Here is a 56,638-nt window from a genome sequence, read left to right as displayed (position 1 = left end):
CTGGCCACCCCGCCCGCCGATCAGCAGGCGATTGCTGCAGCCGTGCCGGGGGCGCGGGCTGAGATCCTTGCAGATGTCGCCCATCTCGCCCCGGCGGAAAGGCCGCAGGCGGTTGCGGAGCTGATAGCGGCCTTTCGGGGTTGAACCGGCAGCGCCAGGCTGTCAGGGCGGCAGCGGCAACAGCTGAGAGAGGCCGGCCATGAATTTTCGCTACCTCGCGTATTTTATGGCCGTAGCCGAGGAATTGCATATGGGGCGGGCCGCCGAGCGTCTGGGCATCGCCCAGCCACCGCTGTCGCGCCAGATCAAGCAGTTTGAGACCGAGCTCGGGGTCTTGCTGTTTCACCGCGGCCGCAATGGCATCAGCCTGACCCAGGCCGGGCAGCGCCTGCATGAACGCGGCCTGCAGATTGAAAGCCTGGTGCGCGATACCGAACGCGAGGTCAGCCGGATCGGCCAGGGCATGGAGGGGCGGATCCGGGTCGGCTATGTCGGCTCGGCGGTCTATGGCATTTTGCCCAATGTGGTAAAATCCTTCCGCGCGCACTTCCCCGAGGTCGAGCTGGCGCTTTTGCCCATGAACAATGACCGGCTGAAGGCCGGGCTGATCCGGCGCGAGATTGACCTCGCCATTGCCCGGCCGGAACTGCATGACAGCGAGATCCTGTCGCGCCCGCTGATGAGCGAAGAGCTGATCCTCTGCGCCCCGGATACTTTGTTCCCCGGGCGTCAGATCATCGCCCCGAAAGAGATTTCCGGCCAGCTGCTGGTGTTATACCCTGAATTCCCGCGCCCGAGTTTTGCCGATCAGGTGCTGCAGAGCTGCGCCGCGCATGGGATTAACACCGACCGGGTTCTGTTCACCATGGATGTGAACACCGCGATCGGTCTGGTGGCGGTTGGCGAGGGGCTGGCGATTGTCCCGCAGTCGGTCGGATCGATGCAGCGCAATGGCATCCGCTTCCACAGCTTTGGCCCCTCGATTGGCAAAACCGGGGTCTCGATCAATCATCGCATTGATGATCAGGGCATCCATGTGAAGAATTTCGTCACCATAGCCCGCAACGTCGCCCGGGCGCTGTGAGGGCCGCACCACAGCTCGGGTCATGAGCCCGGAGTGAAGCGCCGTAAGAAAGCCCTGCGGCAGCCCCATACGGGGCAGGCGCAGGGCGCGCCGACAGCGCAGAGGCCGAAGCTTCCCTCTCTCCGCCAGTGCTCTCGCCGCAGCCCTATTCTGCCGGAGCAGGGGGAAGCATGAGCTGACAGCCCTTTACCATCTTGGAGCAGAGCCGCGCATCTGCCAGGATCCCCTCCAGGCATTACGGAGGGCTCAATGACGGCAGTCGCGCTGCCCCGCACGGTTCGGGCCAAGCTGCTGATCGCAATTGCCACGATGCTGACGCTGATGCTGGGTTCAGGCATTCTGGCCATCAGCGGGCTCAATCGCACCGGCAATGCGCTTTACTCGCTCAGTGATGAACGCCTTCCCGATATTCTCGCCGCCACCAGGCTCGCGCATCAGAGCACGGCGCTGGCGGCGCTGGCCCCCTTTGTCAGCTCGGTTGAGGTGATGAACCAGCTGGAGGCCGAAACGCTGCGGATTGATGGCATGATCCGTGACCTGGGTCTGCTGGTGACCGATCTGCCCGACAGCGCCTCTTTCGCCGGTGAGGCCGGGCAAAGGGTGCGCGACCTGGCCAGCGGCCTGTCGCAGGCAACCCGGCAAATGCTGGAGGCCAGCCGGAATTCCCTGGAATTGCGGGCCGAGATGGTCGAGCTGCAATATGGGTTTGAGCGCCAGAGCGAGGCCCAGGAGGCCCTTGCCGCCGCGATCTGGGCCGGGCCGCGCCAGCTGTTCTCGGAGGCTGTCGAGATCATTCTGGTGGCCCGGATCGCCGAAGGCATCTGGCAGCTCGATCAGCTGGAGGCCCGGTTCGGCCAGGTGCGGGCCAGTTTGGCGGCAGTTGAATTCCCACCCAGGGCGGAGTGGATTCCGCGTTTTCTGGATCAGCAGAGCAGCCTTTTCGATCTGCGCCGCGCGCAGCTGAAATCGCAGCAGCGGGTCCGTTTCCTGCTGGCCTCGATCCATACCCTGTCAGCCGATATGGGCGCGGCAGTGGCCGGGATCGTCGCCACAACCTCGGCCGCCGCCGAGGCGCAAAGCCAGGCGCTGAGCGCGACGCTCGAGCGAACCAAACGCAATATCACCATTCTGGGGGTGATTGCGCTGAGCGCGGCGGCGCTGACCGCGCTTTATGTGCTGAGCGATCTGGCCCGCAACCTCGATGCCGTGACCCGGGCGATGTCGCGGCTCGCCGCAGGCGACCGCAATGCCGCCATCCCCGGCCTGCAGCGCAGTGACGAGCTGGGCAGCCTTGCCCGCGCCGCCAGCATTTTCAAAGATGCCAGTTTCGAGCGCCAGCGGCTGGCCGAACAGGTGATCGAGGGCAACCGTCTGGTCGAGGCGACCTTTGCCAATATGAGCGACGGCATATCGGTTTTTGACCGCGAGCAGCGCCTGGTTTCCTGGAATCCCCGCTTTCTGACCATGACCGGCCTTGCCGCCGACCGCATCCGCCATGGTCAGAGCTTTGGCGCCATCGCGGGGGCGATGCAGGCAGCGGGGGTAACGCTGCACGGGCTGGATGGCGGCCAGATCTCTCATCCTGAAACGGTGGATCTGCGCAGCAGCAGCGCCGCCTCATATGAGATGCACCACCCCGACGGGCGGGTGATCGAGATCCGCAGCCAGCCGATGCCCGAGGGCGGATTTGTCACCGTCTATATGGATCAGACGGATCGCCGCCGCATTGAGCGCCAGCTGCACCAGGCGCAGCGGATGGAGGCGGTGGGGCAGCTGACGGGGGGCATCGCCCATGATTTCAACAATTTTCTCGCCGCGATCAGCGGTAATCTGCAGATGCTGCAGGACCGCCTTTACGAAGACCCCGAACTATCCCCCCGGATTCTGCGCGCGCTCGATGCAACGGAACGCGCGGCTTCGGTGACCGAGCGCCTGCTGGCCTTCTCGCGCCAGCAGGCGCTGCAGCCGGAACTGACCCGGGTGGATGAGCTGATGTTCAACCTTCTGGAACTGCTGGGCTATCGCCTCGCGCCCACGGTCGAGATCCGGGCCGATATCGGGCCTGACCTGCCGGCCATTCTGGTTGATCCGGGTCAGCTGGAAAACGCAGTGCTGAACCTGTTGTTCAACGCCCGCGACGCCTTGCCCGAGGGCGGCACCGTCACCATCAGCGCCGCGCTGAGCGAGGGAGCGCTCACGCTGACGGTCGCTGATCAGGGCATCGGCATGTCGCAGGACGTGCTGGCGCGGATCTATGAGCCGTTTTTCACCACCAAGAACAACGGGCGCGGCTCGGGCCTGGGGCTGAGCATGGTCTATGGCTTTATTGCCCAGTCGGGGGGCGAGATCGCGGTCGAAAGCCGCGCTGGCGCAGGCACCAGGGTGCAGATCCGCCTGCCGCTGGCAGGGGCTGTGCCGGGCAACGCCATAGGCGGCGGGCCCGTTGAGGCCCCGGAGCGCGGCAATAAACCGGGGCGGGGCCAGCATATACTGCTGGTGGAGGATGATCCTCTGGTGCGCGAGACCGCGGCCGATATGCTGCTCTCCCTCGGCTACCAGGTGCGGATGGTGCCGGATGCGGCTGCGGCCCGTGAGGCGCTGGCGCAAGGCCCGTTTGATCTGCTGTTCACCGATATTCTGTTGCCCGAAGGGCAGACCGGGCTTGATGTGGCGCGCGAGGCCGCGACATTGCAACCCGGGCTGCCGGTCCTCTTTGCCTCGGGCTATATGCAGATCAAAGGCGCGGGCGCGCTGCATCTGCCGGAAGGGGCCACATTGCTGCGCAAACCCTATCGCAAAAGCGATCTGGCCAGGGCGGTCAGCGCCTCGCTGCACCGCCCCGCCGAGGATAGCGCGACCTGACCCTGCCCCGGTGATTCTGCTTTCTTTCAGCGAAACACATCATTCAAGTCAGGCCTCACGGGATAAAATCCGTTCACCCGCCTGCACGGGCATTCTCCGCGAGAAGGATAATATATTCATTATTATACATTAAATTCAGGATAATTTTCGCTGACCGCTCAGGCGTCTCGCTTTCTGCCCATCCACAGGACGGCACTTCTTCCCAGGCCAGCTTTTGGCTTGATTATTTATTATAGCAGATTGAAAATAGATCCTGGAGGAGGTGCCCTTGCTGTTCTTTGCTGACATTGCAAAAATCGGGAAAATCGCGACGTTTTCACAGATGGCTCTGCCTGACGGGGTCACCAGCACCCCTGCGCTGATCCTGAAATCGGGGCAGAGCATTGTCTGATCACAGCCTTGATGCCCTCGCCCGTCTTATTGAAAGCCGTTCGGCCGGGAAGAGCCGCTTTCTCATCGCGCTGGCCGGTCCGCCCGGGGCGGGGAAATCCACCATGGCCCGCCGCCTCGCCGAGCGGCTGAGCCATGCCGATATCCTCCAGGCTGACGGCTATCATTATGACAATATCCTGCTCGATCATCTCGGCCTGCGCCATCGCAAAGGCGTTGCCGAGACCTTTGACATCCCGGGCCTCGCGGCGATGCTGCACCGGATCCGGGCAGGCGAAGAGGTGATTACCCCGGTGTTTGACCGCCGTCTTGATCTGGTGCGCGGGGCGGCCGGGCGTCTGCTGCCGGAGATCAGACATGTCGTGGTCGAAGGCAATTATCTCGCGCTTGCCAGCGGTCCCTGGGCCCAGCTGCGCCCGCTGTTCGATCTGACCGCCTATATTGAGGTACCGGAAGAGGAGTTGCGGCGGCGGCTGACTCAACGCTGGACCGATCTCGGCTGTTCCGGGGCAGAAGTGGCGGAACATGTTGATGGCAATGATATGATCAATGCCGAGCTGATCCGCGAGCAGAGTCTGAAGGTCGATTTCACCCTGCGCAACTGATCGCTGGCAGCCGCCCGCGATGAAAGGCCCGCCCCTGGCGGGCCTTTTGCCGTTCCGGGCCCGCATAAATGTTAATGGATGATGAACAAACCTGCCCCAAATCGCAGATCATTCATTCACATAGAAACGGTTTCATCGCGCAGAGGTCCCGCCTGGCGGGAGGGGAGGAGACAGCGATGCAGCCCGTTCTGGAGATGAGGAACGTCTCGAAAACCTTTGGCAGCGTGACGGCGCTGTCCAATGTGCAGCTCTCGCTTTATCCGGGCGAAATCCATGCGCTGATGGGAGAGAACGGCGCCGGAAAATCCACGCTGATGAAAATCCTCTCAGGGGCCTACCGGCCCGATGCCGGGGCCGAGATCCTGATTGATGGCCAACCGGTGCAGATCACCGGCCCGATCAGTGCTCGGGCGGCGGGGGTGTCGATCATCTACCAGGAACTGGCGCTTTCGCCAAACCTGTCGGTGGCTGAGAATATTTTCCTCGGGCGTGAGCTCGCCCGGGGCGGCGTGCTGCGCCGGGCGGAAATGCAGGCCTCGGCCGCGCCGGTGCTCAGACGTCTTGGCGCAAATTTCGCACCCTCGACCATCGTTGGCACGCTGAACGTGGCCAATCAGCAGCTGGTCGAGATTGCCCGCGCGCTGCATGCCGATTCACGCATTCTGATCATGGATGAGCCAACAACCGCGCTTTCGGAACGCGAAACCGAAGGGCTGTTCTCGATGATCCGCCAGCTGCGCTCTGAGGGGCTGGCCATCGTCTATATCTCGCATCGGATGAACGAGGTCTATGAGCTGGCCGACCGGGTCTCGATCCTGCGCGACGGCAGCTATGCCGGAACGCTGAACCGGGCCGAGGCCTCGCCGGATGCGATTGTGAAACGCATGGTCGGGCGTGAGCTGAGCTCGCTTTATACCAAGACCAGCAGCGGTGCGGCAAAGACCGCCGCGATCATGCTTAAGGTGCGTGATCTCTCTGATGGCCGGCGCGTGCATGGCTGTTCCTTTGATCTGCGGGCGGGCGAGGTGGTTGGTCTGGCCGGGCTGGTTGGCTCTGGCCGGTCTGAACTGGCCCAGGCGGTGTTCGGGGCACGCCCGCGCAAAGCGGGGGAGATGTGGCTGGAGGGCAAAGCCTTTGCACCGCAGTCGCCACAGGATGCCATTGCCGCGCGTGTCGCCTATCTGACCGAAGACCGGCGCGGCGACGGGCTGTTTCTGGACATGTCCTGCGAAGAGAATATCAATACCGGCGTTTTGCGCGATGATGCGCGCTGGGGCATGTTGCTGAACCGCAGCCGTGCCCGCGAAAGGGCGAATGAATCCATCCGCTCGCTCGCGGTGCGGGTGCCGAATGCCAGTTTCCCGGTCGGGGGGCTGTCGGGCGGCAATCAGCAAAAGGTGCTGCTGTCGCGCTGGCTGCAGATCCGGCCCCGGGTGCTGATCCTTGATGAGCCGACACGCGGCGTAGATATCGGCGCGAAATCCGAGATTTACCGCATCATTGACGCGCTGGCCCGGGAGGGGGTGGCGATCCTGGTCATCTCATCCGAGCTGCCAGAGGTGATCGGTGTCTCGGACCGCATTCTGGTCATGCATGAGGGCCGGATCAGCGGCGAGGTTGGCGGCGAGAGCGGGATCGCGCCCAGCCAGGAAAATATCATGGCATTCGCCTCAGGGGTCGGGCTGGCAAACGCCGCCTGAGACCAGAGCCGGACCCTGTTCTGGTCCGGCGTTACACAATGAATGGCCGGTATCGCCTGCACATTGCCGGGCCATCACGTCCGGCAGCGCCAGGACTTCAGCGGTGAGAGGAGGAGCAGGATATGAGCTCAACGGAGACAGAAATCGGGGTCAGCATGGCCGAACGGCAGCGGCGGCTGAAGGCAATGATCGCGACACTTGGCATGTTGCCGGTCCTGATCGTGGTGGCGATCGGCTTCCATTTTCTGTCGGAGGGGCGTTTCTTCACCGGTCAGAATATCTCGGTGGTGCTTCAGCAGGCTGCGGTGAATATCGTTCTGGCGGCGGGGATGACCTTTGTCATCCTGACGGCGGGGATCGACCTCTCGGTCGGCTCGGTGCTCGCGGCGGCGGCGATGGCCGGGCTGATTGTCTCGAATATGCCCGGGCTCAGCTCTTTCTGGATTTTTGCAGCACTTGGCACCGGACTTGGTTTCGGCATGCTGAACGGTTTACTGATCTCATCCCTGAAGCTGCCACCCTTCATCGTGACACTTGGCGCCATGACCGCCGTGCGCGGCATCGCCCGGCTGATGGGCAATGATACCACGATCTTCAATCCCGAAATCCCCTTTGCCTTTATCGGCAATGGCGCGATCCCGCTTATTCCGGGCATCTTCTCGCTGCCCTGGCTGGCCGTGATTGCGCTGCTGGTGATCCTGGTCTCCTGGTTTGTGCTCAAGCGTACCGTGCTCGGCACCCATATCTATTCGGTCGGCGGCAATGAGGCGGCGGCGCGGCTCTCGGGCATCAAAGTGCCACGCATCTATCTGATCGTTTACGGCATTTCGGGCCTTTGCGCCGGGCTTGGCGGGGTGATGCTCTCAACCCGGCTTTACGCCGCGAACGGGCTGCAGCTGGGTCAGGCCTATGAGCTCGACGCCATCGCGGCGGTCATCCTCGGCGGCACATCCTTTGTCGGCGGCGTGGGTTCGATCTGGGGCACGCTGGTCGGGGCGCTGATCATCGCGGTTCTGTCGAACGGCCTTGTGCTGATCGGGGTCTCGGACATCTGGCAATATGTGATCAAGGGTCTGGTGATCATCGGCGCCGTGGCGCTCGACCGGTTGCGTCAGAGGGATTCTGCCCGGACCTGAGGCCGGGAAGCAGCAGGCCGGATGCACAGGCGGGTCAACTGCATCCGGCCCCCATGTTCAGACCCGGGAGGAGAGATTTCATGTTCAGACACACGCTGATGGCAGGGGTTGCCACCCTGGCGCTGCTCGCTGGCCCGGTGCTGGCCGAAGAGCCGGTGGCAGATAAAAAGCTTGAGCGGATCGGCATTTCGCTCGGCACGATGAGCAATCCCTTCTTTGTCGCCCTGGCGCGCGGCGCCGAGGCCGAGGCAAAGAAGGTCAATCCCGATGTCCAGGTCATGGCCTTCGGCTATGATTATGACATCGCCAAACAGTTCAGCCAGATCGATAATTTCATCTCGGCCGGGGTGGATCTGATCCTGCTCAACCCGGCAGATGCCTCGGCGATCGGCCCGGCGATCAGACGCGCGCAGGAGGCGGGGATCGTTGTGGTGGCGGTGGATACCTTCGCGGAAGGGGCGGATGCCGTGGTGACCACCAATAATGTTCAGGCCGGAGAAATCGCCTGCCAGTATATCGTCGACAAGCTGAAGGGCGAGGGCAATGTCATCATCCAGAACGGCCCGCAGGTTTCGGCGGTGATCGACCGGGTCAATGGCTGCAAATCGGCCCTGGAGGCGGCGCCGGGCATCACAATTCTCTCCTCAGACCAGGATGGCAAAGGCACGCGCGAAGGCGGGATGAATGTGATGCAGTCGCATCTGGTTCGCTTTGCCGATATTGACGCGGTTTTTGCCATCAATGATCCCCAGGCGATCGGCACGGATCTGGCAGCCCGTCAGCAGGGCCGCAGTGGCATCATCATCTCCGCCGTTGATGGTGCGCCCGATATCGAGGTTGCGCTGAAAGATGCGGGCGCCGTGATGATCGAGGCCTCGGCCTCGCAAAACCCCTATGACATGGCGCGGCGCGCGGTCGATCTGGGGGTGAAAGTGCTGCAGGGCGAAGAACTTGCCGCGCCGGTCGAGCTGATGGATTCGAAGCTCGTGACCCGTGAAAACATCGCCGATTATATCGGCTGGGCCAGTGACCCTGCCGTTACAGACTAAGGTAAACTGACGGGAGTTAAGCGGGGGGGCCGCAGCCATAGTCCAGCCCGCCAGACCCCGTATCTGCTGCGGCGGTTCAGGCTTCATCTTACGGAGCTTGCAACCGCCGCCTTTTTCATTAGCCTCCGGCTGAGGGAGGATGTGCATGAGGCCGGTAGTCCGCTATTTCACGCGACTGCAGCGGCGGCTGGCCCCGCTGTGGCTGATCGCGCTGACAGCTGCGCCCCCGGTTCTGGCCGAGACCCCGCAGGCCCCCCGCCTGGTCGAGGTGATTATTGCTGATCTCTCCAATCCGTTTTTTGCCCATCTGGCGCGCCAGATCGAAACCAGTCTCGCAGAGGCTTCGCCCGGGACCGAGGTCGTGGTCCGCTCCAGCGGCTATGATCTGAACCGCCAGCAACGCCAGATCCGCGATGCGGTGCTGGCCGGCGCAGATTTCCTGATCGTGAATGCGGTCAATACAACCGGGCTTTCCGGGGTGATTGCCGAGGCCCGTACCGCCAGGATACCGGTGATTGCGGTTGATGTTAAAGCCGCGGGGGCAGATGCTTTTGTGACCTCAGACAATTTCGAGGCCGGGCGGATCGCCTGTGACTATATCACCGAACGACTGGGCGGGCGGGGCAATGTGCTGATCCTCTATGGTCCGCCGGTTTCGGCGGTCTTCGACCGCAACGCCGGCTGCGAGGCGGTGCTGGACCAGCATCCTGGTATCACCATCCTGACCGAATATGGCGATTCCGGCGGCAGCCGCCTCGGCGGGCTGACCTATATGTCCCAGCTTCTGCCGCGTCTGCCGCATATTGATGCGGTGTTTTCCTTCAACGACCCGACCTCGCTTGGCGTTTTACAGGCTGCGCGCGAGGCGGGCCGCAATGAGTTCTTCATCGTCTCGGTCGATGCCTCGCCCGAAGGGATCCGCGCCATGGCCGAGGAGGGCAGCCTGCTGGTGGCCAGCGTGGCGCAATATCCCAAAGCGATGGCCGATCAGGTGATGACCACCGCCATGGCGCTCTGGCGCGGAGAGACTGTCGCAGAACGCGAGCTGACGGTTCCGGTGCAGCTGCTCACCCGCGAGATGCTGGCGAAGGTCACGAATTACTGGATGGATCCGCTGTGACCCCCGCAGCCGGGATCCGGCAGAGCATCGCAGTGGTCGAGGATGATCCGGCCCAGGCAGCGCTGCTCTGTGAATTTCTCGAGGCCGAAGGTTATCTGCCCCGCCCCTGCCCCAGGGCGCGCGAGCTTGCCGAGCTGCTCGCCGGGGAAACGCCCGCGCTCGTCCTGCTCGATCTGGGCCTGCCCGATGAAGACGGGCTGGCACTGGCGGCGCGGGTGCGGGCCCTGCACCAGATCCCGATCATCATCCTGACCGGGCGCGGCTCCGAGATCGACCGGGTGGTCGGGCTTGAGATCGGCGCCGATGACTATCTGGTCAAACCCTATAGTCTGCGCGAGCTGGCCGCCCGGATCCGGGCGGTGTTGCGCCGCAGCACCGGCGCTGCGCTGCCCGCTGCAGTGGCCGGGCAGCCGCTGCGCGAAGGCTTCCGGTTCGATGGCTGGGCGTTCGACAAGCTGCGCCGCAGACTGACCGATCCAAAAGGCAATGCTGTCGAGCTGACGGTTGGTGAATTTGACCTGCTGGCGGCCTTGCTGGCGGCACATGGCCGGGTGCTGTCGCGTGGCCAGCTGCTGGATATGACGCGGCGCGGCCATGATGCGGTTTATGAGCGCACGATTGACGTGCTGATCCTGCGGCTCCGGCGCAAGATCGAACCCGACCCCGCCCATCCGAGGCTGATCATGACCGAACGCGCCATCGGCTATCATTTCGCGGGCGCGGTTGAGGTGGTCTCAGCCGGGTGAGGCGCAGCTCAGGACAGCCGCCCGGCCAGGGCATCTGACCGCTCGCCCAGCATCAGCACGCTGGAATCCGGCGCGAGCAGCGCCGAGACCGGCAGGGTTGCCGCCCCCACCGGCGAGGCGAGGGCGCCAAACCCGCCCCCCATCAGCTCCGGCGCGACGATCCCCTCTGCCGCAGTCGCGGAAAACCGCGCCTGCACCAGGGCCAGCAGTTCAAGATGCAGATTGCGCGGCAGAATACTGTCAATGATGATCGCCCTGAGATCGATGACAGAGGTGATCGCGAGGATCGCCTCGGCCAGCGCCCCGGCACAGTCGAGACACCAGTCCCGCACCGGCTGGCGGGCCGCATCGGGCAGGGGATCCAGCCCCCGGACCCGGCTGATCTTCAGCCCCTGTGCCTGCAGATGATCCAGCAGCACATAGACCGAGGCGCGGTGCATCAGGCTGGTGCGGTGCGCAGACGGCACCGCCGCCGTACTTAACCCCGAGGGCGAGACCGGCAGCGGCCCCAGGGCCGCACTATTGCCATGCGGCCCGGTATGTACCCTGCCATCAAGCACCAGGCCGCCACCGATAAAAGTATCAATCGAAATATGCATGAAATCGCGAAACCGCATGCCCGCGCCAAGTACCAGCTCGGCATGGGCAGCGGCAGTGGCATCATTCTCGACAAAAACCGGCATCTCGCCACTGTCGAAGAACGTCATCAGATCGATCGACTGCCAGCGGCTGCCGAGATCTTCGGGAAAGCCAAGCGTCTCGCTCCAGCTGCCCAGAAAATAGGGGGCGGCAATGCCAAGCCCCGCGACAGTCGCCCCCGGCACCCGGCTGACCCGGGCGCAGAACTCCTGGATCGCGGCATTGCCCGCCCGCCGCACCCGGACCGGGTCCGGAAAATCATAATCCTGCCCGATCCGGGCGCAGATCTCACCGGTGAAATCCAGCATCACCGCCTCTGTCGCGCGGCGGCCGATCCTGATGCCGATGCTGTAGAGCCGGGTTGGGTTCACCGCATAGAGCACCGAGGGCGAGCCGCGCCTGCCCAGCCTTTTGCCAAGCTGCCTGACGAAACCCGCCTGTTCCAGCCCATCAATAATATCGGCAACTGCCGCCGGGGTCAGATGCGCGATGCGGGCCAGATCGGATTTGGAAGCCTCACGCTGATGGCGCAGGGACTGAAGGATGACACGCTCATTATACTGCCGCAGCCTGGCAGAATTGCTGCCTTTTCCTGACAATCGCTTGCTCTCTGTGCTGTACCGGCGTGCTCTCCCGCGCCCTGCCCCAGCCTATCCTTCCTCGCCAGAGCAGGGTCAAGTCTGTGGCCCGCCCGCATCCTAAGAAATCAGCCCGCTGCGGCATATTTAAGAGAGCAGACAGATGAATTCCCCGCGTTCGGGTGGCCAGGCTTCAGCCGCCCGGCAATACCAGCCGGCGCTCATCGCCGGGCCAGCTGCGCCGCCCGAAAATGACGCGCGCCGCCTGACAGGCGCTCTTCGCGCAGCGCGATCCCATAGACCGCTGAGAGGCTGGCCTCTGACAAGGCGGTCGCAACCGGGCCATTGGCAACCACACCGCCTTTGCCCGCCAGCAGCGCCTGATCGCCGATCATCGCCGCCTGATCCGGATCATGCGTCGAGAGCAGGATTGCGATACCCTTGGCTTTCAGCCTGAGAATGGCCTGCAGCACCCGGTGGCGATTGGCAAAATCGAGGCTTGCGGTCGGCTCATCCATGATGATGGCCGATGCATTCTGCGCCAGAGCCCGCGCAAGCAGCACCATCTGGCGCTGCCCGCCCGAAAGCGCGCAAACCGACACAGGCGCCAGATCGGCAATGCCCAGCTCTTCCATCGCGGCCAGGGCCCGGTTCTGCTCGGGCTTTCCCGGCTGGGCCAGCAGGCCGAGGCGGGCCGAAGCCCCCATCAGCACCAGATCCAGCGCCTGAAAGCCAAAGCGGGTGTCAAGCGATTGCGGCACATGGGCGAAGCAGGCCGCGACCTCTCGCCGGCGCAGGGCCCCGATTGGCCTGCCCTCTAGCAGGATCTCACCCGAAAGCGCCGGAAGAATACCCAGCAGGCTGCGAAACAGCGTGGTTTTTCCGGTTCCATTCGGCCCCAGCAAGCACAGAACCTGCCCGGCACAGAGGCTCAGGCTGATATCTGAAAGCACTGCCCCGCTGCGATAGCCGACGCTCAGATGACGGGTTTCCAGCAGCGGCGTCATGGCGCCACCATGGTATTCTGCCGGGCGAGGATCCAGACGAAGAGCGGCGCGCCCAGCACCGCGGTCAGGATGCCGAGCGGTACTTCGGTGCTGGCAATGCTGCGCGCCAGGGTGTCGACCAGCACCATGAACCCTGCGCCCAGCAGGGTGGCGACCGGCAACAGACGGTCAAAACGCGGGCTGCTGATCATGCGCGCCATATGCGGGACCATCAGGCCGATCCAGCCGATCACACCGGAGAGCGAAACCGCTGCGGCAGTCATAAGCGTGGCGCAAAGGATGACCAGCAGCCGCATCTTGCCCGCGGCCACCCCCATGGACCTGGCCTCATCATCGCCAAGCGCCAGCAGGCCAATACGCCAGCGCAACAGCAAAAGCGGGATGAAGCCGAGCAGAATGGGTGGCAGCGCCAGCCAGATGTCATTGCGTTTCACCCCGGCGAGGCTGCCCATCAGCCAGAAAGTGATGGCGGGCAATTGCTGCTCGGGATCGGCGAGCAGCTTGACCAGCGCGATGCCCGATCCCGCCAGGGCGCTGATCGCGATGCCGCAGAGCACCATGACCAGCGCATCGCCGCCAGGCTGCAAGGACAAAGACAGCAAAAGCACAAGCGCCACCACGCCCAGACCGGCGGCAAAACCGCTGAGCTGGATCAGCAGCACCGGCAGCCCCAGCAAAATGCCAAGCACCGCACCAAAGCCAGCCCCGACTGAGACGCCGAGGATATCAGGCGAGACCAGCGGATTGCGAAAAGCGGTCTGAAAGGCCGCCCCCGAGGCGGCCAGCGCCGCGCCGATGATCAAGGCCGCCAGCACCCGCGGCAGGCGGATATTCCAGAGCACAATCTGGCTCTGCATATCGCCCCCGCCGGTCAGCGTGGCAAAAATCTGGCCCGGAGACAGGGTGAATGGCCCGGTTGCCACCCCCAGAACCAGGGCGAGGCACAGCGCCAGAACCAGCAGGGCAATCAGGCCGCGATCACGCACCGAGCAATGCCCTGACCGCCGCCTCATCCAGGCTTACCCCATAGAAAAGCTGATAAAACTCTATGATCTCCTGGTGCAGATCGCCCTCAGCCCGGTCCGGGAAAAACTGATGCGCCAGCCATCTGAGACCGATCAGCCGATTGACCGAAGGTGGCGCGTCAATAAAGCCGAAAGGCGCGGCTGGCGCGAGATAGACCCGGCCATTCATCACCGCCGGGATGCCCTGCCATTCCGGCATAGCCGCCACATTCGCGGCAAAATCCTTATCCATGGTCAGGATGATCTCCGGGGCCCAGGCCTGTAGCTGCTCGGGCGAAACGGTGACCAGCCCGGCTGCCGAGGCCTCAACCACATTGCGCCCGCCCGCGCGTTCGATGATCTCGGCATTCATCGCGCCGCCCGGCGCAGTTTCCAGCCCCTCGGGCCCACGCGCCAGATAGACGCGCGGCCGCCCGGCCTGAGGAACCCTGGCCAGAAGAGCATCGATCCCGGCCAGGGTCGCCTCGGCATAGCTGGCCAGCGCCTCGGCCCGTTCAGGCACCGCGAGGATCGCACCGGCCTGGCGGAGCCCCTCAGGCATATGGGCAAATGAGGCATCGAGCAGCAGATAGGGCACATCAATCTGCTCCTGCACCCGTGCGGCAAGATCGCTGTAAGTGTCATTTACCGCGCCATAATCCAGGATCAGATCAGGCTGCGCCGCCAGCAGAACCTCAAGATTAAGCGTATCGCCCCGGCCGGTCAGACGCCCCAGCTCCGGCAGAGCCACCACCTGCGGCAGCAGATAGGCCAGATCCTCCGGCTTTGGCGCCCGCACCCAGCCGATCATCGCCTCGGGCTTCAGCGTATAGAGCAGGGTCGAGGCCAGCGGACCGGCGGCAAAGACCCGTGACGGCTGCGCGGGCAGCTCAAGGCTGCGGCCGGTGGCATCGGTGACAATCTGTCGGGCTTCGGGCTGTGCAGGCAGGGCTGCCAGGCTCAGCGGCAGGGCAAACAGGGCGCAGCGCAGCGCCTTTAACGGGGAGTATCGCACCAGAATGCTCCGAATTCAGGTTTCACATCGATCAGCGGCGTTGCATCGACACAATCGAGGCCGCGCACCCTCAGACACCCGGCCTCAACGGCGATCAGCCTGACCAGCGAGGAGGCGATGGGATTGGGCCGCAAGGGCGAGCGCAGCGCGAAAGTGCCGGTCGAGCCTGCGATGTTATGCGGGTTTTGCCGCACCGCATCGCGGCGCGACAGATGCATCCAGTAGAGGATCTGCAGGTTCTGATGCGCATCGATGCCATGCAGGCCAGGCGTCCAGAGCTCCCCGATCTCGATCAGGCAATCCGGCCCATGCAGCGGATCACCGCGTTTCGGGCAGTCTTCCCGCCTGAGCCAGGGGGTGCGGATACGCCCGATGAACCACAGACCTGCCTGAAACGCGCCGGGCAAAGCCACGGCCTCTTCATAGGGGCGCAGCGGATCCTCCAGGGTCTCAGTCATCGCTGGCGCTCCCCGGCAGGGGCGGCGGTGTTTGCGGATATAAACCGGCCTGCAATCCGCCGCATCAGACCGCTCCGCCTGCCAGGGCACCGGCGGCCAGGAAACCGGCGGACAGGGCTCCGTCGGACCGGGCACCGGCAGGCAAAGGCCTGGCGCGGGCCGTCAGCCAGGCCAGGATCTGATCCACATCCGGCTGCAGCGCTTCAGCCGTACCTGCGGCAAAATCGAGGAAAGCCTGGCGCCATAGCGGTGAAACTCCGACCAGAACCGGCATATTCTCACTGCAGGCCATGCCAATCGCCTCAACCAGGCCGCGTCCTGCCGCCTCCTGGCGACCGAATTTATTCACCACCAGCCCCTGGGCAGAGCCAAGACGCTGATGCACCAGCATCACCGCTTCCTCCAGTGCCCCGGCATCAAGGCGACAGCTGATGGCCAGCGGGCCGAGTGCCAGGCTGATATTGCGGACCGGCCCCCCGGGCAGCAGGCGCAGCACGATATCGCATTTCTCGCGGCTGGCTTCAGGCGGCGAAAGTTGCACCGTCCCGGCCAGAGCAAGGCCTGCTGCCTGCGCCCTTTCAGCGACCTGCGCCAGAATCGCATCGGTCAGATGCTCCGGTTCCGTACAGAGATAGCCAATGTCCATCATACCTTCCTGTCCGCAAGCGATATGTATGCTGAAACATATCACTCGGAGTTTTCAAGGGGGGTGAGGCCGGATCGCTCTGCCCTCCGGGAAAGCACCCTCGCAGGGCGGATGTTGTGCCGGAAATGCCACGCCCTGACCGGGCAGCCGGCCAAATCTTGCTGAGGGCAAGGGATATGTTTCATCATACATATCGAATCGCCATCGGAGACATGGCGACCTGGGAACTTTGGGAGGCCTAAGCGTGAATTATTCTGTCAGCCTGATCGGGCGGCTTGCTCTGACAGGCTTTATCCTGCCTGCGCTGTACTCTTTGCCGCTCTCGGCACAGAGCACGGCCCAGAATACGGCACAGACTCCAGCCGGAGGCGAGGGCTTCGCCCTTGGGACGATTTATCTCGGGGATGATGATCAGGGCCAGGGCGGCTCGGTCAGCCGCACCACCGGCGAGACCGCGATGCAGGAGAACCGCCTGACACTCGAGGATGCCCTTGCCACTCAGCCGGGGGTGAGCGCGATCAGCTCGGGCGGCGGGTCACGCAATGAGCGCGAGATCTTTGTGCGTGGCTTTGACCGCTGGCATGTGCCGCTGTCGATTGATGGCATCCGGGTGTTTCTGCCCGCCGATAACCGGCTGGATTATGGCCGTTTTCTGGTACCCGACCTGGCCGAAGTGCAGGTTCAGAAAAGCTATGTATCGGTGATCAACGGCCCGGGCGGCATGGGCGGCGCGATCAATCTGGTGACCCGAAAGCCGGAAAAACCCTTTGAAGGTGAGGCCCGGCTGGGCGCAGAGGCCGGCAATCGCGGCGATGTGACGGGGCGCAACGGCTATCTCTCCTTTGGTACCCGGCAGGAGAGCTGGTATGCCCAGATCAGCTATATGCGGCGCGACAGCGACGGCTTTTATCTGTCGCGCGATTTCGCCCCCAACCCGGCCTATCCCTATCAGGACGAGGGCCTGCGCCGGGATTCCGGGACCGATGACAGCCGGCTGAACCTGAAATTCGGCTATACGCCGAATGCCACGGATGAATATGTGCTGAGCTATACCCGGCAGGAGGGCTCGAAAAGCGCGCCTTACAGCACGCGGCTGCCGGTAAGCGGTTTCCCGGGCAGCGGGGGTGGTTCGACCCAGCGCGACTGGACCTGGCCAGAATGGGATATCAGCAGCCTTGCCTTCTATTCCCATACCGCGCTCGGGACCGGCACTCTGAAGACCAGGGTCTATTACAACACTTTCGACAATATCCTGTCGGCCTGGGATGATGCCAGCCATCAGGTCCAGAGCCTCGGGCGGGCGTTCAACAGCGTCTACGATGACCACTCGGTCGGGGCGAGCCTGGAATATGGCCTGACCACCGGAGCGCATGATCTGAAATTTGCAACGCATCTGCGGCGCGATGTGCATGAGGAAACCAATTACGCCCGCCCTGACCACCCGACCCTGTCGCGCATCGACCCGAGCGAGCGCAGCATCGAGGAAACCCTCAGCTTCGCAGTCGAGGATACCTGGCGGATCCGCGATGATCTGCGCCTGGTGGCGGGCCTCAGCTATGAGAGCGCCGAGGTCAAAGAGGCCAAACGCTCCAGCCTTTCCACTGGCTATGCACCGCTGAGCGTTGATGCGCTCAACTGGCAGATGGCAGTGATCCAGGAGGCCGGCAATGGCGGGGAATATCACGCCAGTCTTTCTTCGCGCACCGCTTTCCCGACCCTGTTCCATCGCTACAGCACCAGCTTTGGCACCATGGTGCCCAATCCCGATCTGAAACCCGAACGCGCCACCAATTTCGAACTGGGCTATAAGGGCGATCTGGGGCCAGTGGCGGTCGAGGGCGCGCTGTTTTACAGCGAGGTCAGGGATCTGATCCAGACCATCGAGATCAGCAGCAGCCCGACCGTGCTGTCACAGCGGCAAAACCTTGCCAAAGCCCGCTATGCCGGTTTCGAGATTGCCGCCACCGCTGATCTGACCGGGACCCTGGCGCTTCAGGTCAATTACACCTGGCTTGACCTTTCGGTGAAGGATCCGGTGACCAACGGCGCCAGGATCACCGATATTCCGCAGCATAAAGCCTATGTGAAGCTCGACTGGCAGGCCAGCGAAAAGCTGACCCTCTCGCCCTCGCTCGAACTTTATTCAAGCCGCTGGTCTGACCCTGCCATTGGCTCGGGAGATCGCAATAATCCGATCTACAGCAACATGTCTGGCTTTGCGCTCGCCAATCTCGATGGCAGCTGGCAGGCGAGCGAGCAGGCCGCGCTTTACTTTGGCATTCGCAATCTTTTTGACCGCGACTATGCCGTGACCGAGGGCTTCCCCGAAGCGGGCCGGAATTTCTATCTCACCGCGCAGATGAAATTCTGAGAGGGTCCGGAGCGGCCGATCGCCTGCAAAGGACCAGGCTCCTGAGCAGGCGAGTGACCGCCGGGGCCATGTCAGGGCCGGGATCGCTTCGGCGTGACCGGGTGAGAACAGGCGCATCTCCGGCCGCGGTTTGTCAGTGGCTGATGGCCAGGGGGCGGGGCCCGACCCTGGCCTTCCCGGCCCTAGTCTCCCCGGTCCAGGCCACCCCGGTCTTGTCTTTCCCGGTCTGCTGCCGGGCCGGCGCCATAGGGAAAGCACCGGCCCGGCATCGGGGATCAGATATCTTTCACCAGCCGCAAAGCATCATAAATTGCGGCATGGGTGTTGCGGGCCGCCACGGCATCACCGATGCGGTAGAGGCGGAACTGCCCTTCACGATTGCTGACCGCCGCCTGAGGCGTGCCGCCGATCATCGCGGTATAATCCACCGCGCCTTCATTCAGCGACAGGCCCTGCAGCTCCAGATAAAGATCCGCATTCGGACGGGTGCCGTTATTGACGATGATCTGGTCATAGAGCTGCTCTTTGCGCACCCCGCCGTAATCGCTGCCGATCACACCGATCAGCTGATTGCCCTCTCTACGCACCGCCTCGAGCAGGAATGTCACGGTAAAGGTGACATCAAGGCTTTGCAGGCTGCGCATATAGGGCACAAGGTTCATCGCCATGACCTCGGGGGCGAAAGAGCGGTCGCGGGTCATGATCTCAACCCGGCCCCCGGCTTTGGCGATCACCTCGGCGGCCTGCAGCCCGGCATGATCGCCGGCATCGTCATAGATCAGCACATTCTGCCCCGGCTTCACATCGCCCGAGAGAATATCCCAGGCCGAATGCGCCAGCTCATTTCCGGCATCGAGAATGGCAGTATGGGGCAGCCCGCCGGTGGCAACGATCACCACATCGGGCTGGAGTGCTAGGACATCCTCTTTCTCAGCCCAGGTGTTAAAGCGGAAGCTGACCCCCAGTTTTTCGCATTGCGCGAGGCGCCAGTCGATAATGCCGATCATCTCGCGGCGGCGCGGTGAGGTGGCGGTGAGCAGGATCTGCCCCCCGGCCCGCGGACCGGCCTCGAAGACCGTAACCCTATGGCCGCGCTCGGCGGCAACCCGGGCCGCTTCCAGACCGCCCGGCCCCGCGCCGACCACAACCACATGCTGACGGTCTTGCGCCTTAGCGATGTCATGCGGCATGGTCTCTTCCCGCCCGGTGGCGGGGTTGTGCAGACAAAGCGCCATCCCGCCCTGATAGATCCGGTCGAGGCAATAATTCGCACCGACGCAGGGCCGGATATCCTCTTCACGCCCCTCGAGGATTTTGCGCATGATCTGCGGATCGGCCATATGCGCGCGCGTCATGCCGATCATATCAACCTTGCCGCTGGCGATGGCATGTCGCGCGGTGGCAACATCCTGGATCCGGGTGGCGTGAAAGACCGGGAAACGGGTCTCGGCCCGCACCTCGCCCGCCAGATCCAGATGCGGCGCCGAGGCCATGCCCATGATCGGGATATTATCGGTCAGCCCGGCATCGGTCTCGATATGGCCACGGCTGACATTGAGGAAATCGACCAGGCCGCTGGCTTTCAGGCGGCGCGAAATCTCCATGCCTTCGGCCTTGTCATAGCCTTTCGGGCTGTCCTCATCGGCGACATAACGGATGCCGAGCAGGAAATCCGGCCCGACGCGCTTGCGCACCGCAGCCAGCACCTCAAGCGAAAAGCGCATCCGGTTTTCCAGCGAACCACCATATTCATTCTGCAACTCATTGCTCATCGGCGACCAGAATTGCGAGAGCAGATGGCCAAAGCTCTCAAAGTCGATGCCGTCAACGCCCGCGGCTTTCATCCGCTCGGCCGCATCGGCAAAATCGCCGATGATGCGGGTGATATCCCAGTGCTCGATCAGCTTGCCAAAGGCGCGATGCGCCGGTTCGCGCTCCATGGTCGGGGCGACCACCGGCAGCCAGTCACCTTTGTCCCAGCGCGTGCGCCGCCCCAGATGGGTGAGCTGGATCATCACCTTCGCGCCATGATCATGGCATTCATCGACCAGTTCTTTCATCCAGCCGACCACCTCATCGCGGTAGGCAAGGATATTGTTAAAGACCGGCGGGCTGTCGCGCGACACCGCCACCGAGCCTGCGGTCATGGTCAGCGCGATCCCGGCCTTTGCCCGGGCGACGTGATAGGCGCGGTAGCGCCCCTTGGGCATGCCATCCTCGGGATAGGCAGGCTCATGCGAGGAGGTCATCAGCCGGTTACGGAAGGTCACATGTTTAAGCGTATAGGGCTGAAGAAGCGGATCGTGCGACATCTGTGGCTCCATGGATCTGTCCTGGCCCGGGGCGCGACCCTATACACCAGTGACTAGGATATAGATGCAGGTGGATATGATTCAGTCAATAATGTTTATCATGCTTGCAGCACTGGCCAGGTGGGGTAGAATGGCGCCATGACCCTTCCCGATCCTGATCCCCATCTGCGTGGCTCGGCCGAGCTCTGGCTGAAGGCGGCCTATGAGACCCTGCTGGAAGGCGGGGTCGATGCGGTGCGGATCCTGCCGCTGGCGCAGAAGGTAAATCTGTCACGCGCAAGTTTTTACTGGAGCTTCAAGACCCGCGATGAGCTCCTGGCCGCGCTGCTCAGCCACTGGGCGCGCAAGAATACCGAAGCCATCACCAGCCGGGCCGCCGCCTATGCCGATAGCCTGCCCGAGGCCTTGCTGAATGTCAGTGACTGCTGGTTCAGCCCGATTTTCGACGACCGGCTGGAGCTGGCGATCCGCAGCTGGGCGCTGCAGTCGCGCGAGGTGCTTGACCAGGTGCGCAAGCTCGATGACATCCGGCTCCAGGCATTGAAAGAGCTGTTTTTGCGCTTTGGCGTCACGCCGCAGCTGGCCGAGGTGCGGGCGCGCAGCATGTATCTGGTGCAGATCGGCTATATTGCCATGCAGACCGATGAGACGATGGAGCTGCGCCTGTCCCGCCTGCCCGCCTATATCGAGGCTTTTGGCGGCATTGAGCCGGATGCGCGCGAAATGCTGCGCTTTCTCAGCCGCAATGGCTTTGCCCCCCGGGCAGGCTGAGGCCGGAGCCTCTGCCTGCCCGGTCGCAGCCGGTTGCGCACCTGTTGTGACCTGCCAGAAGCCCGAAAACCGGGCATCCCCCTCTACTGCCCTGTCCTGTCCGCCAGCCCGCAGGATATGGCAGTCCTGAGCACACGACTCATCTTGACAAAAATAATCAGGTAATACATTTCAACCTCCAGTGATCTGGCCGTCTGGAACGGCACCCCCGATCACATCCTCCGCCAGCCGCCTGTCAGCCAGCGATTATCCGCACATTTTTGGCTCAGGTGAGGCAGACTATGTCTGACAGAATTTCCCTGCGCGCTGCTCTGCTGAGCAGCGTTGCACTGCTGGTTACAACACAGGCCTTCGCGCAGGAGCGGCCCCGGGTCACAGAGCCGCTCGGTACCGTTGTGCTTGAGACCCGCCGGGATGTGCAGACCCAGACCGCAACGGCGGTCACCGAGATTGATCAGGAAGAGCTTGATGACCGCCAGGCCTCGACCATCGCCGAGCTGGTGGCGACGGTTCCCGGGGTGACGCTGGTCAATGGCTCCACCCCGCTCGGCAGTGGCATCAATATCCGCGGCTTTGGCGGCGGCTCAACCTATGGCAGCAATCAGAAGGTGATGATCACCATCGACGGTGCCACCCAGGGCTCGGAAGAGATCTACCGCATCGGTACCCAGCTGTTCACCGATCCCGAGCTCTATAAGCGCGTCGAGGTGATCCGCGGTACGGTCGGCAGTTTTGAATATGGTTCGGGCGTGGTCGGTGGTCTGATCCAGCTGGAAACCAAAGATGCCTCGGATTTCACCGGCGGCGAGACTGGCTATAAGCTGCGCCAGGCCCTGAGCTTTGGCACCAATGGCGACGGCATCACCTCCTCAACCACCCTGGCCTGGCAGCCCTCCGAAGATCTTGAGTTTCTGGCCAGCTATATCTGGCGCCGCCAGGGCAAACAGGTCGATGGGGACGGCAATCTGCTGGGAGCCGAAGGCTTTAAAACCCCCTCCTACAGTCTGAAGGGCAAATATACTTTCGGCGCCTCGCGCGATCAGTCTGTGACGCTGTCCTATACCGACACCCAGCTGGCCGAACGCGATGTCCCCTATGATGCGATCAGCGATCTGCCGTTCTTTGGCAATGTCGACCGCGATATGCAGTCGCGCAATCTGGCGCTGACCTATCGCTGGAACCCCGATGACAATGATCTGATCGATCTGACCGCGGCGCTGACCTATGCCGATCAGGAGATCCTGCAAACGGGCGTACCGGCTCCGGGCAATGCCACGACCAATGCCGATCTGCGCTATGAAACCACCAAGCTGACGGTGAAAAACACCGCGCTCTTTGCCCTTGGCACCACCTCGCATGAGCTGCGCACGGGCTTTGAGGTGATCCGCAAGGACCGGCTGGAGGCCTCCTCCGCCCCGGGTGGCCTTGATGAGCGCCTCGCGTTTTTCGTCATTGACGAGGTCAGCTTCGGCAATGGCCTGACCCTGACGCCTGCACTTCGCTACGAGACCCAGGATATCGACGGCACCCGCTACGGCTATGAAAAATACAGCAATGACGCGGTCATGGGCGGTCTGTCGGCGCGGTATGAATTCACCACTGGCGTCGCGATCTTCGGCAGCGCGGCCTATACCGAAGCCCTGCCCATCCTCGACGATCTGACCAACATCAACCAGAACTGGGGCGGCTGGCTGGTCAATTACATGACCACGCCCGAAAAATCGCGCACCTTTGAGATCGGCGCCTCCTACCGTGCATCGGACCTTTTTGCCGCGGGCGATGCGATCAGCGTGAAGGGCAATTATTACAATACCGACACCTGGGATGTGACCTCGGAATCCGGTCTCAATACCGTGACGATGAAAGGGCTTGAGATCGAGGGCGCCTATAGCATGGCCAATGGCTTCTATGGCGAGCTGAGCGCGAATATCGTCGATGGCTCGTCGCGCAGCACCGCCTGGGTCTGGAACGATTATTATAAGTTTACCCCGACCGACACCCTGCGCCTCGCCCTCGGAAAACGCTGGGATGATACCCTGGATCTGAGCTGGGAGGTGGCCGCCTCGAAACGCTATGACGAGGGCGATGCCACGGCGGCGATCCCCGGCAATGCGGTTCATGCGCTGCGCGCCACCTACCGCCCGCAGGAAGGCGTTCTGGCCGGAACCGAGATGCGCTTTGGCGTCGAGAACCTGTTTGACCGCGATTACCAGCCCCGCCTCGCCACCCGCGACGCACCGGGCCGCAACATCAAATTCACCATCGCTAAAACCTTCTGATGACTGCCGGGCGCGCCCAGCCGCGTCCGGCCCCTTTCTAACCTTAACGGAGCCCCGTGATGGCCAGCCTCTCAAAAGTTCTGCCCCTGCTTTCTGCCAGCCTCCTCGTCCTGACTGCCCCGCTTGCCCTGGCCCAGGCCAGCGGCGGCGAAGCGTCTGAAACCGCAAAGGAAACGGCGGATCGCCTGCTGACTGAGGGCCTGGTGCCCGGTGTGCAGAATGAGATCCGCGAAGAGGGCAGGCCGGGCGTCGCCGGTGGCCACAGCCAGGCGGCTTTCATCGCCGCCTATGATGCCGATGGCGATGGCAGGGTCAGCCTGGATGAGCTGATCATGCGCCGCACCACCCGGCTCCAGGCCGCCGATACCGATGGCGATGGCTTTTATAACGAGGCCGAATATGTGGCGGAATATGCGGGGCGTCAGCGCCAGCAATATGCCGATCAGGGCAAGGATTATGTCGAAACCGACAAGCGCGTGACCGAGGGTCTGAAACAGGCCGGGGTGCGGTTCAACCTGCTTGACCGGGACCGCGATGGCCTGTTGTCGCTGGAAGAGGATCTGACCTCGGCCCGTAAAACCTTTGCCCGCAATGACACCGATGGCGATGGCTTTGTCACTGCCGCCGATCCGAAGCCACAGCGTGAGGGTGATGACGACGCGGCCTCTGATGCTGCCGATGCCGGTAAAAACCCTGAAAAAGCAGCCGACTGAACCCTGCCCTGACGCTGATCCCTCTCTCTGTGCGCGGCCCCGCCGCGCCGGAGAACCTGGTCCTGAAGGAAAAGACATGCCTGCGAAATCCCTGCCTCTGACCGCCGGGCTGATCCTGGCCGGCGGGCTGAGCTTTGCCGTCACCCTGCCGGAAATGGCGGCGAGCCCCTATTACCGCCCCTATCTGGCGGCCTGGATCGAGACCGATGCCCGTGCCGCTCAGGGCACGGTGGCGGTCTGGTATGACACAAGGCTGAAGGACAATCTGGGCACGACCTTCCTGCGTGAGCTGCGCAGCTGGTGGCGGGCCACCGGCAAAAGCCTCGATCTGCCGGCCGATGGTATCACCGGGCCAACCCGGGCCGCTGGCCGTCACGAGGTGACGCTTGAGGCCGGCCATCCCGCTCTGGCCGCGCTGGAGCCGGGCGAATACGTGCTGGCGGTTGAGGTGACGCGGGAGGATGGCGGGCGCGATGTACTGCGCGCGCCCTTCAGCTGGGGGGGGGCAGGCAGCGCCGAGGCCCGGGGCGAGGGTGAAATCACCGCGCTGAGCGTCACCACCACCCGCTGAAGCCCGGATGTCCCCCTCCCTTTCTTCGATCACGAACCGCAGTTTCTGGCTGCGTCAGCTCCGGCTCTGGCACTGGGTCTCGGCGGCGATCAGCCTTGGCGGTATGCTGATGTTTGCCGCAACCGGGCTGATGCTGAACAATCCCGGCCTGTTTTCCGCCCGCCCCGAGACCAGAGAGACGCTTTATCAGCTGCCTGGGCCGCTGCAGGCCGGGCTGGCCGCTTTCCCTGCCGAGACCCATGCACCTTTGCCTGAGGCAGTCACGGGATGGGCTCTGGATGAATTGCGCCTGGATCTGCGGGGACGCGCAACCGAAACCAGCGCCGATGAGATCTATATATCCCTGCCGACACCGGGCGGCGATGGCTGGCTGGCGATCGACCGCAGCCTCGGCGAGGTGGTTCTATCGCGCACAGAGGCAGGCTGGGCGGCCTATCTGAATGATCTGCATAAAGGCCGTCATGCCGGAGAAATCTGGAGCTGGTTCATCGATTTCATGGCTTTGGCCTGCATTTTATTCACCCTGACCGGATTTGGCCTGTTGTGGCTGCAGGCGCGGCAGCGCCCGGCCACCTGGCCGCTTGGCTGGGCCAGCATCGCGCTGCCCGTAATCGTTGCGCTGTTGTTTATTCATTAGAAATGAGGCCGGATCTGATGGACCATCATCTGGTGCTGCCCCCGCTGCGGCACGAGGCAGCGCTGCTGCCGCCACCGCCCGGTTCTCGCCTGATCCGGCTGCATGGCGAGAGCATGGGCACCGGCTGGAGCCTGTCTGTCTATGCGCCGCCGGGTCTGAGCGAGGCGGATCTGCGCGCGCTGACCGGGCGTGAGCTGGCGGCGATACTGGCGCTTTTCAGTCCCTGGCAGGCTGAAAGTGAGATTTCACAGCTGAACCGTGATCCACGTGAGGATCTGCAGGTGAGCCCGGCTTTTGCCGCGCTGCTGGGGCCGATGCTGGATCTGGCGCGCGCGAGCAATGGGGCAAGTGATCCGACCCTGGGCACGCTGGTCGATCTCTGGGGCTTTGGGCCAGCGGGGCGGCGCAGCGGCCTGCCCCCGGCTGAGAAAATTGCAGCGGCCCGCGCGGTCAGCGGCTGGCAGCGGGTCAGCTTTGACCCGCTCAGCGGGCGGCTGCAACGCCCCTGCGGCATGCGCTTTGATTTCAGCGGCAGCGCCAAGGGGCTGGCGGCGGATCAGATTTCCGCCGCGCTGAGCCGGGCCGGGGCCGGGCATCACCTGATCGAGATCGGCGGCGAATGCTATGCGCGCGGGCTTAAGCCCGATCTGCAGCCCTGGTGGCTGGCGGTTGAGACCCCGGAACCCGCACTGCCTGGCTGGCGGGTGGCGCTGTACGGCATGGGCCTCGCCAGTTCCGGCGCGGCGCAGAACTGCTTTTTCCACGCCGGGCGGCGCTATGCGCATAGCATTGACCCGGCGACCGGCTGGCCGTGCCAGGCGGGGCCGGTTTCTGTCACTGTACTTGCACAAACCTGTTGCGAGGCGGATGCGCTTGCCACCGCGCTGATGGTCCTTCCCCTGGCCGCCAGGACTGCGTTTATCGCCCGGCGGGGGCTGAGCGCGCTGATTTTTGAGGCCGATGGCAGGGTCTCACCCAGCCCGCTCTGGGCCGCGATGACGAAGGATGATGATGCTCAGCCCTGATCCCTGGAGCTGGCTCATGGCCGGGGCGACGGCTTTTGGCTGGGCCGGGCTGAGCTGGCATTGTCTGCGCCCGCCCCGCGCCGGGCCGCGCCATGAGGCTGATCTTCTGATCCTCTGGGCCAGCCAGAGCGGCACTGCCGCGGGTCTGGCCGGCGCGCTGGCAGAACAGCTCAGCGCCCTATCACCCCGGTTGCTGCCGCTTGATCAGCTGAGCGCCACAGATCTGCAGCGGGCCCGGCGGGCCGTTTTCGTGATTGCCACCACCGGCGCGGGCGAAGCCCCGGATCATACCAGCGGCGCGCTGGAGCGGCTGCAGAAAGCTGTGCCCGATCTGACGCAGCTCTCTTACGCGCTGCTGGCCCTCGGGGATCGCCGCTATGCAGATTTTTGTGGCTTTGGCCGCAGGCTGGAGGTCTTTTTGCGAAATCACGGCGCGCGGGATCTGCTGCCCCGCGCCGAGATTGACCGCGCCTGCCCGGCCGCCCTTGCCAGGATCAGCCGCGATCTTGGCAAGGTCTTTGGCGCGGCCCCCCTGCCACCGCAACAGCCATCACGCTGGCGACTGATCGCGCGCAGGCATATCAACCCCGGCAGCCCCGGCGGCGCGCTATATGCGCTGCGCTTTCAGCCTGAGGCTATGATGCCGGACTGGCAGGCCGGGGATATCGCCAGGCTGACCCTGCCTGGTGAGGCAGGGCCGGTGGCGCGCGATTATTCCCTGGCCTCTTTGCCAGAAGCTGGCTGGGCCGAACTGATCCTGCGCCAGGTCAGGGATGCGCAGGGCCGGACCGGCCAGGGCTCAGGCTATCTGACCCGGCAGCTGGCGATTGGCGATACTGTGCCGCTGCAGCTGCGCGCCAATCCGGGTTTTCGCGCCAGGGATCACGCCGCGCCAATGATCCTGATCGGCAATGGCTCGGGCATGGCGGGGCTGCTGTCGCATCTGCGGGCCCGGGCCGCCGCTCTGCCCGCAGCCGGAACCTGCCGCCTGTTCTTTGGCGAAAGATCCCCGGCGCATGACCGGATTTTCGCCGATGAACTGGCCAGCTTGCAGGCCTGTGGCCTGTCTTTGCAGATCGAACGTGCATTCTCGCGCGCCGAAACGCCGCGCTATGTCCAGGATCTGCTGCATAACCATGCCGCATCCCTGCGCGAGGATGTCAAAGGCGGGGGCCACATCTTCCTCTGCGGTCGGCGTGAGGGCATGGCCGGGGCGGTTCTGGCCTGTCTGCGGGCCGGGCTGGGCGAGGATCTGTGGCAAAAGCTGCGCACAGAGAACCGCCTGCACCAGGATGTCTACTGAAAGAAATGAAAACGGGGCCTTGCGGGCCCCGTTTTTGTTTCCCGATCAGAAAGCAAGATTACTGCGCCGGGCTGAGGCGCAGCACCTGATCGCCACCCGGATCCTCTTCGCCAAGCGATTTATTCACCGCAAAGACCGCGCCGTTGCCATCGGTCGAGACATGATTGGCATAGCTGCCGCCATCGAGATTGGCGACCAGCTGGCCTTCGAGCGAGACAACCGCGATCTGACCGGCGCCACGGCTGGCAACGAAGGCCTGTTTTGAAACCGGCTCAAACACCACATTCAGCGCGCCTGCGCCGACCGGGACATTATGCTCAACCGCACCGCTTTCCAGATCGACGATCAGCAGATTGTCACTGTCCTGCGAGGCGATGAACAGCTTGCCCGAGGCCGGGTCATAATCAAGGCCGCTGGCATTTTTCGCCCCGGTAAGATCGATGACCTTAGCCAGCTCGCCCGTCGCCAGATCGATCACCGCAAGCTCATTGCTGACGCGGCTGATCGCAAACAGCCATTTGCCCTCGGGATCAATGCCAAGCCCGAGCAGATAGAATTCACCGCCGCGTTTGGCCGATCTGATGCGGATCTCGCCGGTTTTTTCCAGGGTTTCCGTATCAAACACATGCAGCGTATCGGTCGCTGCCGAAGAGACATAGGCGCGGCCATGCTGCTCATCCACCCGCACATCGCGCGAATGATAGACCATCTCGGCGGGGAACTGACGGATCAGCGACAGATCATCCTGGGAATAGACCGCGACGGTATTGTCGAATGTATTGGTGGTCCAGACCGTGCCCTTGCTGTCATCGACATCAATGCCCAGAACGCCGACCGGGGCCGGGGTCTCGCCCGCTTTCAGCGGCTTGTCCGGATCGGCGGGCAGAGCCGGCGGGACGATCCGGGCGATCTCTGCCAGAGTGTCCGGATTAAGCTTGATCAGCGCAGAGCTGACCGGGCGGTAGCTGCTGGCGGTGACGAAAAGCGCATCCGATTTTGCGCTGTAAACCGACTGATAAAGGCCGGGTGCGGGCTGGATTTTGAGCGTGCTGAACTGCTCAGCCCCCGAAAGCGGGATGTTCTGCGACACTTTCACATCCACAATCGCCGCCGAAGCCGGGTTTTCAAAAACCGCGATCACCGGATGGATGCCGCTGGCAGCACCTGCGGGCAGGCTGAAGCTGAAGGAAACCGCGCCTTTGTCATCGGCAGTGGCTTTGCCCTCACCCAGCGGCGTGGTGCCCTGCAGGAAGCTGACGCTCTGCCCCGGCATCAGCCCCGAGCCCGCGAGGGTGACGGTGCTGCCCGCGAAAACCGGCGCGCCGGGCTCGGCGGCCGAAACACGGAATCGGCCGGTGAATTCAGCGGGAGCAGAGAATAGCCCGTCGGCAAAAGCAGCCGCGGGCAGGGGGGCCAGCATGAGAGCCAGACCACAGCGATAGAGAAAAGGCTTCAGAGAGGGGGGCGACATCTTACGCTCCTGAGGTCAGAGACAGAGGGGATCTATCGGCCTGGCGAGGAGCGGGGAGATAGCGGTTCTTGCAGCAGCAAAAGCCAGCAATCGGCGGGCAAAGTCAACCGCCGGGCGACTGGTTTTACCCAAAATGCCGGGGGGGATATGTAGTTTCCCGGGGCGCGGACCCTCTGGCCGCGCCCCGGGAAAAAGCTCAGCGTGACAGCAGCAGCGCAATCACCCGGTCGGCCGCCTCTTCGGCTGAGATATCAACGGTATTCACCTCAATCTCAGCCGCCAGCGGCGCCTCATAGGGGCTGTCGATGCCGGTGAAATTCTTCAGCTGCCCCGAGCGAGCTTTTTTATAAAGCCCCTTCACATCCCGGGCCTCGGCCACGTCCAGCGGGGTATCGACATAGACTTCGACAAACTCGCCCGCCGCCATCAGATCGCGCACCATCTGCCGCTCGGCCCGGAAGGGCGAGATGAAGGCGGTCAGCACGATCAGCCCGGCATCGGTCATCAGCTTTGCCACCTCGCCGACGCGGCGGATATTCTCCACCCGGTCGGCATCGGTAAAGCCGAGGTCGCGGTTCAGCCCGTGACGCACGTTATCGCCATCGAGCAGGAAAGTGTGCTTGCCCATGGCATGCAGCTTTTTCTCGACCAGATTGGCGATGGTCGATTTACCCGAGCCCGAAAGGCCGGTGAACCAGACCACCGCAGGCTTTTGCGTCTTAAGCGCGGCATGGGCGTCGCGGTCCACATCCACCGCCTGCCAGTGGATATTCTGGCTGCGGCGCAAAGCGAAATGGATCATCCCTGCCGCCACGGTGGCATTGGTCATCCGGTCGATCAGGATGAAACCACCCAGATCGGGATTGTCGCGGTAGGCTTCAAACGGGATCACCCGGTCAGTCGAGATATTGACCACCCCGATGGCATTCAGCGCCAGGGTTTTCGCGGCGAGATGTTCGAGGGTGTTAACATTCACCTCATATTTCGGCGCAGTAACGGTGGCGGTGACGGTCTGAGTGCCGATCTTCAGCAGATAGGGCCGGCCCGGCAGCATTTCGGCATCGGCCATCCAGACCAGGCTGGCCTCGAACTGATCGGCAACCTCACAGGGCGCATCCGCGAGGGTGATCACATCGCCGCGCGAGCAGTCGATCTCATCGGTGAAGGTCAGGGTAATGCTTTCCCCGGCCAGAGCGACGGTTTTTTCGCCATCAGACGAGGGGATCGCCCGGACATGGGTGGTCCGGCCCGAAGGCAGCACCCGCACCGCATCGCCGGGTGCGATCCGGCCCGAGGCGATCTGGCCGGAAAAGCCGCGGAAATCGAGATTGGGCCGGTTCACCCATTGCACCGGCATGCGGAAGGGCTGGTCCAGCAGCCGGGTATCGGTGACCGGCGCGGTTTCCAGATAATCCAGCAGCGTCGGGCCCTGATACCAGGGCATCTGGTCCGAACGGGTGACGATATTATCCCCTGCCAGGCCCGAGATCGGGATGGCCTGAAACTCCCTCAGCCCCAGCTGATCGGCAAAGCTGCGATATTCGGCAACGATCTGGTTGAAACAATCCTCACCATAGCCGGTGAGATCCATCTTATTGACCGCCAGAACGATGTTCCGGATCCCCAGCAGATGCACCAGATAGGAATGGCGCCGGGTCTGGGTCAGCACGCCCTGACGCGCATCAATCAGGATCACCGCGAGATCCGCTGTCGAGGCGCCGGTGACCATATTGCGGGTATATTGCTCATGCCCGGGGGTGTCGGCGACGATGAATTTGCGCTTATCGGTGGCGAAAAAGCGATAGGCCACGTCGATGGTGATACCCTGCTCACGCTCGGCAGCAAGACCATCAACCAGCAGCGCGAAATCAATCGCCCCGCCCTGGGTGCCGACGGCTTTGCTGTCCTGCTCAAGCCTGGCCAGCTGATCCTCGAAAATCATCTTGCTGTCGTAAAGCAGCCGGCCGATCAACGTGGATTTGCCATCATCAACCGAGCCGCAGGTGATGAAACGCAGCATGGTCTTATGCTGATGGCGCGCCAGATAGGCGTCGATATCCTCGGCGATCAGCGCATCAGTCACATAGACGGGGTCTTTTGCGGCGATATCCATCAGAAATACCCCTCTTGCTTCTTCTTCTCCATCGAGGCGGCCTGATCATGATCAATCGCCCGGCCCTGACGCTCGGAGGTGGTGGTCAGCAGCATTTCCTGGATCACCTCCGGCAGGGTCTTTGCCTCAGATTCCACCGCGCCGGTCAGCGGGTAGCAGCCGAGAGTACGGAACCGCACCGATTTCAGCGCCGGCACTTCGCCCGGGCGCAGCGGGAAACGATCGTCATCCACCATGATCAGAAGGCCATTGCGCCCGACCACCGGACGTGGCGCGCTGAAATAAAGCGGCACGATCTCAATGCCCTCGAGATGGATATATTGCCAGATATCAAGCTCGGTCCAGTTTGAGATCGGGAAGGCGCGGATGCTTTCACCAGGCGCCTTGCGGGTATTATAAAGCTTCCACAGCTCGGGGCGCTGGTTTTTCGGATCCCAGCGATGATTGGCCGAGCGGAACGAGAAAATCCGCTCTTTCGCCCGCGACTTTTCCTCATCGCGGCGCGCACCGCCAAAAGCGACATCGAAACCATATTTCGTCAGCGCCTGTTTCAGCCCTTCGGTCTTCCACAGATCGGTATGCAGAGCGCCATGATCAAAGGGGTTAATGCCCTGGGCCATCGCCTCGGGATTGTGATGGACCAGCAGCTCCATCCCGGCCTCGCGCGCCGCTTTATCGCGCAGATCATACATCGCCCGGAACTTCCAGGTGGTGTCGACATGCAGCAGCGGGAAGGGCGGCGGAGCCGGCCAGAACGCCTTTTTCGCCAGATGCAGCATCACGGCGGAATCCTTGCCGACCGAATAGAGCATCACCGGCTTTTCAGCGCTGGCCGCGACCTCGCGCAGGATATGAATGCTTTCGGCTTCAAGCCGTTGCAAATGAGTCAGTGACATTTCGGAACGCATCGACAGCCTGCACAGGAAGGACCAGATGCCTGATCTGATGCCACAGCGATGGTGCATTTCAAAGGCAATCACAGGGCAATCTGTGGAATTGGGGCAGATTGCCCAGGGGCTGGCCCGGGGGCGGAAAATCGTTCCGGTATCAGTGGCGCGGTGAAAACCCCGCTCTGGAAAAGCCGGTTCCGGCGGGATGGGGCCTGCCTTATTTCAGCCCATTCTGACCGGTTGGCGGCAAAAAATTTCCGGCACTGCGGATTCGGCCCAGCAGATTTTACCCCCTTCCGCCCTGACTGGCCGGGCGGAAGGGGGGATAAAGCTCAGACCCGCTCAAGCGCTTTGCGCAGCAGATCGGCCAGCAGCTGCGGCGCGGTCAGGAGCAGCGCCTCATTAAAGTCAAAGCGGCTGTTGTGCAGACTGCCCCGCTCCATCCCGGCCCCGAGCCAGAAATAGCAGCCCGGCCGGTCTTCGATCATGGTGCCGAAATCCTCGGCCACCATCGAGGCGGAGGGGGCCTCCTGCCAGATCAGATCGCCCGCAGATGCGCCGACCACCTCTGCAACCAGGGCGGTGGCTGCGGCATCATTGCGGGTCAGGTTAAAGACACGCGTCACTTCGGCGCTGACACTGATACCAAAACCGGCGGCAATCTCACGCGCCACGTCTTCCGCGATCACACCCGCCTGCTCGCCCTGTTCGGGACTGACAAAGCGGAACGAGGCCGAGGCGCCAAGCCGGTCGGGGATGATATTCGCTGCCGTCCCGCTGAGGTTGCGGGTAAAGGCGAAGGCGGTCCCCGCCAGCTCGGTGCGCATCCTTGCGTTCATCCGGGTGATCAGCGCCGCCAGCGCGCCATAGATATCATCCGAGAGCTGCGGCAGGGCAGCATGGCCGCCACGGCCGGTCAGGCTGAAACGGATCTCGCGGTAAGCGGCCATGATCGCGCCCGCCCTGGCGGACACCACTCCCACCGGCAGCTGCGGCCAGTTGTGATAGCCAAAGGTCAGCGCCGGATCGATTTCATCAAACAAGCCGTCGGCGATCATCCGGTCGGCGCCCTGGCCCAGCTCCTCGGCTGGCTGACAGATGAAATGCACCGGCCCGGGCAAAGGGCCAGCCGCCGCCAGCAGCTCGGCCGTGGCCAGCATCAGCGTCATATGGCCGTCATGGCCGCAGGCATGCATCCGGCCCGGATTCTGCGAAGCATAGGCGAGGCCCGTCTCCTCAGACTGGGGCAGAGCATCCATATCGGTACGCAAAGCCACGGCGCGCCCGGGCCCGCCGTGCAGCGTGGCGACAAAGCCGGTGCCGCCGATCGGGCGCGAGATCACACAGCCAAGCGCAGCCAGATGCGCCGCGAGGGTCTTTGCCGTCGCGACCTCGTCAAAGCCGATCTCGGGGGTCTGATGGAAGGCGCGGCGGATTGCGCAGAACCTGTCATGGTTCTGCGCCAGCCAGGCCAGCGCATCTTTGGCCTCGCGCATCTCAGCCCTCCAGTGCCGGGGCTGCCGCCTCGACGAAGCGTTTCACCCGGGCCGGATCGACCGGATTCCACCAGACCCCGCCCTCTTTCAGCGAAGAGGCAACGATAACGCCATTGGTCAGGCCGAGGATCTGCTGAATATTGCCTTCGCTGACCCCCGAGCCGACCAGCAGTGCCAGATGGGTGGCATCGCGGATGGTGCGGATCTCCTCAGGGGTTGCGGCATCGCCGGTACGCTGGCCGGTGGCGATCACCACATCGGCATCAAAGAAGGCCAGATCGCGGGTCAGCTCTTCGATGGTGCGGTCGGCGGTGATGGCATGGGCGCCGTGTTTGACATGGCTGTCAGCAAAAATCCGGATCTGGTCCTGACGCAGCCGGGCGCGGAAGCGCAGGGCCTCGCCAGCGCGGCCTTCGATAAAGCCTTCGTTCGCCACATAGCCATTGGCCCATTCGTTGACGCGGATAAACTGCGCCCCGCCCGAAGCCGCCACGGAAAGCGCCGGGATCGGCGCATTGGCCAGCACCGAGATCCCCAGCGGCACGTCAAATTCACGGCGGATCCGGTCGGTCACCACCGCCATGAAGGCCGCGGTTTCGCAGGTGATATCATCGGGCTTCAGGAACGGAATATCGCCGTGGTTTTCGATCATCAGCCCGTGGATGCCATTTGAGATCAGCGCTTCGGCATCGCGCAGGCAGGTGTCGTAAATCTCGGTCACCGGCTGGTCGCGATAGCGCGGCGCGCCGGGGAAAGGCGGGCAGTGGATCATGCCGATCAGCGCCTTGTCGCGCCCGAAAATGTCGCTTATCGCATTGGAAGGACGGTCAGAAATCGGTTGCATCAGCGGCCCCTTATATCAGTCACAGAGGTGGGTTTCATGGCGCAAGTTGTGGTGATTGGAAACATCGCTTCGGATGAAACCCTTGCGGTGGAAGCATTTCCCGCACCCGGTGCCTCGGTCGCTGGCGAGGCGATTTCCGAAGCTCTGGGCGGAAAGGGCGCAAACCAGGCCATCGTTATGGCCCGGGCGTTGCAGGGGGTGGCCGGGGTGCGGCTGGTGGCGGCAATCGGCCAGGACCGGCGCGGCGCAAAGCTGCGCACCGATCTGGAGGCTGAGCCGCTGACCGCCGATCTGATCCGCCGCGCGCTGCCCTCGGATCTTTCGGTCATCTTGCGGGATGCCAGCCGTGAGAATGCCATCATCACCACGCAAAGCTGCGCCCGCTCGCTGACGCCGCAAGAGGCGATCGCGGCCCTTGGCACCGCTGAGGTTCTGGTGCTGCAGGGCAATCTGCGGGCTGAAACCTCGCTGGCGGTGCTGCAGGCCGCCGCCGCCCAGGGCGTGTTGCGGGTGCTGAACCCTTCGCCGGTCGAGGGCTGCAGCGCAGAGATGCTTGCGCATTGCGATCTGCTGGTGGTCAATGAGGGCGAGGCCGCATATTTCGGCGGGGCCGAGCAGCTGTCCGCTGGCAAAACGCTGGTGCGCACACTCGGCGCGGCCGGGGCCGAGCTCTGGCGCGAGGGCCGGCGGATCGCAGCCGTGCCCGGGCGCGCGGCGCAGGTGCTGGACCCGACCGGGGCCGGAGACTGCTTCCTCGGCGCGCTGGTCGCCGCCATGCTCCGGCGCGGGGCGCGCGCGGTCGCCGCATCAGATCTGACGCTCGCCACCTGGGCGGCGGGGATCTGTGTTTCCCGTCTGGCCACGCAAAACGCCTTTCCGACAGCAGAAGAATTCCGGGCCGCTTTCGCAGCGTGAAAGGGCGCGCCGGTTGCCCGGCGCGCTGCTGTCATCAGTCGTTGGCCTCGAGCCAGGCGAACATATTCAGCCAGAGCTGCTTATAACCCTCCCAGGCGCAGAATTCCGGCGACAGCCAGTGCGGCGACATATCCGAGGTCCAGACCACCGAACGGCCCTTGCCGAATTTGCCTGCTGCCAGCAGCGGGTGACCGCCCTGATCGGCCGGTAGGGTGGCGACAAGCTCGGCGCCTTCTTTCAGCACCACCTCATTCACGCCCAGAACCGGCGGCCATGCATTCGGCATGTCTTTGACCAGCGGGTGGCTTGCATCGGTGATATGGGCCTGTGCGCCCTCGGGGATCTCGATCCGGTCATCCCAGGGATGGCATTTCACCGGCAGAACCTCTTCCACCGCGGTATTGCGCCAGCGGGCTTTGCCGTCGATGCCCTGGAAGGAGAAATAGCCCCCCGCCATGATCAGCTTGCCGCCTTCCTCAACCCAGTCTTTCAGCAGACGCAGGCGGTTCGGAGCGGTCTGGCTGTGGATCCAGACTTTTTGCGGCAAGAGGAAGGTCGAGGACCCGATATCGGAAATGATGATAATATCCCATTCCCGGATCCCTTCGATGGTGAAGGGGAAATCTTCCTGGGCCTCATGGGCCGGCATATGGGTGACTTCGTAATCCGTCCCCTTCATCGCATCCAGAAGCGGCTTGCAGCCCTTGTGGAAGGTCACGGAACCGAACTGGTCAAAGCCTTTGAAATGGGTCGAGGAAGAGACCCAGCTTTCGCCAACGAGAAGAACTTTTTTCGTCATTTTCACACCTTTCAATGTGCCGAGGCGGCAAAGCCTGCGTCAAAGACGCGACGGGGATTCACCACCATGAGACTGTCGACCAATGCCGGGTCGAGACCGAGCCGCTTCAGGCGCGGCAGGAAATGCGCATTCACGAAGCTATAGCCATTGCCACCGTAATGGCGCAGCATCACCTTCAGGAAAACGTCGTGCGAGAGCAGGATCTGGCGGCTGTAGCCCGCCTCGATCAGCCCCTGGATCGCCCGCGCGCAATCGGCGTCGGCCGGGCAGTCCACATCCTGATCGGCATAGTAGAACAGATTGCCGATCATGTCATATTCGATGAACGCGCCGCGGGCGGCGAGCTCGTGCTGATAGTTCCGGTCGGCCCAGGAGGGGTTCATATGGCACAGCACCGTATGTTTCAAATCCGCCCCTTCGGCCTCGCAGATATCAAGCACCTTATGGGCCAGGCGGAACCAGGCCGGCAGATGCACCATCAGCGGCAGGCCGGTGCGGGCCTGGGCCTGGGCGGCGCCGCGCAGGCTTTTCTCTTCGGCAGCGGTAAAATCAGAGCCGACGCCGATCTCACCGATCAGGCCGATCTTTGCCTCGGTGCCGTCCGTGCCGATCCTGGCCTCGGCCACGATCTGATCAGCAATATCCTGAACGCTGAGCTCATGGAAATAATCCGGCAGTGAGGTGCCGAGATAATAGCCCGAGCCCATGACGATATTCACCCCCGCCTCGCGCGAGATCCGCTGCAGCACCCGCGGATCTCGGCCGATGCCACGGCAGGTGGGATCAACCACCGAGCGCCCGCCAAGACGGGTGAAATAGCCCAGCTCCGCAGCCACGATCTCCGGCTCATTCAGCCCGAGATTGCTGCGGTTGACGAAAGGGTCCTGCAGCAGCTCGGAATAGATCGAGGGCGTGATCGGCGCATCGACCAGATACTGGCGCGCCGGATCTTCGGGCGGGTTCCACCAGCAGGAGCAGTCATTGTTCAGATGCTCATGCATCAGCGTCACGCCAAGACCGGCAGCGGGCATTGCGCCCGCCACCGTCATGACCAGACCCGAACCGACATGCGCTTCAGAGAGTTCTGACATGGATCAGCCCTTTTTGATCTTAAAGCCCGCGCCGAACAGCCGGGTGTTCATCCAGATTGCCACCAGAATGATCACGCCGGTGACGATCTGGGTCAGGAAGGGCGAGACATGCAGCAGGATCAGACCATTGCCGATGATCGAAATGGTCAGCGCGCCCAGAACCGTGCCAAGGATCGAGCCGCGCCCGCCCATCAGCGAGGTGCCGCCCAGAACCACGGCGGCAATCACCTGCATCTCAAAGCCGACGGCGGCATTCGATGAGCCCGAGCCGAGACGCGCGGCGATCAGCAGCCCGGCAATGGCGCAGGCAATGCCCGAGAACATATAGACCGAGCAGACCAGCCAGCGCGCGGGCATACCGACGCGGCGGGCCGCCTCAAGGTTCGAGCCGACAGCGACGACCTGGCGGCCATAGCGGGTGTTGCGCATCACGATCAGCGCCACCAGGGCAAAGATCATGGCGATGATGGCAGGCACCGGAATGCCCAGCAAAGTGCCGCGTCCCAGCCAGAAGAAGCCCGGCTGATCCTTGATCGGGATCGAATAGCCCTCGGTGATATAAAGCGCGATGCCGCGCAGGATCGACATGCCGGCGAGGGTGACGATGAAAGCGGCAATGCCCTGGAAGGAAATGAACCAGCCCTGCATCAGCCCGACCACAGCCCCGGCGAGGATCATCAGCACCGAGGTGGTGACCCAGTCAAAGCCATTGACCATCAGGATGGCGGCCAGGGCATTGATCAGCGCCACGATCGAGCCGACGGCAAGGTCGATCCCGGCGGTCATGATGACAAAGGTCATCGCCACGGCAACGATCAGCACCGGCGCGGCCTGGCGCAGCACGTTCAGCAGATTGCCCGAGGTCAGGAACGTATCCGAAAGGGCGGTGAAAAAGCCCATACAGACCAGAAAGAACAGCGAGATCGACAAAACCTGCGCATTGTCATTCAGCCATTCCACACCCTGGCTCTGCCTGGCGCGTTCGGTATAATTGGCCATCAATGCCCCCCGGTGATCAGTTTCACGACCTCATCGAGATCGGTCTCAGCGACCATGCGCTCGGCAATTTTCGTGCCTTCATACATGACGGCAATGCGGTCGCAGACGCGGAACACATCCTGCAGACGGTGGGTGATCAGCACCACGCCGACGCCCTTGGCCTTCACGCGGTTGATCAGGGCCAGAACCGCCTCGACCTCGGCCACGGCGAGCGCCGAGGTCGGCTCGTCCATGATCAGCACTTTGGGCTGGAACGAGGCGGCGCGGGCAATGGCGATGGCCTGACGCTGGCCGCCGGAAAGTTTTTCGACCCGGGCGGTCAGACGCGGAATGCGGATCTCAAGCGCTTCCAGCATTTCCTGGGCGCGGATCAGCATCGCTTTCTGATCGAGGAAGGGGCCTTTGGTCAGTTCGCGACCAAGGAAGAGATTGCCGACCACATCAATATGATCGCAGAGCGCCAGATCCTGGAACACCATCTCGATATTGCGCGAGCGGGCGTCATTGGGGTTGGCAAAGCGCACTTCCTCACCGGCAACGGTGATGGTGCCGCTGTCCGGAATATAGGTTCCGGAAATGACTTTCGACAAAGTCGATTTCCCGGCAGCATTATCGCCCAGAAGCGCCAGACATTCGCCGGGGCGAATATCGAGATCGACGCCTCGCAGCGCCTGATGAGAGCCGAAGGTCAGCCGGATATCGCGCAGCGAGACGAGAGGCTGGCCCGGGTTGGGGGGGATTGCTCCCCCCCGCTCGCTGCCAGAAGCAGTTGAACTCATTTGAACATGTCGCGGAACTGGTCCACGTTCTCTTTGGTGACGATGGTTGCGGGGACCGAGACCACTTTCTCGACGGTTTCACCGGCGACGATTTTGGCCAGCGATTCCACGGCGGCTTTGCCCATGCCCGCTGGATCTTGGTGCACGACACCGGCAACAAAGCCTGCATCAATGCCGTCGATCACGCCCGAGGTCAGATCCCAGCCATAGACTTTCACATCGCCGGTGCGGCCCTGGCTCTCGGTTGCGGCCACGGCGGCAACCATGGCCGGCTCGCCGGTGGCATAGATCGCATTCAGATCCGGATTGGCGGTCAGCAGGTTTTCTGCCGCGCCAAGCGCCACGTCCTGGACGTTCTGGCCATCGACATCACCGATCAGCGTGACCTTGTCGCCCGCCTTCAGCACCTCGACGAAAGCGTCTTTGCGGATGTTCTGAATGAACGAGTTCAGCGCCGCGACATTGCCGATTTTGATCTCGGATCCGGCATTCTGCTCGAGCACGAATTTCGCGAAATCAGCTGCGGTCTGCGCATTATCGACGCCAACCTGCACCGCCTGCGGGCCTTCGGGCAGGATTGCATCGATCGCGACCACCGGGATCCCGGCGGCACCGGCCTGTTCAATCGCCGGCATGATGCCGTTCACATCGATGGCCACAACGGCAATGCCGTCCACCTTCTGCTGGATGAAGGTCTCAATCGCCGAATTCTGCGCCTGGGGGTCATTATTCGCATTGAAAATGGTCAGCGTATCGCCCGATGCATCGGCAGCAGCCTGAGCGCCCTCATTGATCTGATTGAAGAACAGTGCCTGCTGATTGATCTGCACCAGCGCAAAGGTCTTGCCTTCGGCATAGGCGCCGGTTGCGGCAAAAACTGCGGCACTGGTGGTCAGAGCGAGCATAAGCGAGCGGGAAAGGGCGGGTTTCATGCATTAACCTCCTGTTGAATCGTTGCTTTTCGACGGGTGTGTGACGGAGGCAACGGAACTCCGTTCCACCAACGTGACTGGCAAAAGCGTGACGCGGCTGCGCGAGGCAGGGTCATTCCAGTCCGTATCCAGCAAAATCCTGACCGCCATCTCGCCCAGGGCCTCGACGGGCTGGCGGATGGCCGTCACCGGCGTCTCAAAGTAATCGAGAGGCAGGATATCATCGAAACTGATCAGCGAGATATCGCCCGGCACCGAAAGGCCACGGGCCTTCAGCTCATCGAGCGTGCCCATGACCATCTCATCCGACATCACAAAAATCGCCGATACCGGCAGGCCGCTGTCTAGGATCGCGGCACAGAGGCGCCGCCCCTCCTCCTGAGTATAGCCCTGACCGCATTTGCGCAGGATCTGCGCCTGTGCGCCAAAGCGGGCCTGAAGCGCGGTCTGAAAGCCGCGAAACCGCGCCGCGCCCGAATACATCTCATCGCCGGTGCCGATCACACCGACCACTTTATGGCCATGATCGGCGAGATGATCTGCCGCCATCGCGCCGCCGCCCTCATTGTCACAAAACAGCCGCGGCGCCTGGGCATGGGGCACATTTTCATCGAGCAGGACAACACGCCGCGCCGCAGTGATGCGCTTTTCCAGCGGCGCGACATCGGGGTGATTGGTCACGAAGATCAGCCCGTCGACATGGCGCTCGGAGACGCTGTCGAGATAGCGGCTCTCCCGGCCGGGCCGGTTCAGGGTCACCGCAATCTCCAGCTCCTGCTCGCGCTCAAAAGCGGCATTTTCCACCGCCGCCACCAGAGCCGAGAAGAACGGGGTTTTGATATCCGGCACCACCATGCGGATCACATCGGCGCGGCCGCGGCTCAGCGAACGGGCGAAGGGATTGGGGCTGTAATTCAGCTCCCGGATCGCCGTTTCAATGGCATCCCGGGTTGGCTGAGGCAGCGAAAGCGTTCCGTTCAGATAACGGGAAACAGTGGCCGATGAGACCCCCGCCTGCGCCGCAACCTGTTTCAGATTCGCCATATGCGCCCTCATTCACCCTGGTAAAGCGATTTACTAATGCGTGAGAGCCCCTTGTAAAGCGCTTTATCAGTCGCAAAATGCAGGTTAGCGCTATCATTATTGCGTATGCCTGAAATTTAGGCAGATTTTAACTGAAGCTGCTCAGCTTTTCGCATCGCCGCTCAGATGCGGCGCAAGACCGTCCTGCCACCCCGGCCTGCCAAGGCCCCGGAACACGACCTGCCCCCTGCGGGCCCCCCTGGTCTCAGGTGATATGCTGGGTGCCTTCGGGCAATCGGCGACGCTGACGGCGGCGGAGGTCGAGCACATAGCCCACCAGTTCGGCCACTGCCGCCCAGTGATCTTCCGGGATCGGCCGGTCGATCTCACAGACCGCATGCAATGCCCGGGCCAGTGGCGGGCTTTCCAGCACCGTCACCTCATGTTCCAGCGCCAGATCACGGATTTTCAGCGCCATAAGATCCATCCCCAGCGCTACACAGACCGGGGCCGGATCCACCCCGCGCTCATAGCGCAGCGCCACGGCATAATGGGTGGGGTTCATCACCACCAGCGTGGCTTTCGGCACCGTGTCGCGGATACGCTGACGCAGCCGGCTTTGCCGGATCTGCTGGCGCCGGGCGCGGATATGCGGATCGCCATCGCTGTCCTTGCTCTCATCGCGCTGTTCTTTCTTCGACATGCGCTGCTTTTTCAGCCATTCGCGGCGCTTGCGGAAAATGTCGAAAGCCAGGATCGGCAGCATCATCGCCACCACCCAGCCGAGGCCGGTGAAAGCAGTGGCACCGATCAGCCCGGGCAGCTGCTCGGGCAGCAGCACTGCCCCGGGCAGGATTGCCGAGATCGCCTGTTTCAGCGCGATCATCAGCAAGACCGCGATCAGCACCAGCTTTACCAGGCTTTTGAGAAATTCGATCAGATTTGAGACCGAGTAGATCCGCCTGATCCCCTGCATCGGGTTCAGCTTTGAGGCCTTTGGCTGCAGCCGTTTGGCGCTGACCGTAAAGGGGCCGCTCATCAGGATCGAGATCAGCGCCCCGGCCAGCAGAACGCCAAAGACCGGCAGCAAAATCTTTGCCACCCCGGTGGCAAAGCCCGCCATCACCGCGCGCAAATCCTGCACCCGCTCAATCTGCATCATCGGGGCCAGATCAAAAAGCAGGGCATTACTGACCATCGCCCCCGGCAGCATGGCGGGCAGAACCAGGGCCACGATCACGAAAAGCGCCAGAAAGCCGAGCGTATGCCCCGCCTCGCGTGAGGTCCAGCTGTCGCCCTCGGCCCGGGCCTTGCTGAGCTTTCGCTCAGAGGCCTCTTCGGTCTTGCTGTCTTTATCCTCTTCGCTCATGGCCGCAGCTCAAGGAAAAAGCGAGCAAAATCATCGCTGAACCAGGCGAGGATCGCCGGGGATGCCAGCATCAGCAGACCAAGCCCCAGCGCGATATTCACCGGACCGGCCACGAAAAACACCGGCATTGAGGGCATCACCCGGTTGGCCAGACCAAGGCCAAGGTTCAGCACCACCGCCAGCAGGAAGAAAGGCGCGCCCATCAGCGCCGCAATGTAAAAGCTGCGCGCCACCAGCCGGGCAATCTGGCCGGTCAGATCGCTCAGCGGCAGCCACCCGGCCGGGATAAGCTCATAGCTGAGAAACAGCCCGCGCAGCATCAGGTGATGGCTGTCGGTGGCAAAAAGCAGCGCCAGCCCGGCCATGGTCAGCAGCGAGGTGATGGCGGTCGAGCCCTCATAGCCGGTATCCCCCGCCGCCAGCGCACTCGAGAGCGAGGTGACATTGGCGATGAAAGCACCAAGCGCCTGCAGCGCCGCGAACAGGATACGCGCGCCCGCCCCGATATAAAGGCCGATCAGCGCCTCGCGTGCCAGCAGCAGCGCCAGCTGAGCGGTCTGTTCGGGCGGGGTGACCGGGATCGCCGGCATCAGCCCCAGCGACAGGATCAGCCCCAGCGCCAGCCGGTGCCGCCCCGGGATCCGCATCTCGCCGAGGCCGGGCAAAAAGATCAGCGCCGTGCCGATCCGCGCAAAGGCGATCAGCACCGCCGCGATCTGGGTCTGGACGAGCAGTTCCACCAGGGCCCCGGCTTACGGCCCGATGGTGCCGACGGTGCGCAGCCGGGCCTTGCGATGAATCTCATTATGCGAAATCACCTGGGTCATCGGACTGACCCGCTCGATCATAGAGCGCACGATCGGCCGGATCTCAGGCGCGACCAGCAGGGCTGGCCATTCGTCATTCTGCGCGAATTTATGCAGCTCGGCCCGGGCCTGGGCCACAAAATCCTGCACCCGCGCCGGGGCCATCAGGAAGCTGACCTCATCACCCTGCACCCGGGTCGACTGGGTGAATTCCGCCTCCCAGCCGCCGCCCGGCACGACGATGCGCATAAAGCCATCCTCGCCCTCCAGAGCATTGCAGATCTGGCTGGCGAGGCGTTTTCGCACATGTTCAGTGATAAAGGTCAGGTTTTTTGACGCCGCTGCCGCCTCGGCCACCGCCTCACAGATCAGCGGAAGATTGCGGATCGACAGGCGCTCGCCCAGAAGGTTCTGCAGCACATGCTGGGTCAGGATCACCGGCGAAGGGTTCGGGATATCAGAGACCAGCTTCTGATAATCGCGGTCCAGGCCTTTGATCAGCTCCTGGGTGGCGCCATAGGTCAGCATTTCCGGCAGATGCTCTTTGATCGCCTCGGTCATATGGGTGATGATCACGCTCTCACCATCGACCACCGTCAGGCCGCGCGCCTCGGCCTGGGGCACCTGGGCCGCATTCACCCAGAAAGCGCTGAGCCCGAAGGTCGGCTCTTTCACCCTTGTGCCCGGAATATCCGCTGCCTCATTGGCCGGATCAATCACCAGCCGCATCGCCGGGCGCAGCTCACCACGGGCAATCTCGACCCCCTGGATCACCAGCGCATAGGACATGGCCGGCAAAGCGGAATTATCCTTGATCCGCACCGGCGGCAGCAGGAAACCATATTCGGTGGCAAAGAGATTGCGCAGCGATTTGACCTTGCCAGGCAGCGCCGCATCGGGCGAGCCGATCAGTGGCACCAGCGCCGCGCCGAGCTCAAGGCGCAGCGTATCGATCTTCAGCAGATCGGCCGGATCCTCGGCCGCTTCGGCGGCCTCGCTGGCGCTCACCGCCGCCTCACGCGCCGCATCGGCCTTGTCATCGGCTTTCGCTTTATCGATCCACCAGCCCGTCGCCGCCAGCCCGGCGGCCAGGGCCGCGAACAGCAGCAGCGGAAAGCCCGGCAGCAGACCAAAACCAAAGACGATCACCGCCGTCATATAAAGCGCGCGGGAAGAGGCCCCGAGCTGGCCGATCACCGCCTCGGAGGCCGCGCCTTCGGTGCCACCTTTGGTGACGATCAGACCGGCCGCCAGCGAAACGATCAGTGCCGGGATCTGACTGACGAGGCCATCGCCGATGGTCAGCACGGTGTAATTCTGCAAAGCGGTGGCAATCGGCAGATCATGACGCAACAGCCCGATCAGAATGCCGCCGACAATATTGATCAGGGTGATGATGATCCCGGCAACCGCATCGCCGCGCACGAATTTCGCCGCCCCATCCATCGCGCCGAAAAAGCCGCTTTCCTGCTCGACCTCTTTGCGCCGCGCCCGGGCCTCGGCATCATCAATCACCCCCGCACCCAGATCGGCATCAATCGCCATCTGCTTGCCGGGCATCGCATCCAGCGAGAACCGGGCCGAAACCTCGGCGATCCGGGTCGAGCCCTTGGTGATCACCACGAAATTTACCGTGACGAGAATGATGAAAATCACCGTGCCGATGATGTAATCGCCGCCCACGACAAACTGCGCGATCCCCTCGATCACATGACCGGCGGCATCGGATCCGGTCTGGCCCTCGGACAGGATCAGGCGCGATGAGGCGATGTTCAGCGCCAGCCGCATCATCGTCACCACCAGCAGCAGCGTCGGGAAAGAGTTGAACTCAAGCGGCTTTTTCACCCAGAGCGCCACCATCAGCACCAGCACTGACACCGCAAAAGACAAAGCGAGACCCAGATCGAGCAGCACAGGCGGCAGCGGCACGAACAGCACCGCCAGGATCGCCATCACGCCAAGCGCAAAACCGATATCGCGATTGCCGGCACGGCTGCCAAAGCCGTCGAGCCAGGAAGCGGCGGCGGGTTTGCGGGGGGAAAGCGCCATGTTCAGGCCTCCGGCGGCAGAAAGTCAGGGAGGACGGGCTGCAGATCCTCGGCCGAGTAAAGCGTGCGGTGGGCCCCCTCCTCACCAGCGATCCCCGCGCCCCAGATCGCGCCCTCGGTGCGATAGGCCGGGGCGGCGGGCGCGTACCAGTCCTCGGCAAAATCATCGCTGCCCCCGCCATAGGCGAGGGCCGTCAGCTGCGTCAGCCGCCTGGCCACCACCTGCTGATTGCGCTGCAATCCGGCCAGATAGACCGCCTGGGGCGCAGAAGAACGCGAGTGATAGCGCCCGGCGGCGGTTTGCCAGTCGCCACTTTCCTCAAACAACAGCCGCAAAAAGCGCGCCGCGTAATCGGTATTCACCCCGGCATCAAAGCCCTGGGCGGGGCTGGTAAAGGCCTCAGGGTGCCAGCGCAGATTGATCTGCAGGCAGCCGACATCAATCGAATCGACGCCCTCGGCCTGTTTACGGGTGACAAAGGCCAGAGCCTCGGACCGGCTGGAAAAACGCCGCCCCTCACCGGCGGCATTCACCGACCAGGGCCAGACCGTCAGCCCCTCCGGGCTTTGCCAGCCCGCCTCCTGCAGGCCAAGCGCCAGCAACAGGTGATCGGGAATGCCATAGCGCTGTTCGGCGTCGAGAATGGCGGCGATACATTGCCCGGCCCCCGAGCCGCCCTCATCGCCTGCGCGCGGCGCGACATAGCGGGTCGGATCCTCAGGCTCGGGCTTGAGCCATTCCCAGGCCCTGCCCGGCTGCGGCAAAATCAGCGCCAGTGTCAGCCCCAATATCTGGCCGAAGGCAGGAACAGCTCTCATATCGGGCCATTGGTGATCAGATCAAACACCTGATCCGACAGGCCCTGCAGGGTCATGAAGATGAAGGGCAGCGACAATCCCAGCACGATCAGGATCGCCAGGATTTTCGGCACGAAGGTCAGGGTCATTTCCTGGATCTGCGTCAGCGCCTGAAAGAACGAGATCGCCAGCCCCACCGCCAGCGCCACCAGCAGCACCGGCGCGCTGGCCGTCAGGATCACCCGCAGCGTCAGGGTGATCAGCTGATGAACATCGCCCTGCCCCATGATCAGACGCTCATCCGCATGACTTCCTGATAGGCCTCAACCACGCGGTCACGCAAAGCCACCGTCACCTTCAGCGCCGATTCCATCGCCAGGGTCGCCTCGACCACTTTCTGCATCGGCATCTGGCCCTGCAGACCGGCCAGGGCCGCCGCTTCCCCGGCACGGATGGTCTGCACCGACTGCGTCGCCGTCTGGCTCAGCAGATCCTGGAACGAGGGGCGGGCCGGGCTTTCCAGCGCGGCCATTTTCGGCGTATCGGCAACCGCAAGCTTACGGGCCGACTGATAGGCCCGGGAAACCCCGCCGGCAGAAAAACCAGTTTCCATGTCGGATTATCCCAGCAGATCAAGCAGCTGAGACCGCATCCGGCGTCCGGTCTCGATCATATTCAGATTGGCCTCATAGCTGCGCGAGGCCTCGCGCATATTCGCCATTTCGATCAGCGGGTTCACATTGGGGCGTTTCACATAGCCATTGGCATCGGCAGCCGGATGCGAGGGATCATGGCTCAGGCGAAAGGCCGAGCTGTCCTCGCCGATCCGGGCGGCACCGGGGGTGGTGCTGCCGGTCTGCGGATCGAGCAGGCTGTCAAAGCTGATCGTCTTGCGCCGGTAGGGATCCCCGCCCGGCGTCGAAGCCGTGCTTTCGGCATTGGCCAGGTTTTCCGACACCACCCGCAGCCGTTCAGACTGCGCGCGCAGACCGGCCTGGGCGGTGGCCCCAATCGCCTTCAGCGGATCATTCATCTGCAGCCCCGTGCTTATTTCTTGCCAACGGCAAGCGAGATCAGCTCATGACCCTTGCCATAGAGCCGGGCCGCAAGGCGGTGACTGCTCTCGGTCTCACCGGCCAGCAGCGCCTGTTCTTCCAGCACCACCCGGTTGCCATCGGGAGACTGATCCCAGCTCATCGGGGTTTCGCGCAGCTCAAGCGTGCCACTGCTGAGAAAATCCTCAAAGGACGAGACATCGCGGGCCCGGTACTCCGGGGTATCGGCATTGGCGATATTCGCCGCCACCACTTTCTGGCGACTGGCCAGCCAGTCCATCCGCGCCGAGGCCAGGGCGAAGAAACCCGGGCCGGATCTGGCATCTGTCTCAAAGCTCATCTGGTTAATCCTTGCGTTTAATGATATTTATACTTTCTATTCATTGGCTGGCAAGTGTTAATCGGGTATTAACCCCCCGGGCCAGTCGCGCCCCGACAACAGCGAGTGAGCCCTATGCATTCTGCCCCCGCCCTTGCCGGCCGCAGCCTCCTCGCCGGGGCGGAAACCGCCTGCCGCAGGCTTCCGGCCCGGCGGATCGAGGGGCGGGTGCTCAGCATCAGCGGCATGGAACTACGGGCCGGCGGACTGCGCCTCGCCGCCTCGCTGGGCGATCATGTGCTGGTCGGCGGGCGGGTGCGCGGCGAGGTGGTCGGCATTCGTGAAAAAGATGTGCAGATCCTGCCCTTCGGCGCCTGGGAGGGGGTAGCGGCTGGTATGCCGGTGCAGCTTTTGCCCGAGGCCCGGGTGATCCGCCCCGATCTCTCCTGGCTGGGGCGGGTGATTGATCCTTTTGCCGAACCGCTGGACAATCTGCCGCTGGCCGAGGGCACCGGCTGCTACCCGATCCGCGCCGCGGCGCTGCCCGCGTTTGAGCGCCGCCCGGTTGGCACCAAACTGGAAACCGGCATCAAGGCTTTCGACATTTTCACCCCGATCTGCCGCGGTCAGCGTATGGGGGTCTTCGCAGGCTCAGGTGTGGGGAAATCAACGCTGATGGCCATGCTGGCCCGCCAGAGCGATGCCGAGGTCATCGTTATGGGCCTCGTCGGCGAGCGCGGACGCGAGGTGCAGAATTTCATCCAGCGCGACCTTGGCCCCGAGGGCATGGCGCGCAGCTGCCTGATCGTCGCCACCTCAGACCTGCCGCCGCTCAGCCGCCGTCAGGCGGCCTGGACTGCCACGGCTGTGGCCGAATATTTCCGCGATCAGGGCAAACAGGTGCTGCTGATGCTCGATTCCGTGACCCGCTTTGCCATGGCACAGCGCGAGATCGGCCTTTCCGCCGGAGAGCCCCCGGCGACGCGCGGCTATACCCCCACGGTTTTCGCCGAACTGCCCAAACTGCTCGAACGCTCCGGGCCGGGCAGCGGCAGCAAGGGCGATATCACCGCGATCTACACCGTGCTGGTCGATGGCGATGATATGAACGAGCCGGTGGCCGATGCCGTGCGCGGCATCCTCGACGGCCATGTCATTCTTGACCGCCGCATTGCCGAGAATGGCCGCTATCCGGCGATCCATATTCTGCGCTCGGTCTCGCGGATGCTGCCGCAGTGCCACATGCCGGTCGAGCAGAAGATCATGACCACGGCCCGCCGTGCCCTGGCGCGATATGCCGATGTCGAGGATCTGGCACGGATCGGCGCCTATCGCCCCGGGACGGATCCGGAAACCGACAGCGCCCTGGCCTTTGCCAGGACCGCCGAGACCTTCCTGCGGCAGGGCCATGATGAAAAACTCTCGTCAGCCGAAGGCTTTGCCGCGCTTTACGGCCTGCTGCTGGAGGCGGGCTATAAGATTGATCTGGGCGAAGATCTCAGCCCTGGTGCCTGAACCGGGCCGAGGTCATATCTTCCAGCTGCGCCTCAGCCCGGCGCGCGCGCTCTGTGGCAATCTCTTCCTGCAGCCGCTCTGACAGCATCTCCCAGCTGCGCCCGGCGGTGTAATGCTGCATCACCTGATCGCGCAGCCCGTCGATTTTTCCACTGAGCTGCTGGCAGGTCGCCTGCTCGCGCCCCTGTTCACGGCGCAGGGTGGCCATGAAGCGGCCCAGATAGGGCAAAGCCTCGGGAGAGCTGACCCGCGCCTCACGCGCCGCGCGCTCGCCCAGGGCCTGGATCCGCGCCTCCGAGGCGGCGCGCGCCCCCTGAGCCTCGCTCAGCGCGCGCGACAGGCTCTGCAGCGCCCGGCTCTCGATCTGTTGCAGCGTCGAAAGGGCCTTCAGCCTTGGCGTCATGATCAGATCACCGCCCGCTGTGCCTGCTCAACATCCTCAAAGCTCGGCTGCAGCTGATGGGGCAGGTTGCCGCGCGCAATCTCTGTCGCAATATTCGGCGGATTACCCTTGATCGTGGCGCAGATAATATCGCAGATCGCCTTCATCAGATTGGCATCCTGCTCTTCGATCTGGTTCAGCCGCGCCGCCACCGGCTGCACCATGCAATAGGCCAGGAAGACGCCGAGGAAGGTGCCGACCAGCGCACCGGCAATCATCGTACCCAGCACCGCCGGCGCCTCATCCACCGAGGCCATGGTCTTGATCACCCCCAGAACGGCAGCGACAATCCCGATCGCGGGCAGGCCATCAGATCCCGCCAGCATGGCCGAGGCGGGGGCTGCAACCTCAGCCTCATAGACCTCGATCCGGCGGTTCAGCACATCTTCCAGCTGATAGGGGTCGTCGAACTGCATCGAGATCATGCGGAAACTGTCGATGATCATATCGCGGGCCGGCTTAAAGGCCAGGATGCGCGGGTAGCGGCTGAAAATGTCGCTCTGCTCGGGGCGCTCAATATGCGGCTCCAGCGCGAGAATACCACGGTTACGGTAGATCCGGGTCAGCTCATACATCAGCTTCAGCAGATCGGCATAATCCGCCTTGCTCCAGCGCGGCCCCTGCAGGGCCCGCAAGAACCCCTTCCAGCATTCGAACATCATGGCGATGGAGTTCGAGATGACAAAGGCCCCGAGCGCGGCACCGCCGACCATCATACCCTCAAAGGGCAGTGCATGGAGGATGATGTCCAGTTTGCCGCCGGAAAGCATAAAGCCCCCGAAGACCAGGCCGACCACCAGGATCAGGCCGATCACAATTGTCATGACGTTCCTCTTTGCACCGCTCCGTTTCATGTATAGATGTCGTTATACATGCTGTAAATATTAGTTGTTCTTGCAAAACAGCCGATATTATTCACGAGAGGCAAGATGTCAGACTTCAACACCCCCATTGTGCGGCTGGTGTCTCCGGCCGAACTTCCGGTCCGGATTCCCGACTGGCCCGAAGCGGTCGGCATCGCGATCTGCCGCGCAGGCGGGCGCATTATTTCCCTCCAGCCCTATCACCTGCAGGAAAGCGGCACCGCGCTGAAACGGCGCCTCGTCGAGGAGGCCGGAGACAGCCTGCGCGGCTTTGCCGTCCATCCGGGACTGAAGGGGCTGCCGGCGGCGAAACTGAGCCCGGCCGAAGATCTGCATCTGCTGAGCGAGCTGGAACAATCGCTGCGCTCGATGCCACGCCTGGTGGAAGAGGTTGCGGATTTCGCGATTAACTTTGAATTCGCCGCCGAAGAGGGGCTCAGCCTCGACGGACTCAGCGATCAGGCGCGCCGCAAGGGCGAGGATCAGCCCGGCAAGGCCAGCGATCAGCTGCCGGTGGGCTATCATGCTTTTGTGAAAAGCGATACCACCAGCGAAGTGATCTCGGGGGCGGTGCTGCGCCCGGTGGGTGCCCAGGGTGTCGATCTGCTCCTGGCCGATGAGAAACAGATCCCGCTTCGCGAGATCCCGCCCGAAGCCCAGGTGCTGGTGCGCGAGGATTCGCTGCGGGTGGCGATCCCGCTGGCCGCGCTGCTGGAAAATGGCCGCCTGCCCCGCGCCATCCGCCTGCCCGCAGGCTCGCTGCTGCCCCCGCAGGGCGATGGCCGTCCGGTCCCGGCCCTGGTGCTGCGCCGGGGCGGCTTTCTGTTCGTCGCCCCCGATTACAGCGCCCTGGCCCATCCGGCGCTGACCGCAGCCTCTGCCACAAAGCGCCGCCGCCTGCCCTGGCTGGCCATTGGCATCGGCGCAGGCGCTGTGGCGCTGGTCGCGGCAATCGCGGCCACCACCCTGCTTTTGCTCGCGGGGGATAATCGCAGGGCAGCACCGCTGCCGCCGGTTGAGGGGCTGCGCGAAAATCTGTTCGCGCCGCGCGCCGGCTGATCCCCCGCCCCGGACCCCGCCCGGGATCCGGGGCACGCATATTCGGGGCGCGCAGATCCGCGCTATTCCAGCGCCGATCCAAGCTCGAGCGTCACCCGGCGGTTGCGCGGATCGGCGGGCTGAAGCGGATCCAGCGGACGGCTCGGCCCGGCGCCGGACACGAGACTGAACCTGGCCGCATCAAGCCCGGCCCGGCTCAGCTCGCGCCGGACTGCATGGGCCCGCATTGACGACAGCTCCCAGCCATCCTCCGCGACCTCATCACCCGCGCCCGAATGGCCGGTGATGCGGATCGGATGCGGCAATGCGATAACGGTCGGTGCCAGGGCCTGCAGCACCAGCTGCAGATTTTCGGACATATCTCCGGCACCCGCCGCGAACATATCACCCTCGCCAAGATCGAGGATATCCACCACCAGCTGCCCCTCAATCTGGCGCACCAGCAGGTTCCCGGCGAGATTGGCCAGTTCGGGCTGGCTTTTCACCGAGAGCAGGAACTGCTCGCCCGCGCGCTCCAGCGCCTCGCCAAGCGGCGCCTCGGCCGGCGCATCGGTTTTGGCATTTTCGGCAAGCTTCGCCCAGGGGTTTGGCGCGCCCTGATCGGCCTGCATCTCCTCGGCGGGATTGCTGAGCACATTCTCATCCTGCGCCACAGCCGAACCCTGCAGAATGCCCTCACCGCCCGGCTGTCCGGCGATATGTTCGGTCGGGGTGAAATACTGGGCGATGCCCTTCAGCTTATTCTCATCTGTGACCGCAAGGATCCACAGCAACAGAAAGAAGGCCATCATCGCGGTCATGAAATCAGCATAGGCCACTTTCCAGTGCCCGCCGTGCCGCTGCGCGTGACCAGGTTTTTTCGAACGGCGGACAATCACCGCCTTGGTATTGGTGGCCATGTAGGAACCCTTCGGCCGGGAAACGGCCCTGACGGAAGAATTCCTACATGTATAAAAGTATTAAATAAAGTATTCTTGCTGGTAAAAACCTCAGCCCCCGTAAATCCCGGGACAGAGGAAAATTTATTCGACCTCGGCGGTATTCCGATCGTATTTGCCGAAGCCGACAGAACGGGCATAGCTCGCCTTGCGTTCTGAATAGCTGGGCGCAACCAGCGGATAGCTTTCCGCAAGCTGATAGGCGGCACGGTAGGCCTCTTCCGTCATCCCATGCTCGGCCCCGAGATGGCGCTTCAGCATTTTGAAGCCCTTACCGCAGCAGAGGCAGAAAATGCGGTCACGTGTGATCGCAGTTTCCGGGGTAAGATTGGGAGAAGGTGGAAGAAGCGGGGCGGCAGCCAAAGCAGTGGCCTGCGCAGGTGAGTCACCCAGTTCAGCCGTCAGACGAGAGGTCAGGGCGACAATACTGTCGACCGTAGCATCCGGCCTGGCCGCGTAGGAGGCAACAATCTGCGCAACAAGCGTGTTCTTTTCCTGCATCGTTAAATCCAACACAATTATCCTGTATATATTAACCTATAAAAAAGAGAACCCATCACTGGTTCGATAGTTCCTTGATATAGATCAAGCTTCCTCTGCGCAATGTTTGGGCACGGCATGAGCTGTCGCATCAGGATTCGCGACAATCCGGCGCACCATTAAGGAAAAATATACATACTATTGAATGTATCGTCTATCCTGAATTTCACTATCTTTTGCCAGACGCGCCCTGGTACGCGCGGTTTCTGCGGGGTAAATTTTCAAAATTATCCATACAATTAAGGATATTGTCGTAAAAAACACATCTGATATGCAGGAAAATGCCATCTGTAAGCGGATTTCAGCCGGAGGCTTTGAGAGATTGCGCAAAGCTTAAGACTTTTTTAAACTATCCATATTCTTCATGCGCCGATAAGGACGTCACTATGATTTTGAACGCGCTGTGGGCAGGGTCTTATGCTCATGTCACAGCACCGCCAGCCTATTGCGAACAACTGGCCCGCCTCACCGGATTGCCGCTCATCTTCCTGCACAGCAACAAATTCGCTCCGAAACGCGGCCATGCCTGCCATGAAGAAACCGAGCTTGGGCTTGAGCTCAGCCTTGGCGATGTCCTCAGCCATGAGCTGGGCCTCGAGGTGCCGGGCGGCGCGATCATCCTGCTGATCGACCAGACCGCCGGTCCTGATCCTGCCGCGCCCGTGCCGCTACAGTCCTTCTCGCTGCTGGCCGAGACGCTTGAAGCCGGAATTCGTAATGAATTCATACGCCAACCTGTTTCCTTGCAGGTCTGGGCCTATCTCAGCCTGACCGATCCGGTGGTGCAGGGAGACCGGCGACTGACCGCGCTGCGCGACATGGCGCTGGAACAGATCTGGGGCTATCCATCGGGCAGGGCGATTATCAGCTTCGAGACCTTTCTCGCTTTGCTGGAGCCTGGTTTTGCCCTGCCGCCGCCCGAGCCCGCGCTCGCCGGCAAGCTGGAAAGCTGCGCCAGTGTCGCTGAATGGCTGGAGCGCCTGCAAAGAGCCTTTGAGCACAGCAGCCAGTGTGACCTCGCCCGTTCGTGACGGCCGCAGGCATGCAAAACATGTATTGTTATTAGTTCTTTATTTATACATGAGTCCATGACAGATTGACCGCAGCAATTGCTGCAGGACCGCATGGCCATTTTATCGACACTCACGCCTGAACTGCAGGTCAGGCTTGCCGCAGCCTGGCGCGATGAGGCTGATGCCGAAGCGCTGGAGCTGCTGATTGAGCCGCTGATGCCGCGCATCCGGCGCGCCGCGCGGCGTTTGTCGTCAGGCCATGCCGAGGATCTGATGGCAGAGGCTATGCTTGCCCTGATCGAGGCCATCGCACGCTGGCCCGGGGCAAGCCACGGCAATCTGGCGGGCTTTGTCTGGCCTGCGGTGCGTGGCGCGATGATCAGCGCCCGCACCCGCGCCCATCTGCCCGTCTCCATGCCCGAGCGCCGCCTGCGCGACGGACTCGCGGGCCGGCTGGGCGAGACGATGCGCGAGAGCTTTGAGGGCCTACTGAGCGACGAGCCTTTCGACGAAAGTCTCAGCCCGGAGCAGAGCCCGGCCAGCGAGGATCTGGCACTGAAGCGCGAGCAGGCGCGCCATCTGCGCACCGCCCTTGCCCGGGCACTGCGCCCGCTCAGCCGGGTCGAGCGCCGCCTGGTCGTCGGGCATCTGCTGCATGAAAGCCAGGCGCTTGAGCAAATTGCCGGACAATTAAAACTCAGCCCGGCCCGCGCCCGTGCGCTCGAGGGAAGAGCCCTGCACAAGATGCGCAACAGCCTGCTGATAAACGGTTTTATGAAAAGCGATCTGGTATGATTTCGCCTGCTGCCCTTCTTTTCCCGGGCCCGGCTGCGGTCTCCGCCCCCGGCAGTCTGCCCGCCGCACCGGAACAGAAACCCGGGCTCTTCGCCGGGCTGCTGCCAGAGCAATCCACCGAGACCCCGGCGCTTTTGCCGGATCCGGAGGCGCTTGCCGCAAGTGAGGCGCTGGCCGCCGGGCTTGAGGCTGAGATCGCAGCCCGCCTGGAGGCAGAGCCGCTGCCGCTCTCCCCTCCGCCGCAAGCCATGCCACTGCCCGTGCCCCTGCCCGAAGAAACAATCTCAGCCGGGGCCGCCCCCGAAGCCAGCCCCGACCTGCCGCCTTCTGACCTGGCCCCCTCCAAAGGCGAGGAACAGGCGGCAGAACCCGTTCCGGTGCTGGCCGCTCCCGCCCCGCTCGCGTTTGCGGTGCCCAGCCCCCTGCCCGACCCCTCCCCGGCCGTGACCGGGGGCGCGACGGATCCCGCGCCGCACTCCGCCGCAGCAGCCCCCCTCCCGGCCTCCGCCCCGAAACCACTGCCCGAACCGGCGGAACCAGGCGCGCGGGCGCCCCGATCTGCCGCCCCCTCCGAAATGCTCCCGCCGGAAATGCTCCTGACCGAAGCCGCCGCGCCGGCAGAGTACGCTTCCGCTCTGGCCCCGCCGCGCAAATCCGCACCCAGCGGCGCATCTTTGCCCGTTACCGCCGCGCCCGCATCTGCCGCAGCCGGGGCCGCGCCGCTGCCAGAAAGCGGTTCCCTCCAGGGCGAGGTCTTCGCCCTGCAGCCGCTGCCCGAACCCGGCCCGCAGCGCAGCGAAACGGCGCAGCCCGCTGCCCCGGCAGCGGCCCCGCAGACCGCCGGCACCGCCTCGCCGCTGCTGCGCAATGTGATGGAGCGGCTGGAACAGATCGAGCAGAGCGAGGGCCGCACCCGGCTGTTGCTGCGCCCTCAGGGCCTCGGCATTCTCGAGATTGAAATCTCACGGCTGACCGACGGGCGGCTGCAGATGGCAATCCGGGCTGAAAACCCGATGATCCTGCAAAGCCTGCAGCAGGAGGCCACGGCGCTGAATGATTTCCTCGGGGCGCGCGGCTTCGACATGGCGGGCGGCGGGCCGGATCTGGGCCGCTATTCGCGGCCGGAAACCGGCAGCGCGGGCGATGAGGCCAAAGAGGCCGGCAACACAGCCGCCGAGCCCCCCGAGACCCCGGCACGGCGCGACCAGCACGGGCCGGGCCTGATCGATATTACCACCTGAAAGGCCGATTGCGATGAGCGTCTCCTCTATTCCTCAATCCATCACCGGCAGCGGCAGCGCCGCGGGGGCCACCAGCCAGCTGGCCTCAGATTACCAGACTTTTCTCAAGCTTCTTGTCGCTCAGGTGCAGAACCAGGATCCGATGGCACCGATGGATTCCACCGAATTCGTCAGCCAGCTGGCCCAGCTGACCCAGGTCGAGCAATCGGTTAAGGTCAACAGCCAGATGGAAAGCCTGCGTCAGCAGCTGGCGCTGAACGGCGCGCTGTCGGAAACCGCGCTGATCGGCCGCGAGGTCACCATGACCAGCGAGACCGTCACCCTCGGCGATGAGGGCAGCAGCTTCCTTTATATGCTCGAAGCACCGGCCACGGCGGTGCAGGCCCAGATCCGCGATGCCGATGGCAAGCTGATCCGGGTGATTGACTCCCTGCCGCAGAGCGAGGGCGCGCTGCATGAGGTGG

Annotated in this window: 54 protein-coding genes (2 of these 54 only partly in view); 24 read left to right on the top strand and 30 right to left on the bottom strand. The window is 63.2% G+C overall.

All coding sequences use genetic code 11. The annotated features are described in order from the left end of the window. From H0485_RS13040 to H0485_RS13000, 9 genes are all read left to right on the top strand, one after another. Positions 1-144, top strand: partial view of an alpha/beta fold hydrolase gene (locus H0485_RS13040; protein WP_226936233.1) — the end only. It extends 630 nt beyond the left edge of the window; 144 of the gene's 774 nt are visible here — the last part of the coding sequence; its start codon lies off the left edge, out of view; its stop codon occupies positions 142-144. Between the two features lie 55 nt (positions 145-199). Further along, a complete protein-coding gene (locus H0485_RS13035) occupies positions 200-1,084 on the top strand; it encodes a LysR family transcriptional regulator (RefSeq protein ID WP_226936232.1) in 885 nt (294 codons plus the stop codon). 249 nt (positions 1,085-1,333) lie between these two features. Further along, complete coding sequence (locus H0485_RS13030) at positions 1,334-3,946, top strand: hybrid sensor histidine kinase/response regulator (RefSeq protein ID WP_226936231.1); 2,613 nt, start codon at positions 1,334-1,336, stop codon at positions 3,944-3,946. Between the two features lie 383 nt (positions 3,947-4,329). Beyond that, positions 4,330-4,941, top strand: a complete 612-nt coding sequence (locus H0485_RS13025) for an AAA family ATPase (RefSeq protein ID WP_226936229.1) — start codon at positions 4,330-4,332, stop codon at positions 4,939-4,941. A gap of 176 nt (positions 4,942-5,117) precedes the next feature. Beyond that, entirely contained in the window at positions 5,118-6,641 is a 1,524-nt protein-coding gene (locus H0485_RS13020) for a sugar ABC transporter ATP-binding protein (protein ID WP_226936227.1), read from the top strand. Positions 6,642-6,763: 122 nt separating this feature from the next. Continuing rightward, positions 6,764-7,777, top strand: a complete 1,014-nt coding sequence (locus H0485_RS13015; protein WP_226936225.1) for an ABC transporter permease subunit — start codon at positions 6,764-6,766, stop codon at positions 7,775-7,777. Positions 7,778-7,857: 80 nt separating this feature from the next. Beyond that, positions 7,858-8,826: an ABC transporter substrate-binding protein gene (locus tag H0485_RS13010; RefSeq protein ID WP_226936223.1), complete on the top strand. Its 969-nt coding sequence runs from the start codon at positions 7,858-7,860 to the stop codon at positions 8,824-8,826. A 145-nt stretch (positions 8,827-8,971) separates the two neighbouring features. Next, positions 8,972-9,946: a substrate-binding domain-containing protein gene (locus tag H0485_RS13005; RefSeq protein ID WP_226936221.1), complete on the top strand. Its 975-nt coding sequence runs from the start codon at positions 8,972-8,974 to the stop codon at positions 9,944-9,946. Then, positions 9,943-10,692 carry a response regulator gene (locus H0485_RS13000; RefSeq protein WP_226936219.1) on the top strand — a complete coding sequence of 250 codons (750 nt, stop codon included), beginning with the start codon at positions 9,943-9,945 and terminating at the stop codon, positions 10,690-10,692. The genes H0485_RS13005 and H0485_RS13000 overlap by 4 nt, the downstream gene beginning before the upstream one ends. An 8-nt stretch (positions 10,693-10,700) precedes the next feature. On the opposite strand, the gene H0485_RS12995 is transcribed toward H0485_RS13000, so the two are convergent. From H0485_RS12995 to H0485_RS12970, 6 genes are all read right to left on the bottom strand, one after another. Further along, positions 10,701-11,930 (bottom strand): ROK family transcriptional regulator, encoded by a 1,230-nt coding sequence (locus H0485_RS12995; protein WP_226936217.1) that lies wholly within the window; start codon positions 11,928-11,930, stop codon positions 10,701-10,703. Between the two features lie 200 nt (positions 11,931-12,130). Next, a complete protein-coding gene (locus tag H0485_RS12990; RefSeq protein WP_226936214.1) occupies positions 12,131-12,916 on the bottom strand; it encodes an ABC transporter ATP-binding protein in 786 nt (261 codons plus the stop codon). Next, on the bottom strand, positions 12,913-13,902 hold the full coding sequence (locus H0485_RS12985; protein ID WP_226936212.1) for a FecCD family ABC transporter permease: 990 nt from the start codon (positions 13,900-13,902) through the stop codon (positions 12,913-12,915). Before H0485_RS12985 ends, H0485_RS12990 begins: the two co-directional genes overlap by 4 nt. Beyond that, positions 13,895-14,935 carry an ABC transporter substrate-binding protein gene (locus H0485_RS12980; RefSeq protein WP_226936211.1) on the bottom strand — a complete coding sequence of 347 codons (1,041 nt, stop codon included), beginning with the start codon at positions 14,933-14,935 and terminating at the stop codon, positions 13,895-13,897. Before H0485_RS12980 ends, H0485_RS12985 begins: the two co-directional genes overlap by 8 nt. Next, positions 14,917-15,393, bottom strand: coding sequence for an SAM-dependent methyltransferase (locus H0485_RS12975; protein WP_226936209.1), 477 nt, complete (start codon positions 15,391-15,393; stop codon positions 14,917-14,919). Before H0485_RS12975 ends, H0485_RS12980 begins: the two co-directional genes overlap by 19 nt. 64 nt (positions 15,394-15,457) lie before the next feature. Beyond that, on the bottom strand, positions 15,458-16,039 hold the full coding sequence (locus H0485_RS12970) for a DUF2478 domain-containing protein (protein ID WP_226936207.1): 582 nt from the start codon (positions 16,037-16,039) through the stop codon (positions 15,458-15,460). Between the two features lie 244 nt (positions 16,040-16,283). Between H0485_RS12970 and H0485_RS12965 the strand changes: the two genes are divergently transcribed. Next, complete coding sequence (locus H0485_RS12965; protein ID WP_226936205.1) at positions 16,284-18,410, top strand: TonB-dependent receptor plug domain-containing protein; 2,127 nt, start codon at positions 16,284-16,286, stop codon at positions 18,408-18,410. A 275-nt stretch (positions 18,411-18,685) separates the two neighbouring features. On the opposite strand, the gene H0485_RS12960 is transcribed toward H0485_RS12965, so the two are convergent. Further along, a complete protein-coding gene (locus H0485_RS12960; protein WP_226936203.1) occupies positions 18,686-20,722 on the bottom strand; it encodes an NADH:flavin oxidoreductase in 2,037 nt (678 codons plus the stop codon). A 138-nt stretch (positions 20,723-20,860) separates the two neighbouring features. Between H0485_RS12960 and H0485_RS12955 the strand changes: the two genes are divergently transcribed. The 7 genes from H0485_RS12955 to H0485_RS12925 all read left to right on the top strand — a co-directional run bounded on the left by H0485_RS12955 (position 20,861) and on the right by H0485_RS12925 (position 28,021). Next, positions 20,861-21,493: a TetR/AcrR family transcriptional regulator gene (locus H0485_RS12955; protein WP_226936201.1), complete on the top strand. Its 633-nt coding sequence runs from the start codon at positions 20,861-20,863 to the stop codon at positions 21,491-21,493. Positions 21,494-21,774: 281 nt separating this feature from the next. Then, complete coding sequence (locus H0485_RS12950) at positions 21,775-23,772, top strand: TonB-dependent receptor domain-containing protein (protein ID WP_226936200.1); 1,998 nt, start codon at positions 21,775-21,777, stop codon at positions 23,770-23,772. Positions 23,773-23,831: 59 nt separating this feature from the next. Then, positions 23,832-24,485, top strand: coding sequence for an EF-hand domain-containing protein (locus H0485_RS12945; RefSeq protein ID WP_226936198.1), 654 nt, complete (start codon positions 23,832-23,834; stop codon positions 24,483-24,485). Between the two features lie 76 nt (positions 24,486-24,561). Further along, the gene (locus tag H0485_RS12940; protein ID WP_226936196.1) at positions 24,562-25,056 is read left to right on the top strand and encodes a DUF2271 domain-containing protein; all 495 of its coding nucleotides are present in this window, start codon (positions 24,562-24,564) and stop codon (positions 25,054-25,056) included. 7 nt (positions 25,057-25,063) lie between these two features. Continuing rightward, entirely contained in the window at positions 25,064-25,693 is a 630-nt protein-coding gene (locus tag H0485_RS12935; protein ID WP_226936195.1) for a PepSY-associated TM helix domain-containing protein, read from the top strand. Between the two features lie 17 nt (positions 25,694-25,710). After that, entirely contained in the window at positions 25,711-26,718 is a 1,008-nt protein-coding gene (locus H0485_RS12930) for an FAD:protein FMN transferase (protein WP_226936192.1), read from the top strand. Beyond that, a complete protein-coding gene (locus tag H0485_RS12925) occupies positions 26,699-28,021 on the top strand; it encodes an NADPH cytochrome P450 oxidoreductase family protein (RefSeq protein ID WP_226936191.1) in 1,323 nt (440 codons plus the stop codon). The genes H0485_RS12930 and H0485_RS12925 overlap by 20 nt, the downstream gene beginning before the upstream one ends. Before the next feature lie 58 nt (positions 28,022-28,079). On the opposite strand, the gene H0485_RS12920 is transcribed toward H0485_RS12925, so the two are convergent. The 5 genes from H0485_RS12920 to H0485_RS12900 all read right to left on the bottom strand — a co-directional run bounded on the left by H0485_RS12920 (position 28,080) and on the right by H0485_RS12900 (position 34,835). After that, positions 28,080-29,492: a YncE family protein gene (locus tag H0485_RS12920; RefSeq protein ID WP_226936189.1), complete on the bottom strand. Its 1,413-nt coding sequence runs from the start codon at positions 29,490-29,492 to the stop codon at positions 28,080-28,082. 196 nt (positions 29,493-29,688) lie between these two features. After that, positions 29,689-31,605, bottom strand: coding sequence for a sulfate adenylyltransferase subunit CysN (gene cysN / locus H0485_RS12915; RefSeq protein ID WP_226936188.1), 1,917 nt, complete (start codon positions 31,603-31,605; stop codon positions 29,689-29,691). Beyond that, positions 31,605-32,501, bottom strand: a complete 897-nt coding sequence (cysD, locus tag H0485_RS12910) for a sulfate adenylyltransferase subunit CysD (RefSeq protein ID WP_255613597.1) — start codon at positions 32,499-32,501, stop codon at positions 31,605-31,607. Before cysD ends, cysN begins: the two co-directional genes overlap by 1 nt. Positions 32,502-32,827: 326 nt before the next feature. Beyond that, the gene (locus tag H0485_RS12905; protein WP_226936187.1) at positions 32,828-33,991 is read right to left on the bottom strand and encodes a M20 metallopeptidase family protein; all 1,164 of its coding nucleotides are present in this window, start codon (positions 33,989-33,991) and stop codon (positions 32,828-32,830) included. A gap of 1 nt (position 33,992) precedes the next feature. Beyond that, a complete protein-coding gene (locus H0485_RS12900; protein ID WP_226936186.1) occupies positions 33,993-34,835 on the bottom strand; it encodes a BtpA/SgcQ family protein in 843 nt (280 codons plus the stop codon). Between the two features lie 36 nt (positions 34,836-34,871). On the opposite strand from H0485_RS12900, the gene H0485_RS12895 reads away from it, so the two are divergent. Then, the gene (locus H0485_RS12895; protein ID WP_226936185.1) at positions 34,872-35,750 is read left to right on the top strand and encodes a PfkB family carbohydrate kinase; all 879 of its coding nucleotides are present in this window, start codon (positions 34,872-34,874) and stop codon (positions 35,748-35,750) included. A 34-nt stretch (positions 35,751-35,784) separates the two neighbouring features. Here H0485_RS12895 and H0485_RS12890 read toward each other — a convergent pair whose 3' ends face one another. The 14 genes from H0485_RS12890 to H0485_RS12825 form a co-directional block, all read right to left on the bottom strand. Then, complete coding sequence (locus tag H0485_RS12890) at positions 35,785-36,549, bottom strand: glutamine amidotransferase (RefSeq protein ID WP_226936184.1); 765 nt, start codon at positions 36,547-36,549, stop codon at positions 35,785-35,787. An 11-nt stretch (positions 36,550-36,560) separates the two neighbouring features. Next, positions 36,561-37,640 carry a phosphotriesterase family protein gene (locus H0485_RS12885; RefSeq protein ID WP_226936182.1) on the bottom strand — a complete coding sequence of 360 codons (1,080 nt, stop codon included), beginning with the start codon at positions 37,638-37,640 and terminating at the stop codon, positions 36,561-36,563. Positions 37,641-37,643: 3 nt separating this feature from the next. Continuing rightward, positions 37,644-38,639 (bottom strand): ABC transporter permease, encoded by a 996-nt coding sequence (locus tag H0485_RS12880; RefSeq protein WP_226936180.1) that lies wholly within the window; start codon positions 38,637-38,639, stop codon positions 37,644-37,646. Further along, positions 38,639-39,418, bottom strand: a complete 780-nt coding sequence (locus tag H0485_RS12875) for an ATP-binding cassette domain-containing protein (RefSeq protein WP_226936178.1) — start codon at positions 39,416-39,418, stop codon at positions 38,639-38,641. Before H0485_RS12875 ends, H0485_RS12880 begins: the two co-directional genes overlap by 1 nt. Next, positions 39,415-40,350, bottom strand: coding sequence for a substrate-binding domain-containing protein (locus H0485_RS12870; RefSeq protein WP_226936175.1), 936 nt, complete (start codon positions 40,348-40,350; stop codon positions 39,415-39,417). The genes H0485_RS12875 and H0485_RS12870 overlap by 4 nt, the downstream gene beginning before the upstream one ends. A gap of 3 nt (positions 40,351-40,353) precedes the next feature. Continuing rightward, positions 40,354-41,394: a LacI family DNA-binding transcriptional regulator gene (locus H0485_RS12865; RefSeq protein ID WP_226936174.1), complete on the bottom strand. Its 1,041-nt coding sequence runs from the start codon at positions 41,392-41,394 to the stop codon at positions 40,354-40,356. A 244-nt stretch (positions 41,395-41,638) separates the two neighbouring features. Further along, the gene (locus H0485_RS12860) at positions 41,639-42,742 is read right to left on the bottom strand and encodes an EscU/YscU/HrcU family type III secretion system export apparatus switch protein (RefSeq protein WP_226936172.1); all 1,104 of its coding nucleotides are present in this window, start codon (positions 42,740-42,742) and stop codon (positions 41,639-41,641) included. Next, positions 42,739-43,482, bottom strand: coding sequence for a flagellar biosynthetic protein FliR (locus H0485_RS12855; RefSeq protein WP_226936170.1), 744 nt, complete (start codon positions 43,480-43,482; stop codon positions 42,739-42,741). Before H0485_RS12855 ends, H0485_RS12860 begins: the two co-directional genes overlap by 4 nt. 12 nt (positions 43,483-43,494) lie before the next feature. Continuing rightward, positions 43,495-45,597 carry a flagellar biosynthesis protein FlhA gene (flhA, locus tag H0485_RS12850; protein ID WP_226936168.1) on the bottom strand — a complete coding sequence of 701 codons (2,103 nt, stop codon included), beginning with the start codon at positions 45,595-45,597 and terminating at the stop codon, positions 43,495-43,497. A 2-nt stretch (positions 45,598-45,599) separates the two neighbouring features. Further along, positions 45,600-46,415, bottom strand: a complete 816-nt coding sequence (locus H0485_RS12845) for a lysozyme family protein (protein WP_226936167.1) — start codon at positions 46,413-46,415, stop codon at positions 45,600-45,602. Beyond that, positions 46,412-46,681 carry a flagellar biosynthetic protein FliQ gene (locus H0485_RS12840; RefSeq protein ID WP_226936165.1) on the bottom strand — a complete coding sequence of 90 codons (270 nt, stop codon included), beginning with the start codon at positions 46,679-46,681 and terminating at the stop codon, positions 46,412-46,414. Before H0485_RS12840 ends, H0485_RS12845 begins: the two co-directional genes overlap by 4 nt. A gap of 2 nt (positions 46,682-46,683) precedes the next feature. Beyond that, positions 46,684-47,007, bottom strand: a complete 324-nt coding sequence (fliE, locus tag H0485_RS12835; protein WP_226936163.1) for a flagellar hook-basal body complex protein FliE — start codon at positions 47,005-47,007, stop codon at positions 46,684-46,686. Between the two features lie 6 nt (positions 47,008-47,013). After that, the gene (gene flgC, locus H0485_RS12830; protein WP_226936161.1) at positions 47,014-47,427 is read right to left on the bottom strand and encodes a flagellar basal body rod protein FlgC; all 414 of its coding nucleotides are present in this window, start codon (positions 47,425-47,427) and stop codon (positions 47,014-47,016) included. A 14-nt stretch (positions 47,428-47,441) separates the two neighbouring features. After that, positions 47,442-47,789: a flagellar basal body protein gene (locus H0485_RS12825; protein ID WP_226936159.1), complete on the bottom strand. Its 348-nt coding sequence runs from the start codon at positions 47,787-47,789 to the stop codon at positions 47,442-47,444. A gap of 114 nt (positions 47,790-47,903) precedes the next feature. On the opposite strand from H0485_RS12825, the gene H0485_RS12820 reads away from it, so the two are divergent. Then, positions 47,904-49,283 carry a FliI/YscN family ATPase gene (locus H0485_RS12820; protein WP_226936157.1) on the top strand — a complete coding sequence of 460 codons (1,380 nt, stop codon included), beginning with the start codon at positions 47,904-47,906 and terminating at the stop codon, positions 49,281-49,283. Here the strand turns inward: H0485_RS12820 and H0485_RS12815 are convergent. Both H0485_RS12815 and motA read right to left on the bottom strand, forming a co-directional pair. Further along, positions 49,267-49,686, bottom strand: a complete 420-nt coding sequence (locus H0485_RS12815) for a hypothetical protein (protein ID WP_226936155.1) — start codon at positions 49,684-49,686, stop codon at positions 49,267-49,269. The two genes, H0485_RS12820 and H0485_RS12815, sit on opposite strands and share 17 nt — an antisense overlap. Positions 49,687-49,688: 2 nt before the next feature. After that, complete coding sequence (gene motA / locus H0485_RS12810; RefSeq protein WP_226936153.1) at positions 49,689-50,549, bottom strand: flagellar motor stator protein MotA; 861 nt, start codon at positions 50,547-50,549, stop codon at positions 49,689-49,691. Positions 50,550-50,654: 105 nt separating this feature from the next. Here motA and H0485_RS12805 point away from each other — a divergent pair, with 105 nt between their 5' ends. Continuing rightward, positions 50,655-51,647, top strand: coding sequence for a hypothetical protein (locus H0485_RS12805; RefSeq protein WP_226936151.1), 993 nt, complete (start codon positions 50,655-50,657; stop codon positions 51,645-51,647). Between the two features lie 62 nt (positions 51,648-51,709). On the opposite strand, the gene H0485_RS12800 is transcribed toward H0485_RS12805, so the two are convergent. Both H0485_RS12800 and H0485_RS12795 read right to left on the bottom strand, forming a co-directional pair. Further along, positions 51,710-52,546, bottom strand: coding sequence for a flagellar motor protein MotB (locus H0485_RS12800; protein WP_226936149.1), 837 nt, complete (start codon positions 52,544-52,546; stop codon positions 51,710-51,712). Between the two features lie 123 nt (positions 52,547-52,669). Further along, positions 52,670-53,101: a MucR family transcriptional regulator gene (locus H0485_RS12795; RefSeq protein WP_226936147.1), complete on the bottom strand. Its 432-nt coding sequence runs from the start codon at positions 53,099-53,101 to the stop codon at positions 52,670-52,672. 410 nt (positions 53,102-53,511) lie between these two features. Between H0485_RS12795 and H0485_RS12790 the strand changes: the two genes are divergently transcribed. The 4 genes from H0485_RS12790 to H0485_RS12775 form a co-directional block, all read left to right on the top strand. Then, a complete protein-coding gene (locus tag H0485_RS12790) occupies positions 53,512-54,156 on the top strand; it encodes a hypothetical protein (protein WP_226936145.1) in 645 nt (214 codons plus the stop codon). A gap of 93 nt (positions 54,157-54,249) precedes the next feature. Further along, the gene (locus H0485_RS12785) at positions 54,250-54,933 is read left to right on the top strand and encodes a sigma-70 family RNA polymerase sigma factor (RefSeq protein WP_226936143.1); all 684 of its coding nucleotides are present in this window, start codon (positions 54,250-54,252) and stop codon (positions 54,931-54,933) included. Beyond that, positions 54,930-56,174, top strand: a complete 1,245-nt coding sequence (locus H0485_RS12780) for a flagellar hook-length control protein FliK (RefSeq protein WP_226936141.1) — start codon at positions 54,930-54,932, stop codon at positions 56,172-56,174. Before H0485_RS12785 ends, H0485_RS12780 begins: the two co-directional genes overlap by 4 nt. A 13-nt stretch (positions 56,175-56,187) precedes the next feature. Then, on the top strand, positions 56,188-56,638 hold the 5' portion of the coding sequence (locus H0485_RS12775) for a flagellar hook assembly protein FlgD (RefSeq protein ID WP_226936139.1). It continues 212 nt past the right edge of the window; 451 of the gene's 663 nt are visible here — the first part of the coding sequence; its start codon is at positions 56,188-56,190; its stop codon lies off the right edge, out of view.

This window comes from Pseudogemmobacter faecipullorum, assembly GCF_020539525.1.
Taxonomy (GTDB): Bacteria; Pseudomonadota; Alphaproteobacteria; order Rhodobacterales; family Rhodobacteraceae; genus Pseudogemmobacter; species Pseudogemmobacter faecipullorum.
Note: the sequence above shows the minus strand (reverse complement) of the source record. Positions and strands in the feature narration are given on the sequence as shown.

What these genes read in the sequence shown, in the direction of transcription:
- H0485_RS12905 (WP_226936187.1), bottom strand. Translation starts at nt 33,991, where the DNA reads ATGCGCGAGGCCAAAGATGCGCTGGCCTGGCTGGCGCAGAACCATGAC.
- H0485_RS12900 (WP_226936186.1), bottom strand. Translation starts at nt 34,835, where the DNA reads ATGCAACCGATTTCTGACCGTCCTTCCAATGCGATAAGCGACATTTTC.
- H0485_RS12820 (WP_226936157.1), top strand. Translation starts at nt 47,904, where the DNA reads ATGCATTCTGCCCCCGCCCTTGCCGGCCGCAGCCTCCTCGCCGGGGCG.
- flgC (WP_226936161.1), bottom strand. Translation starts at nt 47,427, where the DNA reads ATGAATGATCCGCTGAAGGCGATTGGGGCCACCGCCCAGGCCGGTCTG.
- H0485_RS12815 (WP_226936155.1), bottom strand. Translation starts at nt 49,686, where the DNA reads ATGACGCCAAGGCTGAAGGCCCTTTCGACGCTGCAACAGATCGAGAGC.
- H0485_RS12895 (WP_226936185.1), top strand. Translation starts at nt 34,872, where the DNA reads ATGGCGCAAGTTGTGGTGATTGGAAACATCGCTTCGGATGAAACCCTT.
- H0485_RS12860 (WP_226936172.1), bottom strand. Translation starts at nt 42,742, where the DNA reads ATGAGCGAAGAGGATAAAGACAGCAAGACCGAAGAGGCCTCTGAGCGA.
- H0485_RS12925 (WP_226936191.1), top strand. Translation starts at nt 26,699, where the DNA reads ATGATGATGCTCAGCCCTGATCCCTGGAGCTGGCTCATGGCCGGGGCG.
- H0485_RS12825 (WP_226936159.1), bottom strand. Translation starts at nt 47,789, where the DNA reads ATGAGCTTTGAGACAGATGCCAGATCCGGCCCGGGTTTCTTCGCCCTG.
- H0485_RS12990 (WP_226936214.1), bottom strand. Translation starts at nt 12,916, where the DNA reads ATGACGCCGCTGCTGGAAACCCGTCATCTGAGCGTCGGCTATCGCAGC.
- H0485_RS12865 (WP_226936174.1), bottom strand. Translation starts at nt 41,394, where the DNA reads ATGGCGAATCTGAAACAGGTTGCGGCGCAGGCGGGGGTCTCATCGGCC.
- H0485_RS12950 (WP_226936200.1), top strand. Translation starts at nt 21,775, where the DNA reads ATGTCTGACAGAATTTCCCTGCGCGCTGCTCTGCTGAGCAGCGTTGCA.
- H0485_RS12790 (WP_226936145.1), top strand. Translation starts at nt 53,512, where the DNA reads ATGATTTTGAACGCGCTGTGGGCAGGGTCTTATGCTCATGTCACAGCA.
- H0485_RS13010 (WP_226936223.1), top strand. Translation starts at nt 7,858, where the DNA reads ATGTTCAGACACACGCTGATGGCAGGGGTTGCCACCCTGGCGCTGCTC.
- fliE (WP_226936163.1), bottom strand. Translation starts at nt 47,007, where the DNA reads ATGGAAACTGGTTTTTCTGCCGGCGGGGTTTCCCGGGCCTATCAGTCG.
- H0485_RS12785 (WP_226936143.1), top strand. Translation starts at nt 54,250, where the DNA reads ATGGCCATTTTATCGACACTCACGCCTGAACTGCAGGTCAGGCTTGCC.
- H0485_RS12975 (WP_226936209.1), bottom strand. Translation starts at nt 15,393, where the DNA reads ATGACTGAGACCCTGGAGGATCCGCTGCGCCCCTATGAAGAGGCCGTG.
- H0485_RS12800 (WP_226936149.1), bottom strand. Translation starts at nt 52,546, where the DNA reads ATGGCCACCAATACCAAGGCGGTGATTGTCCGCCGTTCGAAAAAACCT.
- H0485_RS13020 (WP_226936227.1), top strand. Translation starts at nt 5,118, where the DNA reads ATGCAGCCCGTTCTGGAGATGAGGAACGTCTCGAAAACCTTTGGCAGC.
- H0485_RS13030 (WP_226936231.1), top strand. Translation starts at nt 1,334, where the DNA reads ATGACGGCAGTCGCGCTGCCCCGCACGGTTCGGGCCAAGCTGCTGATC.
- H0485_RS12840 (WP_226936165.1), bottom strand. Translation starts at nt 46,681, where the DNA reads ATGGGGCAGGGCGATGTTCATCAGCTGATCACCCTGACGCTGCGGGTG.
- H0485_RS12945 (WP_226936198.1), top strand. Translation starts at nt 23,832, where the DNA reads ATGGCCAGCCTCTCAAAAGTTCTGCCCCTGCTTTCTGCCAGCCTCCTC.
- H0485_RS12960 (WP_226936203.1), bottom strand. Translation starts at nt 20,722, where the DNA reads ATGTCGCACGATCCGCTTCTTCAGCCCTATACGCTTAAACATGTGACC.
- H0485_RS12780 (WP_226936141.1), top strand. Translation starts at nt 54,930, where the DNA reads ATGATTTCGCCTGCTGCCCTTCTTTTCCCGGGCCCGGCTGCGGTCTCC.
- H0485_RS12845 (WP_226936167.1), bottom strand. Translation starts at nt 46,415, where the DNA reads ATGAGAGCTGTTCCTGCCTTCGGCCAGATATTGGGGCTGACACTGGCG.
- cysD (WP_255613597.1), bottom strand. Translation starts at nt 32,501, where the DNA reads ATGTCACTGACTCATTTGCAACGGCTTGAAGCCGAAAGCATTCATATC.
- H0485_RS12940 (WP_226936196.1), top strand. Translation starts at nt 24,562, where the DNA reads ATGCCTGCGAAATCCCTGCCTCTGACCGCCGGGCTGATCCTGGCCGGC.
- H0485_RS12970 (WP_226936207.1), bottom strand. Translation starts at nt 16,039, where the DNA reads ATGGACATTGGCTATCTCTGTACGGAACCGGAGCATCTGACCGATGCG.
- H0485_RS13035 (WP_226936232.1), top strand. Translation starts at nt 200, where the DNA reads ATGAATTTTCGCTACCTCGCGTATTTTATGGCCGTAGCCGAGGAATTG.
- H0485_RS13005 (WP_226936221.1), top strand. Translation starts at nt 8,972, where the DNA reads ATGAGGCCGGTAGTCCGCTATTTCACGCGACTGCAGCGGCGGCTGGCC.
- H0485_RS12955 (WP_226936201.1), top strand. Translation starts at nt 20,861, where the DNA reads ATGACCCTTCCCGATCCTGATCCCCATCTGCGTGGCTCGGCCGAGCTC.
- H0485_RS12875 (WP_226936178.1), bottom strand. Translation starts at nt 39,418, where the DNA reads ATGAGTTCAACTGCTTCTGGCAGCGAGCGGGGGGGAGCAATCCCCCCC.
- H0485_RS13015 (WP_226936225.1), top strand. Translation starts at nt 6,764, where the DNA reads ATGAGCTCAACGGAGACAGAAATCGGGGTCAGCATGGCCGAACGGCAG.
- H0485_RS12870 (WP_226936175.1), bottom strand. Translation starts at nt 40,350, where the DNA reads ATGAAACCCGCCCTTTCCCGCTCGCTTATGCTCGCTCTGACCACCAGT.
- H0485_RS12935 (WP_226936195.1), top strand. Translation starts at nt 25,064, where the DNA reads ATGTCCCCCTCCCTTTCTTCGATCACGAACCGCAGTTTCTGGCTGCGT.
- H0485_RS12880 (WP_226936180.1), bottom strand. Translation starts at nt 38,639, where the DNA reads ATGGCCAATTATACCGAACGCGCCAGGCAGAGCCAGGGTGTGGAATGG.
- motA (WP_226936153.1), bottom strand. Translation starts at nt 50,549, where the DNA reads ATGACAATTGTGATCGGCCTGATCCTGGTGGTCGGCCTGGTCTTCGGG.
- H0485_RS12885 (WP_226936182.1), bottom strand. Translation starts at nt 37,640, where the DNA reads ATGTCAGAACTCTCTGAAGCGCATGTCGGTTCGGGTCTGGTCATGACG.
- H0485_RS12920 (WP_226936189.1), bottom strand. Translation starts at nt 29,492, where the DNA reads ATGTCGCCCCCCTCTCTGAAGCCTTTTCTCTATCGCTGTGGTCTGGCT.
- cysN (WP_226936188.1), bottom strand. Translation starts at nt 31,605, where the DNA reads ATGGATATCGCCGCAAAAGACCCCGTCTATGTGACTGATGCGCTGATC.
- H0485_RS12805 (WP_226936151.1), top strand. Translation starts at nt 50,655, where the DNA reads ATGTCAGACTTCAACACCCCCATTGTGCGGCTGGTGTCTCCGGCCGAA.
- flhA (WP_226936168.1), bottom strand. Translation starts at nt 45,597, where the DNA reads ATGGCGCTTTCCCCCCGCAAACCCGCCGCCGCTTCCTGGCTCGACGGC.
- H0485_RS12930 (WP_226936192.1), top strand. Translation starts at nt 25,711, where the DNA reads ATGGACCATCATCTGGTGCTGCCCCCGCTGCGGCACGAGGCAGCGCTG.
- H0485_RS12890 (WP_226936184.1), bottom strand. Translation starts at nt 36,549, where the DNA reads ATGACGAAAAAAGTTCTTCTCGTTGGCGAAAGCTGGGTCTCTTCCTCG.